Consider the following 47,979-nt stretch of genomic DNA (forward strand, 5'->3'; position numbering starts at 1 on the left):
GGGCGGCCGGGGGAGCGCGCACGATGGTGGGCGCCGCCGGCATCGGGGCCGTCTTGGAGACGGGCGGCGCCGCAGCAGCGGGCGCATCCTCGGCGGCGGCGGACTTCGACGCTTCCTTGGCCGCTTCCTCGGCGGCACGACGTGCCTCCTCGGCCGCGGCGGCGCGGGCCTCTTCCTCCTGGCGGCGGCGGGCTTCCTCGTCGCGCTTGCGCGCTTCGGCGGCGTCACGCTCGCGCTGCTCGGCAGCCAGACGCTCGCGCTCGGCGGCGGCCTCGGCCTCCAGGCGCTGCGTGGCTTCCGCCTCGCGACGCTTGGCGTCGGCGAGGGCGGCCGCGCGGGCGTTGCTCTCCTGCTCGCTCAGCGTCCGCAGGACGACGCCTGACGCGGAGCGCTGGGCCTGCCGCGGGGCCGCCGGCGGCGGCGGGGGAGCCACGCGCGTCGCCGGAGCGACGGGTGTCGTTTCCCGCACGGGGGCGGCCGGGGCCGCGCCGATGACACGGCGCTTCACCGTCTCGACCACGACCTGCTTGGTGCGGCCATGGGAGAAGCTTTGACGCACCGTTCCCTGCTCGATCGGACGCTTCAAGGACAGCGGCTTCGAAGGGGGTCTCGCCTGCGTCTTGTCGCCCGGATTGTTCGTATCGCTCATTCAGTCCAAACCCTGAGGGTTTCCATCGTCCCGTGAACCGGCAAACTGCTGTGCGCCGGGCGAATCCGTCACTTCGTCGTCGTGCAGATCGGAAGCGGTTCGCCCATAACGGACGGAACCGGCCTCCTCGGCCGTCGTCGCCAAACCTTCGAAGGAACGGAGCCGACGCCAACGCGCAAGGCAGCCGGAACTCCCGACTCCTGCGACAAGAGCCGCGTGTATCACATGATCCCGGCCCAAGGCCACGCCCAATTCTTCGTTGGACAGGCTATCGATGACCGGAATGCGGGATATGGCACCCGCATGGCGCCGGTGCAATGCCGCCGCGATCTTGCGGCGGCCGTCGGCACTGCCGTCATGGGCCTGGATCACCGCCGCGACGCCGGCCTTCTCACCAATGGCGGCCTCGACCTTGGCGAAGCCCGCCACCACGCAGCCGGCCTTGTTGGCGAGCGACAGGGACTGGCGCAGGTCGGCCCGCAGGCCTTCGGCGATCCGGTCGGCGAGGTCGGCCGGTGCGACGGCGTCCTTGGTCTTGAACGCCCGCTGGAACACCCGCTTCTTCAGGGCCTCGGCCACCACCGCCCGCGTCGGCATGAGCCAGGCACCGCGCCCGGGGAGTTTTGCGCGCAGGTCCGCCACCACCTCGCCGTCGGGCGACAGGACGAAGCGGATGAGGTCGCCCGGCGGATGCTTGGTGCGGGTGACGAGGCAGGTCCGTTCCGCACCCTGGCGGCCACGGCCGAGCCCGGCATCGAGCGCGTCGCTCAAGTCCGCCTCGGGCACCTCGGCCGTCGGATCTTCGGGGTGGGGGACCATGGCGGCGGAACGGTTCCGGGAGAACGTTGAAACGCAAACGACGACGGAGGGGACGGGGTTCACCCGTTCCCTCCGTCGAGGGGTCGAAACCCGTGCGGTCAGGCCGAAGCGGGTGCCTCGGCCTCCTCGGAATCACCCTCGGCGGGCTCCGCCGGGGGCTCGATCCAGCCGGCATGGACGCGGGCGGCCATGACCATGGCCTCGGCCTCCGTGCGGGACACCTCGAACCCGTCGAGGTAGCCGGCGTGGCGCGTCGCCTCGGGGCCGCGCCCCTCGGTGTAGCCGACGAGGTCGTCGGTGGCGCAGCCGGCCAGATCCTCGATGGTCTTCACGTCGTTCTCGCCGAGCGCCACCAGCATCGGAGTGGTGATGCCGTCGATCTCGCGCAGCTCGTCCTGCACGCCGAGCTCCTGGCGCTTGGCGTCGAACTCCGACTCGACGCGGGCGAGGTGGTCCTGGGCGCGGGCCTGGATCTCGGTGCCGCTCTCCTCGTCGAGGCCCTGGATGTTGGCGAGCTCGCCGGCCTCGACGTAGGCGATTTCCTCGACGTTCCGGAACCCCTCGGCCGCGAGAAGCTGGCCGACGGTCTCGTCGACGTCGAGGGCTTCCATGAACACGGCGGTGCGCTCGGCGAATTCCTTCTGCCGGCGCTCGGATTCCTCGGCCTCGGTCAGGATGTCGATGTCCCAGCCGGTGAGCTGGGAAGCGAGGCGCACGTTCTGGCCGCGGCGGCCGATGGCGAGGGACAGCTGGTCGTCGGGCACCACCACCTCGATGCGGTCGGCCTCCTCGTCGAGCACGACCTTCACCACTTCCGCCGGCTGGAGGGCGTTGACGATGAAGGTCGCCTGATCCTCCGACCACGGGATGATGTCGATCTTCTCGCCCTGGAGTTCGCCGACCACCGCCTGGACGCGGGACCCGCGCATGCCGACGCAGGCGCCGACGGGATCGATGGAGCCATCGCGCGAGATCACCGCGATCTTGGCGCGCGAGCCCGGATCGCGGGCGACGGCCTTCACCTCGACGATGCCGTCGTAGATCTCCGGCACTTCCTGGCCGAAGAGTTTTGCCATGAATTGCGGGTGCGAGCGCGAGAGGAAGATCTGCGGCCCGCGCACCTCGCGGCGCACGTCGAACAGGTAGGTGCGGATGCGGTCGCCCGGACGGAAGGTCTCGCGGGGAATCATCTCGTCGCGGCGCACGATGCCTTCGCCGCGGCCGAGATCGACGATGACGTTGCCGTACTCGACGCGCTTGACCAGGCCGTTGACGATCTCGCCGATACGGTCCTTGTACTCGTCGAACTGGCGGTCGCGCTCGGCGTCGCGCACCTTCTGGACGATGACCTGCTTGGCCGATTGCGCTGCGACGCGGCCGAAATCGAACGGCGGCAGGGTGTCGGAGATGACGTCGCCGACGAGCGCCCCCGGATTGTAGCGCCGGGCCTGATCGAGGGTGACCTCGCGGGCGTCGTTCTCGACCTGATCCACCACCACGAGGTGGCGCGACAGGCGCAGCGCCCCGGTCTTCGGGTCGATCTCGGCATGCACATCCGTCTCGGCGCCGTAGCGCGAGCGGGCGGCCTTGGCGATGGCCTCCTCCATGGCGTCGATGACGATGGAGCGGTCGATCACCTTCTCGCGCGCGACTGCTTCGGCGATCTGCAGGAGTTCGAGCCTGTTGGCGCTGACGACGGCCATCGGTTTTCGTCCTTCTCTTCGGCGTGAGATGTTTTCGTGATTGCGCCCGTTTTTCCCGGGCGCGATCAGGGCGTTTCTAGTGAAGCTTGCCGTCGTCCTTCACCCGCACCGCCTTGGTGCGGATGGGCTTGGCTTTGTTCTGGGCCTTGATGGCGAGGCTCGCCTCGGTCTCGATCTTCTCGGGCTTGGGCCGGGCCGAAGCCTTCGGCTTGAGGGGCCGTGAGATCTTCTTCTTGAGGGGCGGCGCCGGCTCGGCCTCGGGGCCGTCTTCGTCCGCGTCCTCGTCGTCCAGCATCGGCGGCGGGCCGCCGCCCCGGCGCAGGGACTCGCGCACCAGATCGTCGGTCAGGACGAGGTAGGCGTCGCCGAGATCGCGCAAGGGCAGATCGATCCGGCTCGGCAGGCCTTCCTTCACGTCGGGCAGGTCGATGGGCACCGTGAGCCCGTCGGGATTGGGGACGCGGATGATCCCACGGAACCGCTTGCGACCCTCGAGGGGCACGGCCAGCTCGATCTTGGCCTCGTAGCCGGCCCAGCGCTCGAAATCGATGGCCCGCACCAGGGGACGGTCGATGCCCGGCGAGGAGATCTCGAGGTAGTACGGCTTGCCGATGGGGTCGTCGAGGTCGAGGAGCGGCGAGATCGCCCGGCTCACCGCCTCGCAATCGTCCACCGACATGGTGCCGTCCGGCCGCTCGGCCATGATCTGCACCGTGCAGCCGTTGGCGCTGGAAACCCGCACCCGGACCACGCGAAAGCCCAGGCCCTCGATGGAAGCCTCGATGACCTGGACGACGCGCGCGGCGACGCCGGTCTCGGTGATCAGACGTTTTTCGGGAGTGTCCGCCATGCTGGGTGCTACGTCCGGCCTTGCGTGAGGTGATCCGGCGGCGCGAGGCATTGCGGCAATAAAAAAGAGCGGACCCGGTGGGGCCCACTCCCGAACCGCAGCCTCAAGACTGCAACCAGAACTGATGACCTTCAAGTAGTCCCGTCGCGATCCCGTTTCAAGCGTTTTCGCGCGGCTGGCCCGTGAACCCCCGCCCCTCGGGTCGCCGGCTCAGCGGCCCGAGCCCAGGACCATCATCCGGAGCTGGCTTTCCAGGCGATCGAGGCGCTCGGCCGTCGCCTTTCGGGCGCAGCCCTGGAAACCATCACCGGCGGAGAACCCGATCTCAGGATGGTGCCGACATTCGAGGAGGGGCGGCCCGAGGACGACGCAGAACGCCACGCCGAGCACGATGGCGATGTTGGCGGCGGCGGCGACGAGCCAGGTCCGGCCGCTGCCGAAGGCCTTCCCGTCGGACGACGCGGATCGCGTGGCATCCGTAGCCGCCGTGAGGTCGCGCACGGTCTGGGTGTGGGCGCGCCGGCCCGCCATCAGCCGATCGAACGCGATATCCCCTGACGCCTTCGACATCACATCCCCCCGTCCGGTGCGATCGCCCCGGTCTTCCATCGACCTCGGCCACTCTGCCGGACCATTCCATAAGGAACCGCAAAGATGCCCCGGTCGAAGGATGCCCAAGTCGACTGACATCCCGCGTCGTTCGTGTTCATGGCCGCCCCAGCGCGCTTGAGCGTGGCCGGTGTTTGCGCAAGATGGCGCACCCGCCTCCGGACGACCGTGGAATCGCGCCCATGTCCAACACCCCACGCCCGCCTTCCGGTCCGACAGGAGACACGGCCACCGAGGGGGCCCTGTCGCGCCTCGGCATCCGCTTCACCGCCTGGGCGGAAAAGTGGTTTCCCGATGCGTTCGTGTTCGTCGCCATCGCGGTGGTGATCGTGGCGCTTGGCGCGCTCGCCAACGGCGCCCCGCCGGCGGCCATCGCCAAGAGCTTCGGCGACGGGTTCTGGAGCCTGATCCCGTTCACCATGCAGATGGCCTTCGTCACCATCGGCGGTTACGTCGTCGCCACCGCCCCCCCGGTGCAGGCCCTCATCGATCGCCTCGCGGCGATCCCGAAGAGCGGGCGCGGCGCCGTCGGCCTGGTGGCGGCGGCGACCATGCTATCGTCGTTCCTGAGCTGGGGGCTGAGCCTGATCTTCGGCGGTCTGCTGGCTCGGGCGCTCGCGCGCCGCACGGACCTCAAGATGGATTACCGCGCCGCCGGCGCCGCCGCCTATCTCGGCCTCGGCGCCACCTGGGCTATGGGCCTCAGCTCCTCGGCGGCCCAGCTCCAGGCCAATCCGGCGAGCCTGCCCAAGAACCTGCTGGCCATCACCGGCGTGATCCCGTTCAGCGAGACGATCTTCCTGTGGCAGTCGATGCTGATCGCCGTGATCCTGTTCGTGATCTCGATCATCATCGCCTACGTCTCGGCGCCCGGTCCGGCCAACGCCGTCACGGCCGAATCCATGGGCGTCGACGTCTCCCGCGAAAAGCCCGACACCGCGCGCCCGAGCCAGCCGAGCGAGTGGCTCGAGCATTCGCCGATCCTGACCCTGCTCCTCGCCGTGCTGGCGGTCGGCTGGCTCGTGCAGGAATTCGCCCGGCAGTCGTGGATCACCGCGATCTCGAGCCTCAACACCTACAACTTCCTGTTCCTCACCCTCGGCCTGCTCCTGCACTGGCGCCCGAAGAACTTCCTCAGGTCCGTGGGCAAGGCCGTGCCGGCCACCGCCGCCGTGCTGATCCAGTTCCCGTTCTACGCCGCCATCTCCGCCATGCTGACGGGACCGAAGAACGGCGCCGGCACCTCCGTCTCCGACGTGATCACCCACGCCTTCGTCAGCCTCAACACCACGGGCAGCTTCCCCATCTCCATGGGCGTCTATTCGGCGGTGCTCGGTTTCTTCGTGCCGTCCGGCGGCGGCAAGTGGCTGCTGGAAGCGCCCTACGTGATGCAGGCGGCCAACGAGCTGCAGGTCCATCTCGGCTGGGCGGTGATGGTCTACAACGCGGCCGAGGCCCTGCCGAACCTCATCAACCCGTTCTGGATGCTGCCGCTGCTGGGCATCCTCGGCCTGAAGGCCCGCGACATCGTCGGCTTCAGCTTCCTGCAGCTCATCATCCACCTGCCGGTGGTGCTGTTCCTGCTCTGGGCGCTCGCCTTCACCCTGACCTATCATCCCCCCGTGATGCCGTAGGGCGCACCGTGTCCGCGCCCGACCGCATGCCGGAAATCCCGGCCGACCGGCTGACCGACGCCCAGAAGGCGGCGTCGGCCGCCTTCCGCGCCGCGCGCAAGGGGCCGGTCTTCGGGCCGTTCGTGCCGTTGCTCCGCAGCCCGGACCTGATGACCAACGCCAGCACCATGGGGCTGCACCTGCGCTACCGCAGCGTGCTGCCCCTGCACCTGTCCGAGCTCATCATCCTGATCACGGCGCGGGAATGGACGCAGCAGCTGGAGTGGCACATCCATGCGCCCATCGCCGTGGAGGCCGGTCTGGCGGCGGACATCGTCGCGGCGATCCGCGACGGACGGCGGCCCGACGCCATGGGGGCGGACGAAGCCCTGGTCTACGCCTTCGCGACGGAGCTTCACCGCAACCGGTCCGTGAGCGACGTGACCTACGCGCGGGTCGTGGAGACGTTCGGAGAGCAGGGTGCCATCGAGATGGCCGGGATCAACGGCTACTACACGCTGCTCGCCATGAGCATGAACGTGGCTCGGACGGCCCTGCCGGAGGGGGCAGAGCCGCAATTGCCGCCGTTGGTCGGATAGGTCTCGATGTCCTATCGTCCCTGCTGGCCGGCGGCACGGTTCGACGTCGGAACCGGATCGCGCGCCTGACGACGGCCCGCGGCCTCGTGCAGGCGAACGGCGACATATCCCATCACGACGACGATGGCGGGCGTGACGACGAATGCGAGAATGGCCAGCTCGTTCATGGCGTGAGCTCCTTCAGCGTGCGCCTCGCCAGAAGATGTAGGATGGTCGCAGCGGTAAGCCAACCGCCAATCCCCAGCATCAGGGAAAGCGGTTTCAGCGTCACCTGCAGATTGCTGACATTGTAGATGTAGCCGGCCACGGGCGTCGCGATCCCGACGGTGAAGCAGGATGTCGCCGCCGTGTTGAGCGCGGTCGCGAGGAGTTTGGTCTGTTCGTTGAAGACGATGCTCATCGGGTCGGTCGTAGCTGGGGCACGCGCCGGTTCTCCTACCGGACCCGGACCGGAACGAACGCCGCCACGGCCGCCAGCAACCATCCCCCCATCAGCGCGAAACCACCGATCGGGGCCGCCATGGGGAACAGCGGCGTGCCGTGGAGCGCCCGCAGGGCGAGGTCGCCGGAGAACAGGACGAGTCCCAGCACGAGGGCGGCGGCGGCCAGCCGCGTGACGCGGCGGTGCGTCGTGCCCGTGGCGGCCAGGGCCACCAGTCCGAGGATGGCGGGGGCGTGGAACAGCAGGAACTGCGCGGCCGTCTTCAGGCTGTCGGCCCCGGCGATGTGGGCCGCCGCCGCGCTCGCCGCGACGCCCAGCAGCCCGGCAAGGGCGCCCAGTGCCAGGAGGATGCGGTCGGGGAGGGTCACGCGCCGCGCTCGGCGAGCAGCCGGGCGACGCTGGCGCGCAGTTCCGGCACGCCGCGGTCGTCGCGGCTCGAGGTGATCAGGATCTCCGGATAGGCGGCCGGGCGCTTCGACAGGGCCTCGCGGGTCTTCTCGATGCGGGCCTCGACCTCGGATTTCTTCAGGGCGTCGCCCTTGGTCAGCACCACCTGATAGCTCACGGCGGCCTTGTCGAGGCCGTCGAGGACATCGGTGTCGATGCTCTTCAGGCCATGGCGCGAATCGATGAGCATGAACACCCGGGCGAGGTTGGCGCGACCCTTGAGGTAGTCGTGGATGAGGTCGGTCCAGGCCTCGACCTTGGTCTTCTCCACCGCCGCGTAGCCGTAGCCCGGCATGTCGACGAGGGTCAGGCGCCCGCCGATGTCGAAGAAGTTGAGCTGCTGGGTGCGGCCGGGCGTGTGCGAGGTCCGCGCCAGGGTGTTGCGGCCGGTGAGCGCGTTGACGAGGCTCGACTTGCCGACGTTGGAGCGGCCCGCGAAGGCGATCTCGACACCCTTCATGGGCGGCAGGGCGACGACCGTGGGGGCCGAGGACAGGAAGTCGGCGGCCCCCGCGAACAGCAGGCGGCCGGACTCCAGGAGTGCGGCGTCTTCGGCTTGGGTGTCGGCTTGGGACATGGCGTGGGACCGTTCGGAAGCGGGCGTATCCGCCATCAACAAGCCGACACGCGAGAAACAGGACGGTCCTCCCCGTCGCCGAGACGGGAAGGACCGGTGTGGTGCGGGTGCAGCGCCGTGCCGCCGATCGCGGGACGGCGGCTCGCCCAGAAGATCAGTTCTTGTCAAAAAGATCAGTTCTTGGCGACCGCGTTCTTGTCGGCGGGCTTCTTCTTGAACATCCCCGAGATGTTGTCCCACAACTCCACCTTCACGCCGTTGCGGCGCATGATGACGTATTGCTGGATCACCGAGAGGGTGTTGTTCCAGGCCCAGTAGATCACCAGGCCGGCCGGGAACGAGCCGAGCATGAAGGTGAACACGATCGGCATGAAGGTGAAGATCTGCGCCTGGACCGGGTCCGGCGGCGCGGGGTTCATCTTCATCTGGATGAACATCGTGATGCCCATGATGATGGGCCAGATGCCGAGATGGACGATGTCCGGGGCCGCGAAGGGCAGCAGGCCGAACAGGTTGAGGAAGCTCGTCGGATCGGGCGCGGCCAGATCCTGGATCCAGCCGAAGAACGGCGCGTGCCGCATCTCGATGGTGATGAACAGCACCTTGTAGAGGGCGAAGAACACCGGGATCTGGATCAGCACCGGCCAGCAGCCGGCGACCGGATTGATCTTCTCCTTCTTGTAGAGCTCCATCATCGCCTGCTGCTGCTTCAGCTTGTCGTCGCCGTAGCGCTCGCGGATGGAAGCCATTTCCGGCTGCACGGCCTTCATCTTGGCCATGGACTGGTAGGACTTGTTGGCGATGGGCAGGAACAGGAGCTTGAGGCACAGGGTCACGACCAGGATCGCGACGCCGAAATTGCCGAACAGGTGGAAGAAGAAGTCGAGCGCCCGGAACATCGGCTTGGTGATGAAGTGGAACCAGCCCCAATCGATCATGAGATCGAACTTCTCGATGCCGAGGTCCTTCTGGTAGCCGTTGATGGTGTTGACTTCCTTGGCGCCGGCGAAGAGCTGCTGCGTCGCGGTGGCCGTGGCGCCGGGATCGACGACGCGCACGCCGCCGAGCACGCTCGCCTGATAGACCTTCGTCGCCCCGTCCGTGCGCTCGGTGAAGCTGCCGGTGTAGGGCGCGGCCTGGTCGGGGATCGCGGCGGCGGCCCAGTACTTGTCGGTGATGCCGACGAAGCCGCCGGTGACGCCGGCCCACGACTTGCCCTTGGTGGCGACGTTGCCGAGCACGGGCTCCTTGGCGAGGTGGTCGTAGGTGTATTCCTGCAGGCCCTCGGCGCCGAGCACGCCGATCATGCCCTCGTGGAGCACGTAGTAGCCCTGCGTCGTCGGCTTGCCCCAGCGCGAGACCAGGCCATACGGGTACAGGCTCACGGCGGCCGCACCCTTGTTCTCGACCTCGTCGCGGACCGTGAACATGAACTTGTCGTCCACCGCGATGATGCGGCGGAACAGGAGGCCGGCCCCGTTGTCGAAGCTCAGGGTGACGGGCTTGCCGACCGACAGGGTGGTGGCGTCGGCGGTCCAGACCGTGTCGCTGCCCGGCAGGGGACCGGCATTCTGGCCGACCCAGCCGAATTCGCCGTAATACGGATTGGCCGTCCCGGTCGGCGACAGCAGCACGATGCGCGGGCTCTTGTCGTCCACGGTCTCGTGGTAGTTCTTCAGCAGAACGTCGTCGATGCGCGCGCCCTTGAGGGCGATGGAGCCGGAGAGCGCCGGCGTGTCGATGGTCACGCGGGGCGAGCGGGCGATGACCGCCTCGCGGGGCTCGACGCCGCCCTGGGTGCCGCCGGCGGCGCCCGGCAGGGTGCCGGGCACGGGGGCGGCCGGGCCACCCTCCTTCGGGCTGGCACTCGGGACGCCGTCGGGCGAGGTCGCGGCCTTGCCCTGGAGCGCCTGGGCCTGGAGCGTGGCCTGCCGCTGCTGCTCCACGCGCGGCGCGGCGATGAAGTAGTTCCAGCCGAGCAGGACCGCCAGCGACAGGGCGATCGCGACGATCATGTTCGTCTTGTCATTACCCATCGGTCGGTCCGTCGCATGCGTTGGGAATGGGGGAGGGCGCCGTGGCGCGGGCCGTCTGGGCCGCCTCGGGGCCAGAGGCCAATAGCGGCATCGCGCCCGATGCGCCAGACGTCCCCTTGCCACGACCGCGCCGCGAAGCCGGGCGGTCAGGGTCCGAAGATTCCTTGCGCGCCTGCGGCTTCGTCACGATGGGCACGGCACGGCGCAGGTCTTCGATCAGCGTCGCGAAGGGCGCCGACAGGGCCGGGCGTCGGGCGACAACCACGATGTCGGCCGCCGGATTCGGCAGAGCATCGGCCGCAGCAAGCACGGCGGCGCGCAGGCGCCGCCGGATGCGGTTGCGCTCCGTGGCATGCCCGACGCGCTTGGTGATGGTGAAGCCGATTCGCAGGCTTTCTTGCGCGACGACCTGAAGCGAAGCCTCGGGCTCCGCGACGTCGCGCAACCGCCCTTGGGCGGAGAAGCGCTCCGTATGGAAACGCCGGCCTCCCGCCGCGGCCAGGAAGTCCTTGCGCTGGGTCAACCGTCCGATCGTCGACACGGCCGATCCGATCTCGCGGCCCGGGGCCGGGTCCATGCGGGACGCGCCGCGCGAAGGCGGCGCGATACCTTGATCTTAGGCCGACAGTTTCTTGCGGCCATGGGAGCGGCGGGCCGCGATCACCTTGCGGCCACCGGCGGTGGCCATACGGGCACGGAAGCCGTGACGACGCTTACGCACGAGCTTGCTGGGCTGATAGGTTCTCTTCACGGCGCGATCTCCGATGGCCGAGGATGGGTGCCGCAGGCTTCACCGCCAGTGCAGGCCCCGTCACGCGTCCAGAATGTGTCTGCAAGCGCGAACAGCGCCCAGAAGAGCGCCGCGTCGCGATGGCGCGGCTTATGGCGGATGGCCGGCGCGGAGTCAACGCGCGCGCTCCGTCCGAGGGGCATGAAACCGCCGGATCGGAGGCGCCCCGATTAAGGTTAACCACGGCTTAAGGGCGCGTCGGCCGGCTTGCGGCGTTAGCATTGCGCAACACACGGGGACGGCGCCGCCGATGTCCCAGTCCGGGACGACAGGCCGGCCGGTCGCCGCATGGGAGGCACGATGAACGGATTCGACGTCACATTCCGGGACGAGCGGGACTGGGTCAACTTCGGTGACACCTATGTCGGCTCGGACGCCTTCAAGACGCTGTTTCGCGAAGGCATGACCATGGTGGAGGAGGCGGCCGCCTATCTCGACGGCGAGGGCCGCGAGGAATCGCGCCTGATGTCGCGGGACGGCACCCTGAGCTACGCCAGCGAGACCATGCGGCTCACCACTCGCCTCATGCAGATCGCCTCCTGGCTCCTGGTACAGCGCGCCGTGGCCGAGGGGGAGCTGACCCCCAACGAGGCCCTGGAGGAGAAGACCCGCGTGCGCCTCGCCACGCCCGATCCGTTCAAGGCCGACGTGTTCGGCATCCTGCCGGCGCGCCTCCAGGACCTCATCGTGCGCTCGCGCCGGATGCATGCCCGCATCCTGCACCTCGACACCGTGATCACCGACGAGCGTCCGACGCCGGTTGCCGTCGCGAGCCCCGTGGCCGCCCAGCACAGCCGTCTGCTCGCCGCCTTCGGCACGGCGCATTGAACCCCTGATGCAAGCAGCCCCAGCCGATGCGGATCGGCCGGGGCGCTCGGTCGGTGGCGTCAGGCCACGCGGACCCGCCAGATCTCCTCGGCGTATTCCCGCATGGAGCGGTCGGAGGAGAACCACGCCATCCGGGCGGTGTTGAGGATCGCCGAGCGCCACCACGTCGCCGGATCGTTCCAGGCCGCGTCGACGGCGCGCTGGGCGCGCCAGTAATCGTCGAAGTCGACTGTGAGCAGGTAGCGGTCGTCGTGGACGAGGCTGTCGACGATGGGCCGGAACCGGGCGGGATCGTCCGGCGAAAATCCGCCCGTGCCGATGAGGTCCAGGGCGGCGGCGAGGCGTGGCGAGGCGGCGATGGCGGCCTTCGCGTAACCCGGCTCGTTCATGCGGGCCTGCACCCCGGCGGCGTCGAGGCCGAAGATGAAAATGTTGTCCGCGCCGACATGGTCGCGGATCTCGATGTTGGCGCCGTCGAGGGTGCCGATGGTCAGCGCCCCGTTGAGCGCCAGCTTCATGTTGCCCGTGCCCGAGGCCTCCATGCCGGCCGTGGAGATCTGCTCGGAGAGGTCGGCGGCCGGGATGATCGATTCGGCGAGACTCACCGAGTAGTTCGGCAGGAACACCACCTTGAGGCGTCCGGCCACATCGGGATCGTCGTTGACCACCCGGGCGACGTCGCTGGCGAGCTTGATGATGAGCTTGGCCTGGACGTAGCTCGGCGCGGCCTTGCCGCCGAAGATCTTGACCCGGGGCGTCCAGTCCCGGTGCGGCTCGGCCTTGATCGCCTGATAGAGCGCCACCGTTTCGATGACGTTGAGGAGCTGGCGCTTGTACTCGTGGATGCGCTTGATCTGCACGTCGAACAGGCTCGACGGATCGACGACGATCCCCGTGCGCTCGGCCACCACCCGGGCGAGCGCCTCCTTGCGGCCGCGGCGCATGGCCCGGTAGCGCTCCTGGAAGGCGGGATCGGACGCGTGGTCGGCGAGGCCCGTCAGGAGTTCGGGATTGTCGAGGACGCCGTCCCCGACGGCCTCGACGGCGAGCCGGGTCAGCTCCGGATTGCAGTTGTGCAGCCAGCGGCGGAAGGTGATGCCGTTGGTCTTGTTGACGATCTTGTCCGTGTCGAGGGCGTGCAGGTCCTTGAACACCGTCGAGCGCATGAGATCCGTGTGCAGGGCCGAGACGCCGTTGACCCGGCGCGCGCCGAGGAAGGCGAGGTGGCCCATGCGCACCCGTTTGCCGTTGGCTTCCTCGATGAGGGACACGGAGGCGAGCTGCGCCGCATCCGCCCGGCCGTGCCGGCCCTGCTCCTCGAGGTGCATCCAGTTGATGAGGTAGATGATCTGCATGTGGCGCGGCAGCACCCGCTCCATCAGCTCCACCGGCCACGTCTCCAGGGCCTCGGGCAGCAGGGTGTGGTTGGTGTAGCCGAGGGTGTTGGTGGTGACGTGCCAGGCATCCTCCCAGTTGAAGCCGTGATCCTCCAGTAGGAGGCGCATCAGCTCCGGCACGGCGATGGCCGGATGGGTGTCGTTGAGCTGGATCGCGGCGTGGTCGGGCAGGGTGCGGAGATCCCCGCGCTCGGCCACGTGCCGGCGCACGAGGTCCTGCAGGGAGGCGGAGGTGAAGAAGTATTCCTGGCGCAGGCGCAGTTCCTGGCCGGCATCGGAGGAATCGCTGGGGTAGAGCACCCGCGAGATCGCCTCGACCCGGGCGCGGTCGGCCACGGCCCCGACATGGTCGCCGCCGTTGAAGCGGGCGAGCTCGACGGGCGCCTCGGCCTCGGCCTTCCACAGGCGCAGGGTGTTCACGTGGCGCCCGCGCCAGCCCACCACGGGCACGTCGTGGGCCACGGCCCGCACGGTCTCGGCCGGGTGCCAGTGGCGGCGGATGACGCCCTCGGACACCGACGACATGGTGACGTGGCCGCCGAACCCGATGGTGTAGGTCGCCTCCGGGCGCACGAACTCCCAAGGGTTGCCCTCGGCGAGCCAGGTCTCGGGGGCCTCCTTCTGCCAGCCATCCTCGAGGGATTGCCGGAACAGGCCGTGATCGTAGCGGATGCCGTAGCCGATGGCCGGGATCGACAGGCTCGCCATGCTCTCCATGAAGCAGGCGGCCAGACGCCCGAGGCCGCCGTTGCCAAGGGCCGCGTCGGGCTCGGCCCCCTCGACGGTGTCGAGATCGATGCCGAGATCGCGCAGCGCCGCGCGGGTGGTCTCGACGAGGCCGAGATTGTTCATGGCGTCCGAGAGCAGGCGGCCGATGAGAAATTCGAGGGAGAGGTAGTAGACGCGCTTGTTCGGCACCGCCTCGCCGCTCGCCATGCAGGCATCGACGATGCGGTCGCGCAGGGCCAGGGCGGTGGCGGCGAACCAGTCGCGCTCGCGGGCGTTCTGCGGGCTCTTGCCGACGGCGTAGGCGAGCTTGGCCAGGATCGCTTCGCGCAGGTCGGCGACGGCATCGCCCGATCGGGACGCGACCGGCAGCGCGCGCGTCGCAGCGGCGGGCGTGCCGTGGACGGCGGCCGTCGCGGTCCGCTCCTCGGTGGCCTCGGATGCGATCAGCTTCTCATTCAACACGTGCAGGTCCCCCTCATGCCCATCGGCGCGCGGCCGGTCGCTTGAGCGCCTCGTCGCGGACAGCCCCGTGGGCGATGGTCCGAGACGTCGTGCCTGCCACCTTTTGCTTCGTGCGTGACGGATCTGCCGGACCTCTCGGTCCCGCGAGCCCCGTCCCGATCCGCGCGTCGGGCCGGACTTTCACGTCCGGCGGTCCGACATGCGTCGCATCCAATCCGCACGGGAATGAGACAGGGATAGGTTGAAGGTTCGGTGAATGCGGCGGAAACGCGCAGTCCGGCGCCACATTATCGGCAGCTTTCAGGGTCTTGTATGCAAGCGCTTGCCAGATGCATGCGAGATGCAGCATCATTGCATATAGAGCCATCCAGGGCACGGAGGCGGACCATGAGGGATTGGGCGACGCAGGGGGCCGCCCGCGCGGCACGGATCGCTGCCGGCGCGTCCTTCGCCCGCGGCAAGGTCGTGGCCCTGTCCGATCTCGCGCCCTTCCTCGAAGCGATCCTGCGCCCGGGCGACCGGGTCTGCCTCGAAGGCGACAACCAGAAGCAGGCCGATGTCCTCGCCGACGCCCTGGCGGAGGTCGACCCGGCGGTGATCCACGGCCTGCACATGGTGCAGTCGGGCATCGTCCTGCCGTCCCATCTCGACGTGTTCGAGAAGGGCATCGCGCGCCGGCTCGACTATTCGTATTCCGGTCCGCAGGCGGCGCGCATCGCCCGGATGCTCTATGGCGGGCAGATCGAGCTCGGCGCGGTCCACACCTACCTCGAACTGTTCGCCCGCTACTTCATCGACCTGACGCCGCAGGTGGCCCTCATCGCGGCGGTGAGCGCCGACCGCGACGGCAACCTCTACACCGGCCCCAACACCGAGGACACGCCCACCGTCGTCGAGGCCACGAGCTTCAAGGACGGTCTTGTGGTGGCGCAGGTGGACCGGATCGTCGACCGGGTGCCCCGCGTCGACATCCCCGGCGACCGGGTCCACTTCGTGGTGGAGGCGGGCAAGCCGTTCTACGTCGAGCCCCTGTTCACCCGTGATCCGGGCGCCATCACCGAGACCCAGATCCTCACGGCGATGCTGGCGATCAAGGGGCTCTACGCGCCCTACGGCATCCGCCGCCTCAACCACGGCATCGGCTTCAACACCGCCGCCATCGAATTGATGCTGCCGACCTACGGCGAAAAGCTCGGCCTGCGTGGGAAAGTCTGCACCCATTGGGCGCTCAACCCGCACCCGACCCTGATTCCCGCCATCGAGGCGGGCTGGGTCGAGCAGATCCACTGCTTCGGTTCCGAGGTCGGGATGGACGACTACATCGCCGCCCGGCCGGACATCTACTTCACGGGGGCGGACGGGTCGCTCCGCTCCAACCGCGCCTTCTGCCAGACTGCGGGGCTCTATGCCTGCGACCTGTTCATCGGCTCGACCCTGCAGATCGATCTCTCCGGCCACAGCTCGACGGTAACCACCAACCGCATCGCCGGGTTCGGCGGCGCGCCCAACATGGGGTCCGATCCGCGCGGCCGCCGCCATCCGAGCGAGCCCTGGCTCAAGGCGGGGGCCGAGGCCGATCCCGACACGCCGGCGCCCCTGCGCCGGGGCCGCAAGCTCGTGGTGCAGATCGGCGAGACCTTCGGCGACGGCAACGTGCCCCTGTTCGTGGAGCGCCTCGACGCCCTGGCGCTGGCCGAGAAGCTCGACCTGCCGCTGGCCCCCGTCATGGTCTACGGCGACGACGTCACCCACATCGTCACGGAGGAAGGCATCGCCAACCTGCTCCTGTGCCGCAATGCCGACGAGCGCGAGCAGGCGATCCGGGGGGTCGCCGGCTACACCGAGATCGGGCGGCGGCGCGATGCCGGCCTGGTCGCCCGCCTGCGCGAGCGCGGCGTGATCCGCCGGCCGGAAGACCTCGGCATCGATCCCCTCGACGCCGACCGCAGTCTGCTGGCCGCCCGCTCCATCAAGGATCTCGCGCTGGCGTCCGGCGGCCTCTACCGGCCGCCGAGCCAATTCCGCAACTGGTGACGGGAGAGCGGTCGATGGAACGTCTCAGCTACACCCTCGATGCGCCGGTCCCGGCCGGTGGGACGAAGCCCCAGGCCATCGTGGGCGTCGTCGCGTCCGGCAACCTCGAAGTCCTGTTGGAGCGTGTGCTGGCCCCCGACCGCTGCACCGTCGAGATCGCCACCGCCGCCCACGGCTTCGGTGAGGTCTGGGCCGCCGTGGTGGCGGATTTCGTGGCGCGGCGCGGGGCGGGCGGCCTGCGCATCGCCATCAACGACGGCGGTGCCCGGCCCGACACCGTCGCCCTGCGCCTCGCACAGGGCGCGCGGCTCATCGCCGGAGACGCACCATGAATCCCGCCGCAAATCCCACCCTGAACCCCGTCTTCGAGCCCGAAGCCCTGAGCTGGTACGAGGCCAGCGCCCGCCAGCGCGTCGCCGCCCTGGTCGATCCCGGCAGTTTTCACGAGGTCGTCGGTCCCGAGGAACGGGCGACGAGCCCGCACCTCGCCCTGTTCGACCTGCCCGAGCAGTTCGACGACGGCATGATCGTCGGACGCGCGACCCTCGACGGCGCCCCGATCCTCGTCGCGGCCCAGGAGGGCCGCTTCATGGGCGGCGCCGTGGGGGAGGTCCACGGGGCCAAGCTCGTCGGCCTGCTCCGCGCCGCTCAGTCCCTCAGCCTGGACGTTCTGATCCTGTTCGACACCGGCGGCGTCCGCCTGCAGGAGGCCAATGCCGGCGAGACCGCCATCGCCGAGATCATGCGCGCCCTGGTCGACGCGCGCCGCGCCGGATCGCGCGTCGTCGGCCTCATCGGCGGGCGCTCGGGCTGCTACGGCGGCGGCGGACTCATCGCCGGTTGCTGCTCGGCCCTCGTCGTCACCGAGCAGGGGCGCATCAGCGTCACCGGCCCGGAGGTGATCGAGACCAACCGGGGCGTCGAGGAATTCGATGCCCGCGACCGCGCCCTGGTCTGGCGCACCATGGGCGGCAAGCACCGCTACCTCATGGGCGGCGCCGATGTTTTCGTGGATGACGGCCCCGGCGCGTTTCGCGAAGCGGTGCGCGTGATCCTCGAGGCACCCGGGCGCCTCGACCTCGACACCCTCGATGCCGAGCAGGCCCGCCTGGAACGGCGCCTCGCCCGTTTCGGCGCGGCCACGGACGCCGTCGCGGTCTGGTCGGCCCTCGGGATCGCCGATGCGGCCGCCGTGCCGGGCCTGTCCACGCGCGCGTTCCGCGCCGTCGCCACCTGCCGGGAGAGTGCCGATGACGCTCGCTGAGATCCTGGCCGGGCTGTTTCCCGAGGGCCACGACGTCGCCGTCACCGACGGCCTCATCCTCGGCACCGGCCGCCGAACCGGCGGCCTCGTCCATGTGCTCGGCATCGCCGAGGGTACGCCGCTGGGCATCGACGGAGCCCTGATCCTGGCGGGCCGGGTCCTCGCCATCGCCCGCTCGGGCGACGATGCGCCGATCCTGATGCCCATCGATTCGGCGAGCCAGCGCATGAGCCGGCGCGACGAGCTTTTGGGCCTCAACGAGTGCCTCGCCCATCTCGCCAAGGCGCTGATGCTCGCCGAGGCGGAGGGCCACCCGACCCTCGGTCTGCTCTACGGTCGCAGCGCCGCCGGCGCCTTCATCGCGACGGCCCTGGCCACCGGTCACCTCGTCGCCCTGCCGGGCGCCCATCCGGAGGTGATGGACCTGCCCTCCATGGCTCGCGTCACCAAGCTGTCCCTCGACGTGCTGACCGAGAAGGCGCGGGCGACGGCGGTCTTCGCCCCGGGCCTCGACAATCTCGTCCGGACGGGGGCGATCCACGAGACCTGGGACCCCGAAAAATCCCTGGCCGAGCAGTTGGAGACCTGCCTCGCCGCACCGCCGCCCTCGGGGGATCGGCGCGACCGCCTCGGGGCCGAGCGCGGCGGCCGACCCTGCGCCGCCGCCATCGCCGAGCGGGTCGCGGCGCGCATCGCCGACCATGCCTGAGGCGCCCGCGCGCCACGCCATGGTCCGCATCACGCCGGCATCCTGGCGCACCTGCCTCGCCGGGCGGGCGGACCTCGACGGCCTGCCCTACGTCGCCAGTTGGGTGGAGCGTGGCTGGCCCCTGGTGGCGCGTCGCTCAGCCGTTGGAGAGACCGGCCACGCCCTCGGCCTGCCCCTGCCGCCGGCCCTCGGCAAGCGCCGGCTGTCGTTCGTCCTCGACCCGGCCGCGATCCTGTCCGTCGCGCCCCCGCCGCGCCTCGCCGAGGTCGCGTCCCTGGCGCCGGCCGATTGGCAACCGACACTTGTCCGCCTCCTCGCCCTCGATCCCGAGACGCGGACATTCGGCAGCCTCGCCTGGCAATACCTCACGGGCCTGACCTACCTGTCGCCCACCTCGGACATCGATCTCCTGTGGCGCCTCGACGGATCGGCAGACGCGCTCCTCGCCGGTCTCGCGGACATCGCCCGCGACGCCCCCATGCGGATCGACGGCGAGTGCCTCGGGGCCGGGGGGCGGGCCGTCCAGTGGCGCGAACTGGCCGAGGGCACGCCCGAGATCCTGGCGAAGGATGCGCACGGCGTGACCCTCGTCGCCCGCTCCGATTTCCTCAGCGGTGCGGGATGCTGAGGGCCGCCCGCGTCCATCCTGCCGCCCTCGCGCCCGGAAGCCTCCCGGCGGAGGCCATCGCCGCACGGGCCGTGGCGTGCCTCCGCCGCGAGGTCGCTACCTATCCCAAGCCCGGCCTCGTCAGCCACGTCGATTCGGGTGCCCATGCCGACATGGACGCGGCCCTGCTGAACCGCAGCGCCGACACCCTGGAACCGTACTTCGCCGACCTCGCCGAGGCCGGTGGGCGCGGCGCCGGAATGGACACCCTACGGGCCATCGGCATCGCGGCCGAGGCGGCCATGCTGGCGTCCACCGGCGGCGTGAACACCCATCGCGGCGCGATCTTCGGCCTCGGCCTCCTGGCCGCCGCCGCCGGGTTCCGCACCGCCGGATTCCGTGACACCCACGGCGGATCCCGGTCCCTCGGGCGCCTCGTCGCCGACCTGTGGGGACCCGCCATCGCGGCCGGTCCGATTCCTCTGCACAGCCACGGCGCCGCCGCCGCGCGGCGCTACGGAGCCGGCGGTGCGCGGCGCGAGGCGAGTCTCGGATTTCCGACCCTCTACGGCCTCGCGCTCCCGGCCCTGTCTGCCGCCGAGGCCCTGCGGCCAGACCATCCGGAAGCCGTGCGGGTGCAGCTCTGCCTCGCCCTCATCGCGGGCGTGGAGGACACCAACCTGCTGCATCGCGGCGGTCCGGCCGGCCTCGCCTTCGCGCAGGGCGCCGCGCGCGCGTTTCTCGACGACGGCGGCATCGGCCACCCCGATTGGCGAGCCCGTGCTCAGGCGCTTCACGCCGCCTTCGTGGCGCGCAACCTCAGCCCCGGCGGCTGCGCCGATCTCCTGGCCATGACCCTGTTCCTCGCCGAGGTCGGCCCGTGACCCTGGCCCTGCTGTGTTCCGGCCAGGGGCTGCAAGCGCCCGATCTGTTCGCCCTGACGGCGGACGCCCCCGCCGCCGCGCCGATCTTCGCCGCCGCCGCCGACCACCTCGGCCGCGACCCGCGCCGCCTCGTGGCCGAGGTCGACCCGGACTCGCTCTACGCCAACCGGACCGGCCAGATCCTGTGCGTCACCGCAGCCCTCGTTCTCGAGGCTTGCCTCGCCGACATCCTCCCCCGGCGCCGCGTCGTCGCGGGCTACAGCGTCGGGGAGATGGCGGCCTGGGGCATTGCCGGCATCTGGACACCGGCACAGGCCCTCGGCCTCACGGCGGCCCGGGCCGAGGCCATGGACGCCGCGAGCCGCCCCGGGCAGGGACTCGCCGCCATTCGGGGTTTATCGCGGGCAGCCCTCGATCCCCTCGTCGCCCGCCACGCCTGCGCCGTCGCCATCCGCAACCCGGCCAACCTGTTCGTGGTCGGGGGCATGGGGGACGCCCTCGACGCCCTCTGCGCCGAGGCCTCCGAACGCGGCGCGCTCCGGGCGAGCCGCCTGGCCGTCGCGGTCGCCTCCCACACGCCCCTGCTCGAACCGGCCGTGCTGCCGTTCCGGGCGCGCCTCGACGCCGTGCCCGTGCGCCGGCCCACCGCCGGCCTGACGCTCCTGAATGGCACGGACGGCGCCCCGATCTTCGATGGGGCCGGCTTCCGCGGTGTCCTCGCCCGACAGGTCGCAACCTTCGTCGACTGGGCCGCCTGCCTCGACGCCGTGGTGGAGCGCGGCGCGGAGCGGGTGCTGGAGCTCGGCCCCGGCCATGCCCTGGCGGACATGATGCGGGCGCGGGCCCCCCATCTCACCGTTCGCTCGGCGGATGCCTTCCACACCCTGGCCGGCCTGCGTGCCTGGATCGCCGAAGCGTGATGATCGTTTCCCGGGCGCCCGTGCAGCGAGATCGGGCATCCCGCCTGGGTTGTGTCCTGAACCGGTCCTGAATTTCACATCCTGCGACCGTTTGCGCCGCACCAAAAGCAAGGAATCCGTAACCGAAATCGTGGCTTGAATTGTGCAACGCAGCGGAACCATTTACCAATCGGGACGTTCACGATGCCGACGTCAGCCAGGGGCGGTTACGCTCTGAACGTCCAAGGTGCCCGGAGCGGCAAGGATCCCATGACGTCTGCGGCGACTGCTCACTCCGCCCGCGGCCTTGCCGGTCAGACGATCCCTTCGCTGCATCAGCCCCGCATCCTGTTCGCCACGCCGGAGATGGCGGATTTCGTGAAGACCGGCGGTCTCGGCGAGGTCGCCGCCTCCCTGCCGCGCGCCCTGCGCCGGCACTACGACATCCGCGTCCTCATCCCCGGCTACCGCCAGGTGGTGGACCGGTTCGACCACATTCCCGTCGTCGCGCAGCTGCCCGGCCATGCCGGCGTGCCGCCCTGCGAGCTCGGCCTGGTCGAGAGCGGCGACGGCCTCCAGATCTACGTCCTGCTCAGCCCCGAACTCTACCAGCGCGACGGCACGCCCTACGGCGACGGGCAGGGGGATTTTTCCGACAACGACGTGCGCTTCGCCCGCCTCAGCCTCGCCGCCGCCGAGATCGCCCGCGGCGTCGATCCGGCCTGGGCCGCCGACCTTCTCCACCTCAACGACTGGCAGGCGGCCCTGGCCCCGGCCTACCTCGCCTGGACCGGCCTGCGGGTGCCGAGCATCCTCACCGTCCACAACCTCGCCTACCAGGGCCTGTTCTCGCCCGACTCCCTCGGGCGCCTCGGCGTGCCCGACCACGCGTTCCAGATGGACGGCGTCGAGTTCTACGGACAGCTCTCCTTCCTCAAGGCCGGCATCTACTACGCCTCCCACGTCACCACGGTCAGCGATACCTACGCCCGCGAGATCACCACGCCGGAGGCCGGCTGCGGCCTCGACGGGTTGCTCCGCACCCGCGCCGCTCAGGGGCGCCTTGCCGGCATCCTCAACGGCATCGACGAGAGCTGGGACCCGCGCACGGACCCGCACCTCGCCACCCGGTTCGAGGCCGACGACTGGAAGGGCAAGCGCGCCAACGCCGAGACCGTGCGCCGCCAGTTCGGTCTGGCCGTCTCGCGCGGGCCGCTCTTCGCCATCGTCTCGCGCCTCGTCCACCAGAAGGGCATCGACCTCAGCCTCGCCGCCGCCGAGACCATCGTGGCCGAGGGCGGTCAGCTCGTGGTCATCGGCCAGGGCGAAGGCCGCTTCGAGGGGGCCCTGCGCGACCTGTCCCGCCGCCATCCCGATGCCGTCGGCGTCCATGTCGGCTTCAACGAGCAGGACGCCCGCCGGATGTTCGCCGGCAGCGACTTCCTGCTGATGCCGTCGCGGTTCGAGCCCTGCGGCCTCGCCCAGATGTATGCCCAGCGCTTCGGTTCGCTCCCCATCGTCCACCGCACCGGCGGCCTCGCCGACACCGTCGAGGACGGTGTCACCGGCTTCACCTTCGGCGAGGCCTCGGCCCGCGGCTTCTCCGGCGCCATCCGGCGGGCCCTCGACACCTTCGGCCAGAAGAAGCGCCTCAACGCCATGCGCCGCACCGCCATGTCGCGGACCTTCGGCTGGGACGAGGCTGCCACCACCTACGCCTCCCTCTACGCCCGTGCCTTCGGCAACGGCGCCGGCCTGCGGGCGCGCGCGGCCTAGCGTCCCGCTCCCGGCACGGCCCGTCGCGGCAGCTCTGCGACGAAGGCCCTTGCGTCGCATCGCTGTCCGCCGGCAAAAGCCGGGCGAACAGCGAGAGATGCGATGCCCGCCTACCGTTCCCGCACCACCACCCATGGCCGCAACATGGCCGGCGCCCGCGGCCTGTGGCGCGCCACCGGCATGAAGGACGGCGATTTTGGCAAGCCGATCATTGCCGTGGTCAACTCCTTCACCCAGTTCGTGCCGGGCCACGTCCACCTCAAGGATCTCGGCCAGCTCGTGGCCCGCGAGATCGAGGCGGCCGGCGGCGTCGCCAAGGAATTCAACACCATCGCGGTCGATGACGGCATCGCCATGGGCCATGACGGGATGCTGTACTCGCTGCCGTCCCGCGAGCTCATCGCCGATTCCGTCGAGTACATGGTCAACGCCCACTGCGCTGACGCGATGGTGTGCATCTCCAATTGCGACAAGATCACCCCCGGCATGCTGATGGCGGCCCTGCGCCTCAACATCCCGGCGGTGTTCGTCTCCGGCGGCCCCATGGAGGCCGGCAAGGTCCAGCTCAAGGGCGTGATCAAGAAGCTCGACCTCGTCGACGCCATGGTGGCGGCGGCCGACGACCGGGTCTCGGACGAGGACGTGGCCGCCATCGAGCGCGCGGCCTGCCCGACCTGCGGCTCGTGCTCGGGCATGTTCACGGCCAATTCCATGAACTGCCTCACGGAGGCCCTCGGCCTGTCGCTGCCCGGCAACGGCTCGGTGCTGGCGACCCATGCCGACCGCCGCCGCCTCTTCGTCGAGGCCGGCCACCTCATCGTCGACCTCGCCAAGCGCTACTACGAGGGCGACGACGCCAGCGTGCTGCCCCGGTCCGTCGCCGGCTTCTCGGCCTTCGAGAACGCCATGACCCTCGACATCGCCATGGGCGGCTCCACCAACACGGTGCTGCACCTGCTCGCCGCCGCCCACGAGGCGGAGGTGCCGTTCACCATGGCGGATATCGACCGCCTGTCGCGGCGCGTGCCCGTCCTGTGCAAGGTCGCCCCGGCGGTGGCCGAGGTCCACATGGAGGACGTGCACCGGGCCGGCGGCATCATGGCGATCCTCGGCGAACTCGACCGGGCCGGGCTCATCGACGCGAAAGCCGGCAGCGTCCATGCCGGCACCCTGGGCCAGGCCCTCGACCGCTGGGACGTGCGCCGCACGGGCAGCGCCACGGTGTCGGAGTTCTACCGCGCCGCGCCGGGCGGCGTGCCGACCCAGGTCGCCTTCAGCCAGGCGGCGCGCTGGGAAGAGCTCGACCTCGACCGCACGGGCGGCGTGATCCGCGAGGCGGGGCATGCCTATTCGCAGGATGGCGGCCTCGCCGTCCTGTACGGAAACCTCGCCGTCGACGGCTGCATCGTGAAGACGGCCGGGGTGGATGCGTCGATCCTCAGCTTCACCGGAACCGCCCGGGTGTTCGAGAGCCAGGACGATTCCGTCGACGCCATCCTCAAGGGCCGGGTCAAGGCCGGCGAGGTGGTGCTGATCCGCTACGAGGGTCCGCGCGGCGGCCCCGGAATGCAGGAGATGCTGTATCCGACGAGCTACCTGAAATCGAAGGGCCTCGGCAAAGCCTGCGCCCTCGTCACCGACGGGCGGTTCTCGGGCGGCTCTTCCGGCCTGTCCATCGGCCACGTCTCGCCGGAGGCGGCGGAGGGCGGGCTCATCGGCCTCGTGCGCGACGGCGACCGCATCGAGATCGACATCCCGGGGCGCCGCATCCACCTCGCCGTGGACGAGGCGGAGTTGGCCCAGCGCCGCACCGCCCAGGACGCCGCCGGATGGAAGCCGGCCGAGCCGCGCAAGCGCCGGATCACCACGGCGCTCCGGGCCTACGCCATGTTCGCCACCAGCGCCGCGCGCGGCGCCGTGCGTCAGGTCGGGTCCGAGTAGGAGACCACCCGGACATCCGAGGCGACGACCACGCCCGGCTCCCTCGACGATGGGGCCGGGTCCTTCGTTCTCAGGGTTGGACGTCCAGGAGCGTCGGATAGCACCGGGCCCCGGCCGCCGCGGCCAGGACTTCGACGGCGCCCACCGTCGAGGCGTCGCCGGCGACGTGGACCACGTCGGTGGTGCGCAGCGACGGCAGATGCGCCGTCAGGGGGCCGGGCCGGACGTCGGGCGGCCGCTGGCGGCTGCGGTCGGCGACCAGCACGAGGCGGCCGACGCCCGTGGCGCGCAGCCAGTCCAGGGACGGACGCATGTAGAGGTCGAGGGGATCGCGGGCACCGACATGGATCGCGACCTCGCGGGCCGGCTCGATGTAGCGGGCGGCCCGCGCGATGGACCAGATCGGGGCGAACCCGGTCTCGGCCGCCACGAGGACGAGGCGGCCGCCGCCCGGCCGGTAGTAGCCCCGGCCCACCGGGCCCTTGATCTTCACCGGATGGTCGAGGACGATCTCCTCGCCGAAGGCGTCGGGCAGGGCGGTGCGGTCGCCGGTCAGGCGCAGGTGGAAGACGAGTTCGTTGAGTTCGGCCGAGCCGTCGACGCGCAGGGTCGGGTTCAGGGTGACGGGCTCGAAGCCCTCGAAGGCCGCCACGACCCCGTGTCCCGGCTCCAGGGCGAGGCGCTTGGTCAGGGTCACCACCACTTCGAGGGTGTGGGGGCCGAGCGGCGTGATCTGCGTCACCGTGCCGGCGCGCTTCTGGGCCGGCGCCGGTCTGACCGGTGTGCCGAACGTCTCGGGCCGCTCGATGAGGCCGGCGCGCGGTGGGGTGAGCTTGACGGCGTCGGCGCGATGGCTGCGGGCCTGGGCACGCCGGGGCAGGGGACCGGAGCCCTGTCCCATGAGGCCGGGCGGCGCGGCGATCATCCCGTCGGCCAGGGCGGCCTCCAGGGGGGTGTCGCCCGTGGAGATCCGCACGGACTTGCCGTTGACCACGAGGGAGCAGCGGGCGCTCATCATCATCCCTCGAACGGGGCCGGGCGTCGCGTCGCGCGTCGCGGAACGGGTGGCTAGAGCACGTTTCGTGATCCTCGAATCACGCAAAGTGCTCTCAGTTATTGGGGGTCGCCTTTTCTTCGCGCGAGCCGGTAACCACCTCGCTCGAAAACGCCCTAGCGGGCCGCGTGCAGGAGCTGGTCGACGAGGGCGGCCCAGCGGTCGCGCACGGCCTGGGCCTCGGGCGTCAGGGGCGCGTCGGACTCGGCGATGGTCGCGATGCAGGCCCGCAGATGGGCGGTCTCGTCCCGCTCGGAGCGCAGGACCGCCTTCATCACCTGGAGCTGCGCCTTGAGGCGGACGACGTCGGCGGAGGCCTCCGCCGGTTCGACGGATTCCGCGGCCGGCGCGGCCGGACGCAACGGCACGATCTCGGCGATGGGCGTCTCGACGAGGCGCAGGGGCCGGGCCATCAGGCGCCGGACGATGCTGGTGTCGAAGCTCGCATCGTTCCGTAAGGCCGCTTCGCCCATCAGGTGATCCCCCATCCCACGGCCGCTCGGGCCCGAAAGTGCCTCACAGAACGCCCGGTCACCGCCGGTACTCACTCCGAGCACGGCGGCGCAGGGGGAATTCCGTGGGAGACACTCAGCATTCCGTTAGGGGGAACGATGGCGGATCATGGTTAAGGGAAGTTTAAACCGATCCCTCGTCTTCGCGGGGATCGGCGTTTCCGGCCGCCGTCAGGCGGCTTCCGGGGCCGCCCCGAGGAGTTGCCGGGCCTGGAGCATCGACATCGGTTCGCCGAAGGCGAAGCCCTGCGCATACTCGCAGCCGAGTTCGGCCAGGGCCTGGGCATCGGCTTCCGATTCCGCGCCCTCGGCCACGATGGCGAGACCGAGTTCCTGGGCCATCCTGACGATGGACCGCAGGATCGCCGTGCGCCCCGTGGCGATCTGGCGGACGAAGGACTGGTCGATCTTGATGGTGTCGAACGGGAAGCGCTGGAGGTAGGACAGGGCCGAGTAGCCGGTGCCGAAATCGTCCAGGGACAGGCCGGCGCCGAGGTCGTGGATTCGCGCCAGCATCTGCGCCGCGTATTCCGGATTCTCCATCACCAGACTCTCGGTGAGTTCGAGCTTGAGGGAGCCGGTCAGGACGCCGGACCGCGCCAGGATCGTCTTCACGTCGTGCAGGAGGTCGTGGCGCAGGAGCTGGCGCGAAGACATGTTGACGGAGGCGAAGATCGGCGGCTCGACGTCGAGGGAGCGCTGCCAGGCGGCGAGTTCGAGGGCGGTGCGCTCCAGGGCGAAGATGCCGAGGTTGACCACGAAGCCGCATTCCTCGGCCACCGGCATGAAGGTCGAGGCCGGGATGCGCCCGAGGCGGGGATGATCCCAGCGCAGCAGGGTCTCGAAGCCCGCCACGGTGCGGTCCTCGAGGCGGACGATGGGCTGGAACAGCACCTTCATCTCGTTGCGCTCGAGGGATTTGCGCAGGTCGCCCTCGAGCATCAGGCGGTCGCCGTGCTCTTTGCGCATGTCGGCCCGGAACACCTCGATGCGGTCGCCGCCGCCGCGCTTGGCCTGGATCATGGCGATTTCGGCGTTCTTGAACACCTCTTCCCGCTTCAGGTTGGCGCCGACCTCGTGCAGGACGATGCCGACGGAGACCGTGAGGAAGATCTCGCGGTCGGCGTAGGTAATCGGCGTGGCGATGGCCTTGCGGATCATCTCGGCGAACGAGAGGATGCGGTCGGGGTCGCGCTCCGACAGGAGAATGAGGGCGAACTCGTCGCCCGCGACCCGCGCCAGGGTATCCTGCGGACGCAGCAGCCGGCCGAGGCGGCGCGACAGGGTCAGCAGGATCGAGTCGCCCGCCGAGAGGCCGATGGCGTCGTTGATGGCCTTGAACCGATCGACGTCGAGGACGATGGTCGTCGGCTTCAGCCGCGCATCCTGGCTCGCGAAGGCGAGGGCGGCATCGAGGCGGTCGTGGAACAGCTCGCGGTTGGGCAGGCCGGTGAGGCTGTCGTGCACGGCGTCGTGAAGCAGGCGCTCTTCGGCGGTCTTCACCTCGGTGACGTCCGAGATGGTGCCGACGATGCGCACCACCTCGCCGTCGGTGCCGATCACCGGCCGCGCCTTGAGGCGGTACCAGTAGTACGGTCCGGCGGTGGAGCGCAGGCGGAAATCGTGGACGATGCGCCCGCGCCGCTCCTCGATGACCGTGTCGAGGGCCGCCGAGTAGCGCTCGACGTCGAACGGGTGGACGAGGGCGAGCCAGTTCACCGCCGGGCCTTCGAGGGCGCCGCGCTTGAGACCGAGCTGCCCTTCGATCTCCTGCCCGGCGAAGACCCGGTCGCCGGGCACGTCCCAGTCGAACACCACGTCGCCGGCGCCGGTGAGCGCGAGCGCCCGGCGCTCGGTGTCGGAGACCAGGGCATGGGTGAGGCCGCCGCCCGCGAAGGCGTGCTGCATCACCGTGAAGCCGATGAGCATGACGATGAGGACGAGGCCGCCGATGAGGGCCGGCTGCACGAGGTCGCTGCCGATCTGTCCCGTGATGGCGAAGCCCGCCGCCACCACCCAGACGAGGAGGAGGAACCAGGTCGGGATCAGCAGGATCGCCCGGTCGTAGCCGTTATGGGCGGCGAGATAGACGATGAGCAGCAGGCCGACCCCGGCCACCGCCGCGATGGAGATGCGGGCGACGCCCGCCGCCACGGGCGGATCGAACACGGCTAGGGCCACGAGGCCGGCGAGGAAGGCGAGCCAGAAGAACGCCACGTGGCTGTAGCGCACGTGCCAGCGGCTGAGGTTGAGATAGGCGAACAGGAACACCAGCAGGGTGGCGCCCAGCACCGCCTCGGCGGATGCCCGGTAGACCCGCTCGGCCACCTCGGTGACGGGAAAAACCCGCTGGAGGAACCCGAAATCGATGCACGCATAGGCCAGCACCGACCACGCCAGGGCGGCGGCGGCGGGGAAGATGATCGCGCCCTTGACCACGAAGATGATTGTCAGGAACAGGGCCAGCAGCCCGGCGATGCCGATGATGATGCCCTTGTAGAGGGTCAGGCCGGTGGATTTCTTGCGATAGGCTTCCTGGTCCCAGAGGTAGACCTGGGGGATGTTCGGGCCGCGCAGCTCGGCCACGTAGGTGACGGTGGCGCCGGGATCGAGGGTAATGACGAACTGATCGGCTTCCGGATTCTCATCGCGCTCGGGGCGGATGCCCTGGCTCGCCGTGATGGCGGCGATGCGCGAGCCGCCGAGATCCGGCCAGATCACCCCCGAGCCGACGAGGCGGAAATGCGGGGCGACGAGGACGCGGTCGATCTGCTCGTCGGTGTCGTTGGTGAGCGCGAACACCATCCAGTCGGGGCGCCCGCCGGTGTCGCGCGCCTTGACGACGATGCGGCGGACGATGCCGTCCTTGCCCGGTGCCGTGGAGATCTGGATGAGGTCCCCGTCCGAGCGATAGCGCTCGATCATCGTCGTCAGGTCGATGGCCGGTGCATCGAGGGTGACGCGCACGGCCTCGACGGCGCGCGCCGGCGCGCTGAGGAGCAGGGCGCCGAAGAGAGCCGTGAGGAGAGCGGCGAGGACGAGGGAGATCTGACGCAACGGGCGAGTGTTCCGGCCGGGCGAGGCTGGGTGACGAGTACGGCTCAGCTTAAGGCTCAGTCGTATCGGCGGCGACCTTCACCGGCAAGGCAGCGGGCGCGCCGGGGCGGAGGCGCCCACCGTTTCTTAAGGGTGACGCCGAACCCGCTGGATCACGTTCCTTTGAGGCCAAAACAAGCCGGGGGCGGAAATTCTCAGGCGGCCTTCAGGGCAGCGGCGATCCGCTCCAGGGGCGGCAGCTTCTTGATCGGACCGATGGCGGCGAGGGTCGGGGCGCCCGCGAGGAGTCTGACGCCGGCGGCGCGGACGTCCTCGACGGTGACGGCATCCACCTTGGCGATGACCTCCTGCGCCGGGATCACCCGGCCCCAGGCGAGGATCTGCCGAGCGTTGCGCTCGATGCGTCCGCCCGGCGTCTCGAGGGCCGACAGCAGCGCGACCTTGAGCTGCGCCTTGGCGCGGGCGACCTCGACGGTGTCGGCATCGCGGGCCGCCCGGGTGGTGGCCTCCAGGGTCACGTCCACGAGCTGGCCGAGATCGCCGCCCGAGGTGCCGGCGCCGATGCCGAACAGCCCGCAATCGTAGAACGACCAGTGGAACGCCTGGATCTCGTAGGCGAGGCCCCGGGTCTCGCGGACCTCGTGCCACAGGCGCGAGGTCAGGCCGCCGCCGAGCACCTGGGTGAACATGTGGAGGGCGTAGTAGCCGGGGTCGCGGAACGACAGGCCCGGCAGGCCGATGACGACGTTGGCCTGTTCGAGCTTCTTCTGGATGCGCTTTTCGCCACCCCCGTAGATGCCCGGGACCGTCTCGGGCGGCGTCGCGGCTTTGAGGGCGCCGAAATGGGTGTGCGCGGATTCGACGATGGCGTCGTGCGCGATGGCGCCGGCCGCCGCGAGCACGATGCGGTCGGGGGTGTATTCGCGGGCGATGTAGGCCTCGATGCCGGCGCGGTCGAAGCTGTTGATGGTCTCCGGCGTGCCGATGATCGGACGGCCCATGGGCTGGTCGGGGAACGCCGCCTCGGTGAAGGCCTCGTAGACCACGTCATCGGGGGTGTCCTCGATGGCGGCGTGTTCCTGCAGGATCACGCCCTTCTCGCGTGCCAGTTCGCCGGCATCGAACACCGAATCCGTGAGGATGTCGCCGATGACGTCGAGGGCCACGCCGGCATCCTCGCCGAGCACGCGGGCGGTGTAGCTCGTGCCCTCGGCGCTCGTCGCGGCGTTGATGTCGCCGCCGACGTTCTCGATGTCCTCGGCGATGCGCCGGGCCGAGCGGGTCTTCGTCCCCTTGAACGCCATGTGCTCGATGAGGTGGCTCAGCCCGCCCTCGTCGGGCCGCTCGTGGCGCGAACCGGCACCGACCCAGACCCCGAGGGTCGCCGTGGCAACGCCGGGCATGGCCTCCGTCACGACGGTGACGCCGTTGTCGAGGCGCGTGATCCGCAGGTCCGGCGAGGCCCCGTGGGTGGCGAAGTGCTGGTTCATGGGGTCAGCCGGCCTTGGTGATGCGGGCATGGGCGCGGATGAAGCTCTCCACCGCCGCCTGATCGTTGGCAACGCGCGAGAACTTTTCCTCGCGGTCGAGGAGGTCGGCGAGATGCGGCGGCAGGGCCGGGCGCGCGCCGCCCACCGCCTCGGAGACGGCATCGGGGAACTTCGCCGCATGGGCGGTCGCCAGGGCGACGACGGGCGTGCGCGGGTCCTTCTCCAGGAGCCTGCGCGCGGCATGGACCCCGATGGCGCTGTGCGGATCGATGACGTGGCCGGTCTCGGCGAAGGTCCGGGCGATCTCGGCCTTCACGGCCTCTTCGGGCACGGACGCCGCATCGAACTCGGCCCGCACGGTGTCGAGCACCGCCGGATCGAGGGTGAACCCGCCCGACTGCTTCAGGCCGGCCATCAGGCGGCCGAGGCTCGACGAATCGCGGCCGAGGGCCTCGAACAGCAGGCGCTCGAAGTTCGAGGAGATCTGGATGTCCATGGACGGCGAGGTGGTGGGCTGCACCCCCCGCACCTCGTAGGACCCGTGCTCGAGGGTGCGGGCCAGGATGTCGTTGGCGTTGGTGCCGATCATCAGGCGCTCGATGGGCAGGCCCATGCGCTTGGCGACCCAGCCGGCGAGGATGTCGCCGAAATTGCCCGTGGGGACGGCGAACGAGACCGGGCGATGGGGCGCGCCGAGGGCGACGGCCGCGGTGAAGTAGTACACCGCCTGGGCGGCGACGCGGGCCCAGTTGATGGAGTTCACGCCCGACAGCTTCACCGCGTCGGCGAATTCGGCGTGCTGGAACAGGGCTTTGACGATGTTCTGGCAATCGTCGAAATTGCCGTCGATGGCGATGGCGTGGACGTTGTCCGCCCCCACCGAGGTCATCTGCCGGCGCTGGACCTCGGAGACGCGGCCCTCCGGGAACAGGATGAAGATGTCGACCTGATCGAGGCCCCGGAACGCCTCGACGGCGGCGGAGCCGGTGTCGCCCGAGGTGGCGCCGACGATGGTCGCCCGCGACCCGCGCGCCCGCAGGACGTGGTCCATGAGCCGCCCGAGGAGCTGCATCGCCACGTCCTTGAACGCGAGCGTCGGCCCGTGAAAAAGTTCGAGGAGGAACAGGTTGTCGTCGAGCTGGGTCAGCGGGCAGACGGCCGGGTGCCGGAACGTCGCGTAGGATTCCTCGATCATCCGGTCGAAATCGGCATCCGCGATCTCGCCGTCGATGAGGGGGCGCAGGACGATCTTGGCGGCGTCGGCGTAGCGCAGGCCGGCCAGCCCCGCGATGGTCTCGTGCGACAGCCGCGGCCAAGTCTCTGGCACGTAGAGACCGCCGTCACGGGCGAGCCCGGCGAGCAGGGCATCGGAAAAGGAGAGGGGCGCCGCGGCGCCGCGGGTCGAAACGTGAAGCAAAGGGGCCTCCGGGAAGGCGCCCCGTCTACACCAAGCCGTCGGGCCTGTCGAAACCTGATGACGGCTCAGGCATCGGTACCCGGCGCCTTCGTCAATTGGCACCCGGTGATGCGCCAGGCGCCGTCGGGTTGCTTCTCCAGGGTGTACAGGGCCAGCCAGTCGGCGCCGGCCTCGTCCTGCAGCTTCACCCCCAGGGCGACGCCTTCGGGGCCGACATCCTCGACCCGGTCCACGCTGTAGGTGCGGGCGCGGTAGACGGCGGCGTAGCCCTTGCGGACCATGGCCAGGAAGGTGTCGGCGGAGGGGAACATCCCCTGGATCACGGGCGCGGCCTGGGCGTAGGCCGTCGCCGCGTCGTCCTTGCGAAAGGCCTCGATCTGTCGGGTGACGGTGGCGCGGGCCGCGTCACGCCCGGCCTCGTCGGCCGCCTGGGCCGCGCCCACGGTCAAGGCGAAGGCCATCATCAGGGTCGCGGCACGCATGGGACACCCTCCGTGGCGTGAACCGCCGGACCGGAGAGTAGCGCGCGCCTGTCCGCGGACCAGCTGGTTGCCGGCTCAGGCCGCGTCCGGTGCGTCGAAGAGGCGCTTCCACGCGAACACGCCGAAGACGCCGACGAGGCAGCCGGCGATGCCGAACCAGGTGAAGGCGTATTGCAGGTGGTTGTTGGGCAGATCGACCCGCAGCTGCCCGCCCTTGGGCCAGCCGCCGGGATTGGGGGTCGCGTCCGCCTCGACGAGGTAGGGGAGGGGGTCGGTCAGCCCCGCCGCCGCGCTGATGCCGGCGATGTCGCGGTTGAACCACTCATTGCGTGCGGTATCGGGGGCGGGGACGAACATGGTGCGCGGCTCGGAGCCCCGCAGGATGCCGGTGACCACGGTCTCCCCGGCGATCTGCCCGCCGCTGCGGTTGGCCGGCGCCTTCAGCTCGGTGGGCACGAAGCCGCGATTGATCAGCACCGTCCCGCCCTCGGACAAGCGCAGGGGCGTCAGGACGTAGTAGCCCTGGAGCGCGCGCCCCGGCGTGGCGCCGGCCGCCAGGCCGTGGACCAGGGTCTCGCGGTCGTTGAGGAGGGTTCCGGTCACGCGCACCCGCCGGAACTCGTCGGCGTCCGGGTTCCACGTGCCGGGCGCCGGCAGGGCCGCCGGAGGCTCGACCCGCGAGCGATCGAGGATGCGCCCGATCAGCGCCTCCTTCTGGCCCTTGCGGTCGAGCTGCCAAACGCCGAGGCCGAGGAGGATCGCGAGGCAGACGAGGGAGACGAGGCCGGGCGCGATCAGGGCACGCACGGCGCCGGGCCGGACCGACGGCACTAGCGGAAGCGTCCCTGCTCGGCCTTGTTGGCGAATTGCAGGGCGGCCAGCACGCCCTTGAGCGGCCGGATGATGGCGAGGCTCAGGCCGATGGACAGGGTGCCGGCGACGACTGCGTGAATCCAGATCGCCGGCTCGTAGGTGATCTCCATCCACAGGGCGAGGCCGACCACCACGATCCCGACGATGGACATGACGAAGAAGGCCGGGCCGTCACCGGAGTTGAAGCCGGAGAAGTCCTGGCCGCACACTTCGCAGGACGGGCGAAAGGTGAGAAACCCGTCGAACATGTGGCCCTCGCCGCAATGCGGGCAGCGGCCGCGCAGGCCGGTGGGGATGGGTGGGGGAAGCGGCCGCGTGGCGTCCAAGATGCGTACTCCTCGAGCCCGGACGAACGCCGGCTCGATGCGGATATGGGGATAAGGGACGGTCCCCACACGCGAAAGGGCGGCTCGCGCCGCCCTTTCATGTCTCCCGTGCAGCCGCGATGGCCGAACTTAGTGGGCGGCGTGTCCGATGCCCGAGCCCCAGACGTAGATCGAGGCGAACAGGAACAGCCACACCACGTCGACGAAGTGCCAGTACCAGGCGGCGAATTCGAAGCCGAGGTGCTGCTTCACCGTGAACTGTCCGAGATAGGCGCGGTACAGGCAGATGGCGAGGAAGATGGTGCCGATGATGACGTGGAAGCCGTGGAAGCCCGTCGCCATGAAGAAGGTCGCCGAGTAGATGCTGCCCGAGAAGCCGAAATGGGCGTGGGCGTACTCGTAGGCCTGGCAGGCGCTGAACAGCACGCCGAGGATGATCGTCAGCCACAAGCCGTATTTCAGGCCCTTGCGATCGTCGTGCAGCAGGGCGTGGTGGGCCCAGGTGATCGTCGTGCCCGAGGTCAGCAGGATCAGGGTGTTGAGGAGCGGCAGGTGCCAGGGATCGAACGCCTCGATGCCCTTGGGCGGCCAGGTGCCGCCGGTGAAATCGACGCGGGTCGACTGGATCGGGTCGGCGGTGTAGAGGGCCGCCTCGAAATAGGCCCAGAACCACGCGGCGAAGAACATCACCTCGGAGGCGATGAACATGATCATGCCGTAGCGGTGGTGGAGCTGCACCACGCGGGTGTGGTCGCCGGTGTTGGCCTCGTGAACCACGTCCTTCCACCAGGCGTACATGGTGTAGAGCACGCCGAGGGTGCCGGCACCGAAGATGTAGGGACCCGGGCTGAGGGTGCCGATGGTGAGGCTCTTCATCCAGAAGACGGCGCCGAACGCCATCAGGAAGCCGGAAAAAGCGCCGATGAGCGGCCACGGACTCGGGGCGAGAATGTGGAAATCGTGGTTCTTGGCGTGCGCCTCGGCCATCTAACGTCTCTCCTGACCCCTGGCCCCCGACCGTGACGGCCCCGGGCTCTCTCATTGTTTCGGCTCGACCGGATAACCGGCTTCCACGCTCAGACCCTTAATCAGCCCGGCGCGCTCTTGTCACGCTTGGTGCGTCAGAAATTCGACTTCTTTCCCGTGCTGCCCGTCGTCGCAAGCGCGGCCGTGGGCTGGCCGTTCTTCGACGCGAAGTAGGTGTAGGACAGCGTCATTTCGGAGAGGTGCGCGGTGTTCGAGTCCTGGCGCACCGTCGGATCGATGTAGAACACCACCGGGAAATCCATGGTCTCGCCCGGCTGCAGGGTCTGCTCGTTAAAGCAGAAGCATTCGATTTTGACGAAGAAGGCGCCCATCAAGGCCGGCTGGACGTTGAACGTCGCGATGCCGGTGGACGGTACGGTGCCGGTGTTCCTCACCTTGAAGAAGACCGTCTTGGTCTCTCCGAGGCGTGCAGTGACTTGTGGGGCCTCGGCCTGGAACCGCCAGGGCAGGCCGGAGGACACATTGGTGTCGAACCTGACCAGCATGCTGTCGTCCGTGGCCGCCGCCGCGAGCGCCGCACCCTTGCGCGGCGTCCCGTCGAAGCCCGTCGCCTTGCAGAACATGTCGTAGAGCGGCACCGACGCGAAGGCGAGGCCGATCATCCCGAAGGCGAGCGCGGCGCAGGCGACGGCCGTGACGGTGGCCTTCCGGGCCGGGTTTCTGCGGTCGGTCATGGTGTCTCTTTCGCCACGCCTTCAGAGCGCGCGGTTGAGGACCTGAGGTCCGAGCTTCGCGATGGTCAGCACGTAGAAGATCGCCACGAGGGTGAACAGCACCGCCGCGATGGCGAGCGAGCGCTTGCGCCGGCGCTGGGCCTCCTCGGGGGTGAGGGGACGCGGCTGCGGCGTGTTCTGCAGGCCGCTCACGCGATCACCGCCCGGAACAGGCCGAGGCTGTGCTCGGCGAGAAGGGCGGAGAACAGAAGAAACAGGTACAGGATCGAGAAGCCGAACATGCCGAGCGCCGCCTTGCGCTCCGCCTCGCCCTCGCGGTTGCGGAAGACGTGGACGCTGAAGGCGAGCATGCCGAGGCCGCCGAGGAGGGCGGTCAGGCCATAGAGCAGGCCGCCGAAGCCGAGGAAGACCGGCGCGAGGCCGATGGGGAACAGCACGATCGAGTAGTAGATGATCTGCCGGCGGGTGGATTGGGGCCCGGCCACGTTGGGCATCATCGGGATGCCGGCCTTGGCGTATTCGCCGGACTTGATCAGGGCCAGGGCCCAGAAGTGCGGCGGCGTCCAGATGAAGATGATCAGGAACAGGACGAGAGATTCGATCCCGACCGAGCCGGTGACCACGGCCTGGCCGATGACCGGCGGCAGGGCGCCGGCGGCCCCGCCGATGACGATGTTCTGCGGCGTCGCCCGCTTCAGCCACATGGAATAGAACACCGCGTAGAACACGATGGTGAAGGCCAGCAGCCCGGCCGCGAGCCAGTTCGAGGCGAGGCCGAGCACCAGCACCGAGCCGACGGACAGGACGATGCCGAAGGCGAGGGCTTCGCCGGGCTGGATGCGCCCGTCCGGGATCGGGCGCTTGGCCGTGCGGGTCATCACCGCGTCGATGTCGGCGTCCCACCACATGTTGAGGCAGCCCGAGGCGCCGGCGCCCACGGCGATCATCAGCAGGGAGATCGTGCCGACCACGGGCTGGATGTGGACGTTCGACACCGCCATGCCGACGAGGGCGGTGAAGATCACCAGCACCATCACGCGCGGCTTCAGCAGGGCGAAGAAATCCGAGACCTCGCCGCCGACGGCCATGGTGACCGGTTGCGGCTCGGCGGCAGCGGAGAGGCTGTTCGACAGGCTCGTCATGGGGACCTGATGCGGTTGACGTGGGGGCTTCGGATCACGCCGTCATCGAAGGATGAGTGCTGGCGCCGCCCTTTTCGGGATGCCCGCCCGCAGGCGGGGCGGATGGGCATCCGGGAAAGAGCGAGGACCGCTCGCGCGGCCCTCGCAATCCGTGGATCGAAGGTTCGTTCTTTAGTGCGCCGGCTCGTCGACGATGCGGGGCAGCGTCTCGAACTGGTGGAAGGGGGGCGGCGACGACAGGGTCCACTCGAGGGTGGTCGCACCCTCGCCCCACGGATTGTCGGCGGCGCGCCGGCTGGAGCGGAAGGCGAGAACCACGCCGATGAAGAACACCACCATGCCGAGGGCGAAGATGTGCCCGCCCCAGGTCGAGACCTTGTGCCAGCCGGCGAAGGCCTCCGGATAGTCGGCGTAGCGACGCGGCATGCCGGCGAGGCCGAGGAAGTGCATCGGGAAGAACAGGACGTTCGCGCCGATGAAGGCGAGCCAGAAGTGCAGCTTGCCGGCCCATTCGGGGATGATGTGGCCGGTCATCTTCGGGAACCAGTAGTAGACACCGGCGAAGATGATGAACACGGCGCCGAGCGAGAGCACGTAGTGGAAGTGCGCCACGACGTAGTAGGTGTCGTGCAGGTACTTATCGACGGCCGAGTTCGCGAGCACCACGCCGGTCACGCCGCCGACGGTGAACAGGAAGATGAAGCCGACGGCCCAGTGCATGGCGGCGGTGAAGCGGATGGAGCCGCCCCACATGGTGGCGATCCACGAGAAGATCTTCACGCCCGTGGGCACCGCGATCACCATGGTGGCGAACACGAAGTAGGACTGGGTCTGGAGCGACAGGCCGACGGTGTACATGTGGTGCGCCCACACGACGAAGCCGACGACGCCGATGGCGACCATGGCGTAGGCCATGGCGAGGTAGCCGAACACGGGCTTGCGCGAGAAGGTCGAGATGATGTGGGAGACGATGCCGAAGGCCGGCAGGATCATGATGTACACTTCGGGGTGGCCGAAGAACCAGAACAGGTGCTGGTAGAGCACCGGATCGCCGCCGCCGGCCGGGTCGAAGAAGGTCGTGCCGAAGTTGCGGTCGGTGAGCAGCATGGTGATCGCGCCGGCGAGCACCGGGAGCGACAGCAGCAGCAGGAACGCCGTCACCAGCATCGACCAGGCGAACAGCGGCATCTTGTGAAGGGTCATGCCCGGCGCGCGCATGTTCAGGATGGTGGTGATGAAGTTGATGGCGCCGAGGATCGAGCCGGCGCCCGAGAGGTGCAGGGCGAAGATCGCGAAGTCGACGGCCGGGCCGGGGTGACCGGCGGTGGAGAGCGGCGGGTAGACGGTCCAGCCGGTGCCGGCGCCGCTGGCGCCCGGAGCGCCCTCGACGAACAGCGAGCAGACGAGGCTGAGGAAGCCCGCCACCGTCAGCCAGAACGAGATGTTGTTCATGCGCGGGAACGCCATGTCGGGCGCGCCGATCATGAGGGGCACGAACCAGTTGCCGAAGCCGCCGATGAGGGCGGGCATCACCATGAAGAACACCATGATGAGGCCGTGGCCGGTGACGAACACGTTGTAGGTGCCGGGATTGGCGAAATACTGGAGACCGGGCTCCTCCATCTCCATGCGGATGCCGAAGGAGAGGAACGCGCCGATGATGCCCGCGCAGAAGGCGAACAGCAGGTAGAGGGTGCCGATGTCCTTGTGGTTCGTGGAGAGGAACCAGCGGGAGAAGAACGGCGGCTTGTGGTCGTGGGCGTGGGCGTCGTGATGCCCCGGATGTGCTGCGGCGTTAGCCATGGATAGACCTCAGTCCAGGTTTCTCTTGAATCTCATGAAACGAGGCCGGACCGGGCGCCCTTCGCGCCCGGTCCGGCCGGACCCGTCAGCGGGCCGCAGCGAACTTCGAGGTGTCGTTGTCGATCCGCGCGAACTTCGTCTTCCCCTCGGCGAGCCACGTGGCGTAGGCCTCGTCGCTCACGACCTGGACCGTGATCGGCATGTAGGCGTGGCGGGCGCCGCAGAGTTCTGAGCACTGGCCGTGATAGGTGCCCTCGCGCTCGGCCTTGAACCAGAACTGGTTGAGGCGGCCCGGAATGGCGTCGATCTTGAAGCCGAAGGACGGCATCGCCCAGGAATGCAGCACGTCGGCGGCGGTGACCTGGATCTTCACGATCTTGTTCACCGGCACGACCATGTCGTTGTCGGTGCCGAGCAGCTTCGGCTGCTTGTCCTCGTCGAGGTTGGCGTCGAACGTGAAGCCGCCGCCCTGCTCGACGGCCGGGTACTCGTAGGACCAGTACCAGGCGTGGCCGATCACCTTGACCAGCACGTCGGCCTTCGGGTCCGAGAGCTGCGTGCGCAGGAGGCGGAACGACGGGATCGCCACGGCGACGAGGATGAGCACCGGGACGATGGTCCAGGCCACCTCGATGAGGGTGTTGTGCGTGGTCTTCGAGGGCGTCGGGTTCGCCTTCTCGCTGAAGCGGAACACGCAGTACAGGATCAGCGCCAGCACGAAGGCCGAGATGCCGAACGACAGCCAGTGCATGCCCTGTTCGAAGGTGTGAATGTCCCGGGCATTCTCGGTGACCGCGATCTGGCGGTCCATCTGCCAGGGCTCGGGCTGGCCGATCCCCGCCGCCAGGGCGGATGACGATGAGACGAGGACGGCGCCAAGCGCGGCAAGCCCCCATGATGACCGGTGTTGCGCCTGCGTCGTCCGCATCTGCCTCTCTCGGCTCCCCATGACGTGATCGGTTGTCCCCGCGCCTCTTGCTATATTTAGACGAAAGCGCAAGTGCGTTCTGCGGGTGTTGCGGCATCCCGCGGATTTTGCCCACCCTGAATGCCGATCGGGGTGTCAGACCACATGGGCCGTGGCGGTGCAACCGCAACAGCGTCGCATCGCCGGCATTCCCGGGCGTTATGCCGGGTCCGATTCGAGGGCGGGCGCCTGTCCCGGATAGTCTTCCAAGCGTCATGGAGGTTCGTGCCGGCCCGTGATCGAGCGTCTCGAATTCATCCTCGCCCTGGCGCGGGAGCGCCATTTCGGCCGGGCGGCGCAGGTCTGCAACGTCTCGCAGCAGACCCTGTCGGCCGGCGTGAAGCAGCTCGAGGAACGCCTCGGGGTGATGCTGGTCCAGCGCGGCTCCCGGTTCCAGGGCTTCACCCCGGAGGGCGAGCGCGTGCTCGAATGGGCGCGCCGCATCGTCGGTGACGCCCGCGCCATGCGGGAGGAGGTGGCGAGCCTGAGGCGCGGCCTGTCCGGGACCCTGCGCCTCGCCGCGATTCCCACGGCGACGCCCATCGTGGCGGCCCTGACCACGCCGTTCCGGATGCGCCACCCGGAGGTGCGCTTCTCCGTGCAGTCCACCACGTCGGGTGAGATCGGCCGCCTCATCGCCGACCTCGAGATCGATGCCGGCATCACCTACCTGGAGAACGAGCCCCTCGGCCGGCTCACCGCCGTGCCGCTCTACCGCGAGCGCTACCGGCTGCTCACGGCGGTGGACGGCGTCTTCGGTGCCCGTGACTCCGTGACCTGGGAAGAGGTGGCTCGCATCCCCCTCTGCCTGCTGACACCCGACATGCAGAACCGCCGGATCATCGACCGGCATCTCACCAATGTCGGCCGCGTCTCGGCGCCGCTCCTCGAATCGAACTCGATGATCGTCCTGCTGACCCATGTCCGGACGGCGAAGTGGGCGAGCATCATGCCGGCGGTGCTCGCCGACAGCTTCCGCCTCAGCGAGCGGGTGCGGGCCGTGCCCATCGTCGAACCCGACGTCAGCCACCTCATCGGCCTCGTCGTGCCGGAGCGCGAGCCGATGACGCCGCTCTGCGCCGCCCTCATCGTCGAGGCCCGGGCCGCCGCGCCCACCATCGCGCAGGATATTGCCTCCCTGTGAGGTTTGCCGGCTCGGCGAACTGCGCGGTCGCTATGAGTTTTTGCGTTGCACAATCCAGTTATGACAAAAATCTGTTGTCGACCAACGGAAAGGCGCGATTGATTCACGGTCGGTGATATACCACCTTGGAACCAGAACAAGATAAACCGGGTGGAACAATGCTGCCGAACGAGCCCTGGAGCGAGCCCCGCGCCGCCGGGATCATCGCCGATCATCTCCATCTGGAAGGGGCGACCCTTCCGATCCTGCACGCGCTTCAGGAGACGTTCGGCTACGTCGACGAGGGGGCCGTGCCGCTCATGGCCGACGCGCTGAACCTGTCGCGCGCCGAGATCCACGGCTGCATCACCTTCTACCACGATTTCCGCCGGGCTCCGTCGGGCAAGCATCAGGTGAAGCTGTGCCGGGCCGAGGCCTGCCAGGCCATGGGTTCGGACAAACTCCACGCCGACATCCTCGCCCGCCTCGGCATCGACTGGCACGGCACGACGCCGGACGGCCAGGTGACCGTCGAGCCGGTCTACTGCCTCGGCCTCTGCGCCAACGGCCCGGGCGCCCTCGTCGACGACGAGCCCCTGGCTCGGCTCACCGCCGACTCCCTGGAATCGGCCCTGGCCGAGGTGAAGTCATGAGCGTCACCCTCTACGTCCCCCGCGACGCCGTCGCCCTCGGGCTCGGCGCCAATCGCGTCGCCCGTGCCCTGTTCGCCGGCGCCGAGCGCCGGGGCCTCGACGTCACCATCGTCCGCACCGGCTCGCGCGGGATGCTGTGGCTGGAGCCCATGGTCGAGGTCGGCACGGCCGAAGGCCGCATCGCCTACGGCCCCGTCACCCTCTCCGACGTCGATGCCCTGCTGGATGCCGGTCTGGTCGCGGGCGGCGAGCACCCGCTCCGCCTCGGCGACCCCGAAAAGATTCCCTACCTCGCCCGCCAGCATCGCCTGACCTTCCAGCGCTGCGGCGTCGTCGATCCGGTCTCCGTCGCGGATTATCGGGCGCATGGCGGCTACAAGGGTCTGGACGCCGCCCTCAAGCTCGATGCCGCCGGCATCGTCGCCGAGGTCCGCGAGTCCGGCCTGCGCGGGCGCGGCGGCGCCGGCTTCCCGGCCGGCATCAAGTGGAACACGGTGATGCTCGCCGCGTCGGACCAGAAATACGTGGTCTGCAACGCCGACGAGGGCGATTCCGGCACCTTCGCCGATCGCATGATGATGGAAGGCGACCCCTTCAACCTCATTGAGGGCATGACCATCGCGGGCATCGCGACGGGCGCGACGCGCGGCTACATCTACCTGCGCTCCGAGTATCCGCAGGCGTTTGCGACGCTCAAGGAAGCGATCGCGAACGGGGTGAAGGCCGGGTACCTCGGCGACAACGTCATGAACTCCGGAAAAGCCTTTCACCTGGAAGTCCGCCTCGGCGCCGGCGCCTATATCTGCGGCGAGGAGACCTCCCTCCTGGAGAGCCTGGAAGGCCGCCGCGGCATCGTCCGGGCCAAGCCGCCGATCCCGGCCCTCAAGGGCTTCCTCGGCAAGCCGACCCTGGTCAACAATGTGATGACCTTCACGGCCGTGCCCTACATCCTGGAGCACGGCGCCAAGGCCTATGCCGAGTATGGCATGGGCCGGTCGCTGGGCACCCTGGCGATCCAGCTCGCCGGCAACATCAAGCACGGCGGTCTCATCGAGTACGCCTTCGGCATTACGCTCCGCGAGATCATCGAGGATTTCGGCGGCGGCACCCAGAGCGGCCGTCCGGTCCGGGCGGTGCAGGTCGGCGGCCCCCTCGGGGCCTACTTTCCCGACCACCTCCTCGACACGCCCCTCGATTACGAGGCGATGGCGGCGAAGAAAGGCCTCGTCGGCCACGGCGGCATCGTGGTGTTCGACGACACCGTCGACATGGCGAAACAGGCCCGCTTCGCCTTCGAGTTCTGCGCCGTCGAATCCTGCGGCAAGTGCACCCCCTGCCGCATCGGCGCGACGCGCGGCGTCGAGACCATGGACAAGGTCATCGCCGGCACTGACACCCAGCGCAATCTCGCTGTCATCTCAGACCTTTGCGACGTCATGACCGACGGGTCGCTCTGCGCCATGGGCGGGCTCACGCCGATGCCCGTCATGAGCGCGATCACCCATTTCCCCGAGGATTTCGAGCGTGGCGGACAGATGTCCGTCGCCGCCGAGTAAGGAGGCGCGACCCATGGCCCTCATCAAAGAGATCGATTACGGCACCCCGATCCGGGTGTCCGAGCAGACCGTGACGCTCACCATCGACGGCATGCACGTCACTGTGCCGGCCGGCACCTCCGTCATGGCCGCCGCCATGCACGCCGGCACGCAGATCCCCAAGCTCTGCGCCACTGACTCGCTCGAAGCCTTCGGCTCCTGCCGCCTCTGCCTCGTCGAGATCGAGGGCCGTCGCGGCACCCCCGCCTCCTGCACCACCCCGGCCGAGAACGGCATGGTGGTCTCGACTCAGACGGACAAGCTCGCCAAGCTCCGCAAGGGCGTGATGGAGCTCTACATCTCCGATCACCCCCTCGACTGCCTGACCTGCGCCGCCAACGGCGATTGCGAGTTGCAGGACATGGCCGGCGCGGTGGGCCTGCGCGACGTGCGCTACGGCTACGACGGCGCCAATCACGTCAAGCCGTCCTCGGACCAGTACCTGCCGAAGGACACCTCGAACCCGTACTTCACCTACGATCCGTCGAAGTGCATCGTCTGCAACCGCTGCGTCCGCGCCTGCGAAGAGGTGCAGGGCACCTTCGCGCTGACCATCGAGGGCCGCGGCTTCGACAGCCGCGTCGCCGCCGGCCCGACGAACTTCATGGAATCCGAGTGCGTGTCCTGCGGCGCCTGCGTCCAGGCCTGCCCGACGGCGACGCTCCAGGAGAAGTCGATCATCGAGCACGGCCAGCCCGATCATTCCGAGATCACCACCTGCGCCTATTGCGGCGTCGGCTGCTCGTTCAAGGCCGAGATGCAGGGTACCCGCGTGGTGCGGATGGTCCCCTACAAGGGCGGCAAGGCCAATGAGGGCCATAGCTGCGTCAAGGGCCGCTTCGCCTACGGCTACGCCACCCACAAGGACCGCATCACCAAGCCGATGATACGCGACAAGATCACGGACCCCTGGCAGGAAGTGTCGTGGGAGGTCGCCATCGACCGCGCGGCCTCCGAGTTCAAGCGCATCCAGAAGACCTACGGCAAGGATTCCGTCGGCGGCATCACCTCGTCGCGCTGCACCAACGAGGAAGCCTACCTCGTCCAGAAGCTCGTTCGCGCCGCCTTCGGCAACAACAACGTCGACACCTGCGCCCGGGTCTGCCACTCGCCGACCGGCTACGGCCTGATGTCGACGCTCGGCACCTCGGCCGGCACGCAGGATTTCGCCTCGGTGGCGCATTCCGACGTGATCCTCGTCATCGGCGCCAACCCCACCGACGGCCACCCCGTGTTCGGCTCGCGGATGAAGAAGCGCCTGCGCGAGGGCGCCAAGCTCATCGTCGCCGACCCGCGCAAGATCGATCTGGTGAAGTCGCCCCACGTCCAGGCCGACTTCCACCTGCCCCTGAAGCCCGGCTCCAACGTCGCATTCATCAATTCGATGGCGCACGTGATCGTCACCGAGGGGCTCATCGACGAAGCCTATGTCCGCGAGCGCTGCGACCTCGGCGATTTCGAGGCCTGGGCCCGGTTCGTCGCCGACGAGCGCCATTCCCCCGAGGCGCAGGCGATCTACACGGGCATCGACCCGGCCGAGCTCCGGGGCGCGGCCCGCCTCTACGCCACGGGCGGCGCGGCCGGCATCTACTACGGCCTCGGCGTCACCGAGCACAGCCAGGGTTCGACCATGGTCATGGGCATGGCCAACATCGCCATGGCGACGGGCAACATCGGCATGCTCGGCGCAGGCGTGAATCCGCTCCGCGGCCAGAACAACGTCCAGGGCTCGTGCGACATGGGCTCGTTCCCGCACGAGCTGCCGGGCTACCGCCACGTCTCGGACGACGCCACCCGCGAGACCTTCGAGTCGCTCTGGGGCGTCTCCCTCGACAGCCATCCGGGCCTGCGAATTACCAACATGCTGGATGAAGCCGTCGATGGCGCTTTCAAGGGCATGTACATCCAGGGCGAGGACATCGCCCAGTCCGATCCCGACACGCACCACGTCACCGCCGGTCTCATGGCGATGGAGTGCATCGTGATTCAGGACATCTTCCTGAACGAGACGGCGAAATACGCCCACGTCTTCCTGCCGGGCGCGTCGTTCCTCGAGAAGGACGGCACCTTCACCAATGCCGAGCGCCGCATCTCCCGCGTCCGCAAGGTGATGCCGCCCCTGTCGGGCGTCGGCGACTGGGAGGGCACGATGCTGCTCTCCAACGCGCTCGGCTACCCGATGAACTACAGCCACCCGTCCGAGATCATGGACGAGATCGCCTCGCTGACCCCGAGCTTCAAGGGCGTGAGCTTCGCCAAGATCGACGAACTCGGCTCGATCCAGTGGCCGTGCAACGACGCGGCGCCGCGCGGTACCCCGATGATGCACGTCGACCGCTTCGTCCGCGGCCTCGGCAAGTTCATGATCACCGAGTACGTGGCCACCGAGGAGCGCACGGGTCCGCGCTTCCCGCTCATCCTCACCACGGGCCGCATCCTGTCGCAGTACAATGTCGGCGCGCAGACCCGCCGCACGGAGAACTCGCGCTGGCACGAGGAGGACGTGCTGGAGATCCACCCGTTCGACGCGGAGGTGCGCGGCGTCGTCGACGGCGACCTCGTGGCCCTGGAAAGCCGCTCCGGCGACATCGCCCTGAAGGCCGTGGTCTCCGAGCGCATGCAGCCCGGCGTCGTCTACACCACCTTCCACCACGCCAAGACCGGCGCCAACGTCATCACCACGGACTACTCGGACTGGGCGACCAACTGCCCCGAGTACAAGGTGACGGCGGTACAGGTCCGGCGCACCAACCGGCCTTCCGATTGGCAGGCGAAGTTCTATGAGGAGGACTTCTCCCTGACCCGTATCGCGACCCAGTTGAATGCTGCCGAGTAGCCAAGCCCTGAACCAAGACGACGCGCCGGCCGAGGCGGCCCGGCGCGTCCCGACCCTCGTCGTCGCCTACGACGACCCCGTTGCCCGGCCGGACGAGCGCGACCTCGCCGTCGAGATGCCGGTCAACCTCGTCTACGGCAGCGTGCCCTACGCGGTGATGATGTGCACGCCGGCCGACCTCGTGGACTTCGCCTACGGGTTCAGCCTCACGGAAGGGATCGTCGCCTCGGCCGACGAGATCCGGGGCGTGACGGTGGAGGATGGCGAGGGCGGCCTGCGCCTCCTCGTCGACCTCGCGCCGGGGCGCCTGCGGGAGCACCTCGCCCGCAAGCGCGCCATCTCGGGCCGGACCGGCTGCGGCGTCTGCGGGATCGACGATCTCGCCGCCCTGCCCATGGCCGAGAGGCGCGCCGACGGCGCGGTCACCGTCGGCATCGCCGCCGTCGAGCGCGCGTTGGCGGCGCTGGGCGACGCCCAGGTGCTCAACCGCCGGACCCGCGCCGTCCATGCCGCCGCCTGGGCCAACCTCGACGGGTCCCTGGTCGCCGTGCGCGAGGATGTCGGGCGCCACAACGGCCTCGACAAGCTCATCGGTGCCCTGATCCGTCAGGGCGTCGATCCGGCCACGGGGTTCGTGGTCATCACCAGCCGGTGCTCGTTCGAGATGGTCGAGAAGGCCGCAAACCTCGGCGCCTCCATGGTCGTGGCGATCTCGGCCCCGACGTCGCTCGCCATCGACCGGGCGCGGCTGCACGGCCTCACCCTCTGCGCCATCGCCCGGTCCGACACCCTGACGGTCTTCACCGGTCGCGAGCGCCTGATTCTCGCCCCGGCTCACTCACTCACGCGAGCGTCCCCATGAGCGCCCTGACATCCGACCAGAAACTCGTTCGCATGGCGAACCAGATCACCACGTTCTTCCGGTCGTATCCGGACGAGGAAGCCGTCGCCGGCATCCACAAGCACATCGTGGCGTTCTGGACGCCGAAGATGCGCCGTTCCCTCGAAGTGTTCGGTCCGACCGCGGGCAGCGGCCTCGATCCCCTCGCCCTGAAGGCGATCTCCGAGACGCCCGAGGGCGAGAGCCCCGTGCGGGCCGGCACCCGCGATCCCGCCCTGCAGGGGGCCGGCGCGAGCGACGCGGGCTGAGGTTTTTTAAGCGGGCCGGGTCGCGCGGAGGCTGATTCTCATCCCCTGAGAATCAATCCTTGGCGGGCTCCGCCTGGGGCGTCGCACCGGGCACGACGGTGGCGCCGCCGATCACGCGGACCGGCCGCTTCTGGTCGGCGGGCGGGTCTTTCCAGTCCTTCGCCGCCTTCGCCTCGCGGGGCGGCGGGGCCGGAGGGGACGCGTTCGTCGCCGGTGTCACGGGCTTCGGCGCGTCGAGGGCGGCGGCCGGCTTCGCCTCGGGCACGGCCGGCGGGGTCTCCGACAGGCGCGGCGCCTGCGGGCTCACCCGGGGCGCCGCCGGCTTCGTCGCCGGGGCGAGGCGGACCACCTTGGCCGGCGCCTCGGATGCGGGGCGGGCGTCGGGATTGAGGCCCATGGGATTGCGGTCGGGCGCCTCGGCCCGTGCCGGCGGCGGCGCGGCGGGGGCCATACGCCGCCCGACACCCGGGCCATCGCCCGGCGGCGCGATCCGCGCGGCCTCGCGAATCGGGCGGCGCGGAACCGGTTCCTCTTCCGTCCAGCCGTATCCGGGCGCCGGCCGGGCGACCCGCACGGGCGGCGGCCCGGCATCGAGGCGCTGGCGGCGCAGGATGGCCCCGTCGCGGGCATCGACGAACACCCGGACCCGCTCGCCGTAGGGGTCGTCGGCCTCGACCACGTAGGCGCGGCCGTCGAACTCGGGCCGCGTGACGGCCCGGAAGCCCCGGTCGTTCAGGCGCCAGACCACGGCGCGGGGCGGCATCAGCATCTCGCGGTCGTCGAAGAACTGCGCCGAGGCGAGTCCCGATCCGAGGACCGACAGGGCGAGGCCGCCCGCCAGGGCGGCGAGGCTCGGCGTCGCGGTGCGCGGACGTGACCTGCACCGCCGATTCTCGCCACGTGCGTTGATGGGGCCACGTGCGTTGATGGGGCCAAGTGCGTTGATGGGGCCACGTGCGTTCATGGGGCCTCGTGTCAGATCGCTGAAGGCCGGAGGCCCGCTGTTGGCGCGGGTCCTCCGGCGGGTCTCCGCAAGGGCCTCGCCCCGCATGCCGCTTGTGCCCGGCAACCCTGTGTTAACCGGGGGATTGGGGCGGGATTGCGAGGTCTTCGGG

The 47,979-nt window shown here is 69.5% G+C and carries 46 protein-coding genes; 18 read left to right on the forward strand and 28 right to left on the reverse strand.

Annotated elements, in window-relative coordinates; translation table 11 throughout:
• The 5 genes from FV218_RS09510 to FV218_RS09530 all read right to left on the reverse strand — a co-directional run.
• Positions 1 to 649 (reverse strand): translation initiation factor IF-2 associated domain-containing protein (locus FV218_RS09510; RefSeq protein WP_187273013.1); only part of this gene is annotated, 649 nt, incomplete at its 3' end.
• Positions 650 to 1,420 (reverse strand): RNA-binding protein, encoded by a 771-nt coding sequence (locus FV218_RS09515; RefSeq protein ID WP_246685052.1) that lies wholly within the window; start codon positions 1,418 to 1,420, stop codon positions 650 to 652.
• 146 nt (positions 1,421 to 1,566) lie between these two features.
• Positions 1,567 to 3,171 (reverse strand): transcription termination factor NusA, encoded by a 1,605-nt coding sequence (gene nusA, locus FV218_RS09520; RefSeq protein WP_147709542.1) that lies wholly within the window; start codon positions 3,169 to 3,171, stop codon positions 1,567 to 1,569.
• 76 nt (positions 3,172 to 3,247) lie between these two features.
• Positions 3,248 to 4,021 carry a ribosome maturation factor RimP gene (rimP, locus tag FV218_RS09525; RefSeq protein WP_147709543.1) on the reverse strand — a complete coding sequence of 258 codons (774 nt, stop codon included), beginning with the start codon at positions 4,019 to 4,021 and terminating at the stop codon, positions 3,248 to 3,250.
• A 210-nt stretch (positions 4,022 to 4,231) separates the two neighbouring features.
• Entirely contained in the window at positions 4,232 to 4,591 is a 360-nt protein-coding gene (locus FV218_RS09530; protein WP_147709544.1) for a hypothetical protein, read from the reverse strand.
• Between the two features lie 221 nt (positions 4,592 to 4,812).
• Between FV218_RS09530 and FV218_RS09535 the strand changes: the two genes are divergently transcribed.
• Entirely contained in the window at positions 4,813 to 6,264 is a 1,452-nt protein-coding gene (locus FV218_RS09535) for a TIGR00366 family protein (protein WP_147709545.1), read from the forward strand.
• Between the two features lie 8 nt (positions 6,265 to 6,272).
• A complete protein-coding gene (locus FV218_RS09540) occupies positions 6,273 to 6,842 on the forward strand; it encodes a hypothetical protein (protein WP_056086882.1) in 570 nt (189 codons plus the stop codon).
• Between the two features lie 11 nt (positions 6,843 to 6,853).
• On the opposite strand, the gene FV218_RS22720 is transcribed toward FV218_RS09540, so the two are convergent.
• The 7 genes from FV218_RS22720 to rpmH form a co-directional block, all read right to left on the reverse strand.
• Positions 6,854 to 7,009 (reverse strand): hypothetical protein, encoded by a 156-nt coding sequence (locus FV218_RS22720; protein ID WP_187273014.1) that lies wholly within the window; start codon positions 7,007 to 7,009, stop codon positions 6,854 to 6,856.
• A complete protein-coding gene (locus FV218_RS09545; protein WP_056086880.1) occupies positions 7,006 to 7,242 on the reverse strand; it encodes a hypothetical protein in 237 nt (78 codons plus the stop codon). The genes FV218_RS22720 and FV218_RS09545 overlap by 4 nt, the downstream gene beginning before the upstream one ends.
• Before the next feature lie 35 nt (positions 7,243 to 7,277).
• Positions 7,278 to 7,652, reverse strand: a complete 375-nt coding sequence (locus FV218_RS09550) for a DUF423 domain-containing protein (protein ID WP_147709546.1) — start codon at positions 7,650 to 7,652, stop codon at positions 7,278 to 7,280.
• On the reverse strand, positions 7,649 to 8,308 hold the full coding sequence (gene yihA, locus FV218_RS09555) for a ribosome biogenesis GTP-binding protein YihA/YsxC (protein ID WP_056086874.1): 660 nt from the start codon (positions 8,306 to 8,308) through the stop codon (positions 7,649 to 7,651). Before yihA ends, FV218_RS09550 begins: the two co-directional genes overlap by 4 nt.
• Positions 8,309 to 8,481: 173 nt before the next feature.
• Positions 8,482 to 10,344: a membrane protein insertase YidC gene (gene yidC / locus FV218_RS09560; protein ID WP_147709547.1), complete on the reverse strand. Its 1,863-nt coding sequence runs from the start codon at positions 10,342 to 10,344 to the stop codon at positions 8,482 to 8,484.
• On the reverse strand, positions 10,337 to 10,885 hold the full coding sequence (gene rnpA, locus FV218_RS09565; RefSeq protein ID WP_147709568.1) for a ribonuclease P protein component: 549 nt from the start codon (positions 10,883 to 10,885) through the stop codon (positions 10,337 to 10,339). Before rnpA ends, yidC begins: the two co-directional genes overlap by 8 nt.
• Before the next feature lie 75 nt (positions 10,886 to 10,960).
• The gene (gene rpmH, locus FV218_RS09570; protein WP_018045311.1) at positions 10,961 to 11,095 is read right to left on the reverse strand and encodes a 50S ribosomal protein L34; all 135 of its coding nucleotides are present in this window, start codon (positions 11,093 to 11,095) and stop codon (positions 10,961 to 10,963) included.
• Between the two features lie 339 nt (positions 11,096 to 11,434).
• Between rpmH and FV218_RS09575 the strand changes: the two genes are divergently transcribed.
• Positions 11,435 to 11,962, forward strand: coding sequence for a DUF1465 family protein (locus FV218_RS09575; protein WP_056086870.1), 528 nt, complete (start codon positions 11,435 to 11,437; stop codon positions 11,960 to 11,962).
• A 59-nt stretch (positions 11,963 to 12,021) separates the two neighbouring features.
• Here FV218_RS09575 and FV218_RS09580 read toward each other — a convergent pair whose 3' ends face one another.
• Positions 12,022 to 14,457: a glycogen/starch/alpha-glucan phosphorylase gene (locus FV218_RS09580; protein ID WP_246685055.1), complete on the reverse strand. Its 2,436-nt coding sequence runs from the start codon at positions 14,455 to 14,457 to the stop codon at positions 12,022 to 12,024.
• Positions 14,458 to 14,937: 480 nt separating this feature from the next.
• Between FV218_RS09580 and mdcA the strand changes: the two genes are divergently transcribed.
• From mdcA to ilvD, 9 genes are all read left to right on the forward strand, one after another.
• Positions 14,938 to 16,584, forward strand: coding sequence for a malonate decarboxylase subunit alpha (mdcA, locus tag FV218_RS09585; RefSeq protein WP_056086865.1), 1,647 nt, complete (start codon positions 14,938 to 14,940; stop codon positions 16,582 to 16,584).
• Between the two features lie 14 nt (positions 16,585 to 16,598).
• On the forward strand, positions 16,599 to 16,916 hold the full coding sequence (gene mdcC, locus FV218_RS09590) for a malonate decarboxylase acyl carrier protein (RefSeq protein WP_147709549.1): 318 nt from the start codon (positions 16,599 to 16,601) through the stop codon (positions 16,914 to 16,916).
• Positions 16,913 to 17,848: a biotin-independent malonate decarboxylase subunit beta gene (locus tag FV218_RS09595; RefSeq protein WP_147709550.1), complete on the forward strand. Its 936-nt coding sequence runs from the start codon at positions 16,913 to 16,915 to the stop codon at positions 17,846 to 17,848. Before mdcC ends, FV218_RS09595 begins: the two co-directional genes overlap by 4 nt.
• Entirely contained in the window at positions 17,835 to 18,557 is a 723-nt protein-coding gene (gene mdcE, locus FV218_RS09600; RefSeq protein ID WP_147709551.1) for a biotin-independent malonate decarboxylase subunit gamma, read from the forward strand. Before FV218_RS09595 ends, mdcE begins: the two co-directional genes overlap by 14 nt.
• On the forward strand, positions 18,550 to 19,185 hold the full coding sequence (gene mdcG, locus FV218_RS09605; protein ID WP_147709552.1) for a malonate decarboxylase holo-[acyl-carrier-protein] synthase: 636 nt from the start codon (positions 18,550 to 18,552) through the stop codon (positions 19,183 to 19,185). Before mdcE ends, mdcG begins: the two co-directional genes overlap by 8 nt.
• Positions 19,179 to 20,048, forward strand: coding sequence for a triphosphoribosyl-dephospho-CoA synthase MdcB (gene mdcB, locus FV218_RS09610; protein ID WP_147709553.1), 870 nt, complete (start codon positions 19,179 to 19,181; stop codon positions 20,046 to 20,048). The genes mdcG and mdcB overlap by 7 nt, the downstream gene beginning before the upstream one ends.
• Positions 20,045 to 20,968: an acyltransferase domain-containing protein gene (locus FV218_RS09615; protein ID WP_147709554.1), complete on the forward strand. Its 924-nt coding sequence runs from the start codon at positions 20,045 to 20,047 to the stop codon at positions 20,966 to 20,968. Before mdcB ends, FV218_RS09615 begins: the two co-directional genes overlap by 4 nt.
• A 249-nt stretch (positions 20,969 to 21,217) precedes the next feature.
• On the forward strand, positions 21,218 to 22,723 hold the full coding sequence (gene glgA / locus FV218_RS09620; protein WP_056086846.1) for a glycogen synthase GlgA: 1,506 nt from the start codon (positions 21,218 to 21,220) through the stop codon (positions 22,721 to 22,723).
• A gap of 102 nt (positions 22,724 to 22,825) precedes the next feature.
• On the forward strand, positions 22,826 to 24,664 hold the full coding sequence (ilvD, locus tag FV218_RS09625; RefSeq protein WP_147709555.1) for a dihydroxy-acid dehydratase: 1,839 nt from the start codon (positions 22,826 to 22,828) through the stop codon (positions 24,662 to 24,664).
• A 70-nt stretch (positions 24,665 to 24,734) separates the two neighbouring features.
• On the opposite strand, the gene FV218_RS09630 is transcribed toward ilvD, so the two are convergent.
• From FV218_RS09630 to coxB, 14 genes are all read right to left on the reverse strand, one after another.
• Positions 24,735 to 25,679, reverse strand: a complete 945-nt coding sequence (locus tag FV218_RS09630; RefSeq protein ID WP_147709556.1) for a ferredoxin--NAD(+) reductase — start codon at positions 25,677 to 25,679, stop codon at positions 24,735 to 24,737.
• A gap of 155 nt (positions 25,680 to 25,834) precedes the next feature.
• A complete protein-coding gene (locus FV218_RS09635; protein WP_147709557.1) occupies positions 25,835 to 26,191 on the reverse strand; it encodes a hypothetical protein in 357 nt (118 codons plus the stop codon).
• 210 nt (positions 26,192 to 26,401) lie between these two features.
• On the reverse strand, positions 26,402 to 29,287 hold the full coding sequence (locus FV218_RS09640) for a sensor domain-containing phosphodiesterase (RefSeq protein WP_147709558.1): 2,886 nt from the start codon (positions 29,285 to 29,287) through the stop codon (positions 26,402 to 26,404).
• 194 nt (positions 29,288 to 29,481) lie between these two features.
• Complete coding sequence (locus FV218_RS09645) at positions 29,482 to 30,777, reverse strand: pitrilysin family protein (RefSeq protein WP_147709559.1); 1,296 nt, start codon at positions 30,775 to 30,777, stop codon at positions 29,482 to 29,484.
• 4 nt (positions 30,778 to 30,781) lie between these two features.
• Positions 30,782 to 32,194, reverse strand: coding sequence for a threonine synthase (gene thrC, locus FV218_RS09650; protein WP_147709560.1), 1,413 nt, complete (start codon positions 32,192 to 32,194; stop codon positions 30,782 to 30,784).
• 65 nt (positions 32,195 to 32,259) lie between these two features.
• The gene (locus FV218_RS09655) at positions 32,260 to 32,676 is read right to left on the reverse strand and encodes a DUF4864 domain-containing protein (protein ID WP_056086830.1); all 417 of its coding nucleotides are present in this window, start codon (positions 32,674 to 32,676) and stop codon (positions 32,260 to 32,262) included.
• A gap of 75 nt (positions 32,677 to 32,751) precedes the next feature.
• On the reverse strand, positions 32,752 to 33,483 hold the full coding sequence (locus tag FV218_RS09660; protein WP_246685053.1) for an SURF1 family protein: 732 nt from the start codon (positions 33,481 to 33,483) through the stop codon (positions 32,752 to 32,754).
• 23 nt (positions 33,484 to 33,506) lie between these two features.
• Positions 33,507 to 33,878: a DUF983 domain-containing protein gene (locus FV218_RS09665; RefSeq protein ID WP_244474949.1), complete on the reverse strand. Its 372-nt coding sequence runs from the start codon at positions 33,876 to 33,878 to the stop codon at positions 33,507 to 33,509.
• A 126-nt stretch (positions 33,879 to 34,004) separates the two neighbouring features.
• Positions 34,005 to 34,862 (reverse strand): cytochrome c oxidase subunit 3, encoded by an 858-nt coding sequence (locus tag FV218_RS09670; RefSeq protein ID WP_056086821.1) that lies wholly within the window; start codon positions 34,860 to 34,862, stop codon positions 34,005 to 34,007.
• A 134-nt stretch (positions 34,863 to 34,996) separates the two neighbouring features.
• Positions 34,997 to 35,596 (reverse strand): cytochrome c oxidase assembly protein, encoded by a 600-nt coding sequence (locus tag FV218_RS09675; protein WP_147709562.1) that lies wholly within the window; start codon positions 35,594 to 35,596, stop codon positions 34,997 to 34,999.
• 21 nt (positions 35,597 to 35,617) lie between these two features.
• Positions 35,618 to 35,788: a hypothetical protein gene (locus tag FV218_RS22725; protein WP_157085268.1), complete on the reverse strand. Its 171-nt coding sequence runs from the start codon at positions 35,786 to 35,788 to the stop codon at positions 35,618 to 35,620.
• Entirely contained in the window at positions 35,785 to 36,738 is a 954-nt protein-coding gene (locus FV218_RS09680; RefSeq protein ID WP_056086815.1) for a heme o synthase, read from the reverse strand. The genes FV218_RS22725 and FV218_RS09680 overlap by 4 nt, the downstream gene beginning before the upstream one ends.
• Before the next feature lie 171 nt (positions 36,739 to 36,909).
• On the reverse strand, positions 36,910 to 38,541 hold the full coding sequence (ctaD, locus tag FV218_RS09685; protein WP_056086810.1) for a cytochrome c oxidase subunit I: 1,632 nt from the start codon (positions 38,539 to 38,541) through the stop codon (positions 36,910 to 36,912).
• Positions 38,542 to 38,626: 85 nt separating this feature from the next.
• Positions 38,627 to 39,469, reverse strand: coding sequence for a cytochrome c oxidase subunit II (coxB, locus tag FV218_RS09690; protein WP_147709563.1), 843 nt, complete (start codon positions 39,467 to 39,469; stop codon positions 38,627 to 38,629).
• Positions 39,470 to 39,743: 274 nt separating this feature from the next.
• On the opposite strand from coxB, the gene FV218_RS09695 reads away from it, so the two are divergent.
• From FV218_RS09695 to FV218_RS09720, 6 genes are all read left to right on the forward strand, one after another.
• Complete coding sequence (locus tag FV218_RS09695; protein ID WP_056086804.1) at positions 39,744 to 40,652, forward strand: LysR family transcriptional regulator; 909 nt, start codon at positions 39,744 to 39,746, stop codon at positions 40,650 to 40,652.
• 158 nt (positions 40,653 to 40,810) lie between these two features.
• Positions 40,811 to 41,284 (forward strand): formate dehydrogenase subunit gamma, encoded by a 474-nt coding sequence (locus tag FV218_RS09700; RefSeq protein ID WP_056086801.1) that lies wholly within the window; start codon positions 40,811 to 40,813, stop codon positions 41,282 to 41,284.
• Positions 41,281 to 42,840 carry a formate dehydrogenase beta subunit gene (locus FV218_RS09705; protein ID WP_147709564.1) on the forward strand — a complete coding sequence of 520 codons (1,560 nt, stop codon included), beginning with the start codon at positions 41,281 to 41,283 and terminating at the stop codon, positions 42,838 to 42,840. The genes FV218_RS09700 and FV218_RS09705 overlap by 4 nt, the downstream gene beginning before the upstream one ends.
• A 13-nt stretch (positions 42,841 to 42,853) precedes the next feature.
• Entirely contained in the window at positions 42,854 to 45,715 is a 2,862-nt protein-coding gene (gene fdhF, locus FV218_RS09710) for a formate dehydrogenase subunit alpha (RefSeq protein WP_056086795.1), read from the forward strand.
• Positions 45,702 to 46,577 carry a formate dehydrogenase accessory sulfurtransferase FdhD gene (gene fdhD / locus FV218_RS09715; RefSeq protein ID WP_147709565.1) on the forward strand — a complete coding sequence of 292 codons (876 nt, stop codon included), beginning with the start codon at positions 45,702 to 45,704 and terminating at the stop codon, positions 46,575 to 46,577. The genes fdhF and fdhD overlap by 14 nt, the downstream gene beginning before the upstream one ends.
• Entirely contained in the window at positions 46,574 to 46,864 is a 291-nt protein-coding gene (locus FV218_RS09720) for a formate dehydrogenase subunit delta (protein WP_147709566.1), read from the forward strand. Before fdhD ends, FV218_RS09720 begins: the two co-directional genes overlap by 4 nt.
• Before the next feature lie 52 nt (positions 46,865 to 46,916).
• On the opposite strand, the gene FV218_RS09725 is transcribed toward FV218_RS09720, so the two are convergent.
• Complete coding sequence (locus FV218_RS09725) at positions 46,917 to 47,828, reverse strand: hypothetical protein (RefSeq protein ID WP_246685054.1); 912 nt, start codon at positions 47,826 to 47,828, stop codon at positions 46,917 to 46,919.
• Positions 47,829 to 47,979 lie beyond the last annotated feature (151 nt).

The organism is Methylobacterium sp. WL69, from assembly GCF_008039485.1.
Classification (GTDB): Bacteria; Pseudomonadota; Alphaproteobacteria; order Rhizobiales; family Beijerinckiaceae; genus Methylobacterium.

What these genes read in the sequence shown, in the direction of transcription:
- nusA (WP_147709542.1), bottom strand. Translation starts at nt 3,171, where the DNA reads ATGGCCGTCGTCAGCGCCAACAGGCTCGAACTCCTGCAGATCGCCGAA.
- rimP (WP_147709543.1), bottom strand. Translation starts at nt 4,021, where the DNA reads ATGGCGGACACTCCCGAAAAACGTCTGATCACCGAGACCGGCGTCGCC.
- FV218_RS09530 (WP_147709544.1), bottom strand. Translation starts at nt 4,591, where the DNA reads ATGTCGAAGGCGTCAGGGGATATCGCGTTCGATCGGCTGATGGCGGGC.
- FV218_RS09535 (WP_147709545.1), top strand. Translation starts at nt 4,813, where the DNA reads ATGTCCAACACCCCACGCCCGCCTTCCGGTCCGACAGGAGACACGGCC.
- FV218_RS22720 (WP_187273014.1), bottom strand. Translation starts at nt 7,009, where the DNA reads ATGAACGAGCTGGCCATTCTCGCATTCGTCGTCACGCCCGCCATCGTC.
- FV218_RS09545 (WP_056086880.1), bottom strand. Translation starts at nt 7,242, where the DNA reads ATGAGCATCGTCTTCAACGAACAGACCAAACTCCTCGCGACCGCGCTC.
- yihA (WP_056086874.1), bottom strand. Translation starts at nt 8,308, where the DNA reads ATGTCCCAAGCCGACACCCAAGCCGAAGACGCCGCACTCCTGGAGTCC.
- yidC (WP_147709547.1), bottom strand. Translation starts at nt 10,344, where the DNA reads ATGGGTAATGACAAGACGAACATGATCGTCGCGATCGCCCTGTCGCTG.
- FV218_RS09575 (WP_056086870.1), top strand. Translation starts at nt 11,435, where the DNA reads ATGAACGGATTCGACGTCACATTCCGGGACGAGCGGGACTGGGTCAAC.
- mdcA (WP_056086865.1), top strand. Translation starts at nt 14,938, where the DNA reads ATGAGGGATTGGGCGACGCAGGGGGCCGCCCGCGCGGCACGGATCGCT.
- mdcC (WP_147709549.1), top strand. Translation starts at nt 16,599, where the DNA reads ATGGAACGTCTCAGCTACACCCTCGATGCGCCGGTCCCGGCCGGTGGG.
- FV218_RS09595 (WP_147709550.1), top strand. Translation starts at nt 16,913, where the DNA reads ATGAATCCCGCCGCAAATCCCACCCTGAACCCCGTCTTCGAGCCCGAA.
- mdcE (WP_147709551.1), top strand. Translation starts at nt 17,835, where the DNA reads ATGACGCTCGCTGAGATCCTGGCCGGGCTGTTTCCCGAGGGCCACGAC.
- mdcG (WP_147709552.1), top strand. Translation starts at nt 18,550, where the DNA reads ATGCCTGAGGCGCCCGCGCGCCACGCCATGGTCCGCATCACGCCGGCA.
- mdcB (WP_147709553.1), top strand. Translation starts at nt 19,179, where the DNA reads ATGCTGAGGGCCGCCCGCGTCCATCCTGCCGCCCTCGCGCCCGGAAGC.
- glgA (WP_056086846.1), top strand. Translation starts at nt 21,218, where the DNA reads ATGACGTCTGCGGCGACTGCTCACTCCGCCCGCGGCCTTGCCGGTCAG.
- ilvD (WP_147709555.1), top strand. Translation starts at nt 22,826, where the DNA reads ATGCCCGCCTACCGTTCCCGCACCACCACCCATGGCCGCAACATGGCC.
- FV218_RS09630 (WP_147709556.1), bottom strand. Translation starts at nt 25,679, where the DNA reads ATGAGCGCCCGCTGCTCCCTCGTGGTCAACGGCAAGTCCGTGCGGATC.
- FV218_RS09635 (WP_147709557.1), bottom strand. Translation starts at nt 26,191, where the DNA reads ATGGGCGAAGCGGCCTTACGGAACGATGCGAGCTTCGACACCAGCATC.
- FV218_RS09645 (WP_147709559.1), bottom strand. Translation starts at nt 30,777, where the DNA reads ATGAACCAGCACTTCGCCACCCACGGGGCCTCGCCGGACCTGCGGATC.
- FV218_RS09655 (WP_056086830.1), bottom strand. Translation starts at nt 32,676, where the DNA reads ATGCGTGCCGCGACCCTGATGATGGCCTTCGCCTTGACCGTGGGCGCG.
- FV218_RS09670 (WP_056086821.1), bottom strand. Translation starts at nt 34,862, where the DNA reads ATGGCCGAGGCGCACGCCAAGAACCACGATTTCCACATTCTCGCCCCG.
- FV218_RS09675 (WP_147709562.1), bottom strand. Translation starts at nt 35,596, where the DNA reads ATGACCGACCGCAGAAACCCGGCCCGGAAGGCCACCGTCACGGCCGTC.
- FV218_RS09680 (WP_056086815.1), bottom strand. Translation starts at nt 36,738, where the DNA reads ATGACGAGCCTGTCGAACAGCCTCTCCGCTGCCGCCGAGCCGCAACCG.
- ctaD (WP_056086810.1), bottom strand. Translation starts at nt 38,541, where the DNA reads ATGGCTAACGCCGCAGCACATCCGGGGCATCACGACGCCCACGCCCAC.
- coxB (WP_147709563.1), bottom strand. Translation starts at nt 39,469, where the DNA reads ATGCGGACGACGCAGGCGCAACACCGGTCATCATGGGGGCTTGCCGCG.
- FV218_RS09700 (WP_056086801.1), top strand. Translation starts at nt 40,811, where the DNA reads ATGCTGCCGAACGAGCCCTGGAGCGAGCCCCGCGCCGCCGGGATCATC.
- FV218_RS09705 (WP_147709564.1), top strand. Translation starts at nt 41,281, where the DNA reads ATGAGCGTCACCCTCTACGTCCCCCGCGACGCCGTCGCCCTCGGGCTC.
- fdhF (WP_056086795.1), top strand. Translation starts at nt 42,854, where the DNA reads ATGGCCCTCATCAAAGAGATCGATTACGGCACCCCGATCCGGGTGTCC.
- fdhD (WP_147709565.1), top strand. Translation starts at nt 45,702, where the DNA reads ATGCTGCCGAGTAGCCAAGCCCTGAACCAAGACGACGCGCCGGCCGAG.
- FV218_RS09720 (WP_147709566.1), top strand. Translation starts at nt 46,574, where the DNA reads ATGAGCGCCCTGACATCCGACCAGAAACTCGTTCGCATGGCGAACCAG.
- FV218_RS09725 (WP_246685054.1), bottom strand. Translation starts at nt 47,828, where the DNA reads ATGAACGCACGTGGCCCCATCAACGCACTTGGCCCCATCAACGCACGT.